Source organism: uncultured Clostridium sp., assembly GCF_934754925.1.
Taxonomy (GTDB): domain Bacteria; phylum Bacillota; class Clostridia; order Clostridiales; family Clostridiaceae; genus Clostridium.
This window is the reverse complement of record NZ_CAKVJA010000001.1, coordinates 230,686-288,356: the sequence shown is the minus strand read 5'-3', so window position 1 is coordinate 288,356 and position 57,671 is coordinate 230,686. Positions and strand designations below refer to the sequence as shown.

General features: G+C 26.1%; 56 protein-coding genes, 2 pseudogenes and 1 riboswitch. Of the genes and pseudogenes, 51 read left to right on the top strand and 7 right to left on the bottom strand.

Features of this window, described 5'->3' with window-relative positions; all coding sequences use genetic code 11:
- The first annotated feature begins 62 nt into the window (after positions 1–62).
- From eutH to Q0G30_RS01330, 9 genes are all read left to right on the top strand, one after another.
- Positions 63–1,157, top strand: a complete 1,095-nt coding sequence (gene eutH / locus Q0G30_RS01370) for an ethanolamine utilization protein EutH (RefSeq protein ID WP_195468844.1) — start codon at positions 63–65, stop codon at positions 1,155–1,157.
- Positions 1,158–1,227: 70 nt separating this feature from the next.
- A complete protein-coding gene (locus Q0G30_RS01365) occupies positions 1,228–1,707 on the top strand; it encodes an LURP-one-related family protein (protein ID WP_294385513.1) in 480 nt (159 codons plus the stop codon).
- Positions 1,708–1,972: 265 nt separating this feature from the next.
- The gene (locus Q0G30_RS01360) at positions 1,973–3,943 is read left to right on the top strand and encodes a HAMP domain-containing sensor histidine kinase (protein WP_294385510.1); all 1,971 of its coding nucleotides are present in this window, start codon (positions 1,973–1,975) and stop codon (positions 3,941–3,943) included.
- A 136-nt stretch (positions 3,944–4,079) separates the two neighbouring features.
- Positions 4,080–4,700, top strand: coding sequence for a hypothetical protein (locus Q0G30_RS01355; protein WP_294385508.1), 621 nt, complete (start codon positions 4,080–4,082; stop codon positions 4,698–4,700).
- Between the two features lie 283 nt (positions 4,701–4,983).
- Complete coding sequence (locus tag Q0G30_RS01350; RefSeq protein ID WP_294385505.1) at positions 4,984–5,127, top strand: response regulator; 144 nt, start codon at positions 4,984–4,986, stop codon at positions 5,125–5,127.
- A gap of 351 nt (positions 5,128–5,478) precedes the next feature.
- Entirely contained in the window at positions 5,479–6,240 is a 762-nt protein-coding gene (locus tag Q0G30_RS01345; RefSeq protein ID WP_294385503.1) for a hypothetical protein, read from the top strand.
- Positions 6,241–6,384: 144 nt separating this feature from the next.
- The gene (locus tag Q0G30_RS01340; RefSeq protein WP_294385499.1) at positions 6,385–6,954 is read left to right on the top strand and encodes a 50S ribosomal protein L25; all 570 of its coding nucleotides are present in this window, start codon (positions 6,385–6,387) and stop codon (positions 6,952–6,954) included.
- Between the two features lie 176 nt (positions 6,955–7,130).
- Positions 7,131–8,441: an MATE family efflux transporter gene (locus Q0G30_RS01335; RefSeq protein ID WP_294385497.1), complete on the top strand. Its 1,311-nt coding sequence runs from the start codon at positions 7,131–7,133 to the stop codon at positions 8,439–8,441.
- 17 nt (positions 8,442–8,458) lie between these two features.
- On the top strand, positions 8,459–9,274 hold the full coding sequence (locus Q0G30_RS01330) for a helix-turn-helix domain-containing protein (protein WP_294385494.1): 816 nt from the start codon (positions 8,459–8,461) through the stop codon (positions 9,272–9,274).
- Positions 9,275–9,354: 80 nt separating this feature from the next.
- Here Q0G30_RS01330 and Q0G30_RS01325 read toward each other — a convergent pair whose 3' ends face one another.
- Entirely contained in the window at positions 9,355–9,621 is a 267-nt protein-coding gene (locus Q0G30_RS01325; protein WP_195468853.1) for a DUF4190 domain-containing protein, read from the bottom strand.
- 214 nt (positions 9,622–9,835) lie between these two features.
- On the opposite strand from Q0G30_RS01325, the gene Q0G30_RS01320 reads away from it, so the two are divergent.
- The 20 genes and pseudogenes from Q0G30_RS01320 to Q0G30_RS01230 all read left to right on the top strand — a co-directional run bounded on the left by Q0G30_RS01320 (position 9,836) and on the right by Q0G30_RS01230 (position 27,240).
- Positions 9,836–10,300, top strand: coding sequence for a UPF0158 family protein (locus Q0G30_RS01320; RefSeq protein ID WP_294385491.1), 465 nt, complete (start codon positions 9,836–9,838; stop codon positions 10,298–10,300).
- 21 nt (positions 10,301–10,321) lie between these two features.
- Entirely contained in the window at positions 10,322–10,732 is a 411-nt protein-coding gene (locus Q0G30_RS01315) for a peptide deformylase (protein WP_195468855.1), read from the top strand.
- A gap of 297 nt (positions 10,733–11,029) precedes the next feature.
- Positions 11,030–11,833 (top strand): DUF2292 domain-containing protein, encoded by an 804-nt coding sequence (locus Q0G30_RS01310; protein WP_366013270.1) that lies wholly within the window; start codon positions 11,030–11,032, stop codon positions 11,831–11,833.
- Positions 11,834–11,848: 15 nt separating this feature from the next.
- A complete protein-coding gene (locus Q0G30_RS14385) occupies positions 11,849–12,061 on the top strand; it encodes a hypothetical protein (RefSeq protein WP_366013268.1) in 213 nt (70 codons plus the stop codon).
- Positions 12,062–12,333: 272 nt separating this feature from the next.
- Positions 12,334–12,501, top strand: coding sequence for a hypothetical protein (locus Q0G30_RS01305; RefSeq protein WP_291655189.1), 168 nt, complete (start codon positions 12,334–12,336; stop codon positions 12,499–12,501).
- Between the two features lie 24 nt (positions 12,502–12,525).
- Positions 12,526–13,129: pseudogene (locus Q0G30_RS01300) on the top strand (thioredoxin); the annotation flags it as partial.
- A gap of 220 nt (positions 13,130–13,349) precedes the next feature.
- On the top strand, positions 13,350–14,129 hold the full coding sequence (locus Q0G30_RS01295; RefSeq protein ID WP_294385487.1) for a peptidoglycan recognition family protein: 780 nt from the start codon (positions 13,350–13,352) through the stop codon (positions 14,127–14,129).
- Positions 14,130–14,352: 223 nt separating this feature from the next.
- Positions 14,353–15,201 carry an NAD(P)-dependent oxidoreductase gene (locus Q0G30_RS01290; RefSeq protein ID WP_294385483.1) on the top strand — a complete coding sequence of 283 codons (849 nt, stop codon included), beginning with the start codon at positions 14,353–14,355 and terminating at the stop codon, positions 15,199–15,201.
- A gap of 128 nt (positions 15,202–15,329) precedes the next feature.
- Positions 15,330–15,947, top strand: coding sequence for a flavodoxin family protein (locus Q0G30_RS01285; protein ID WP_294385478.1), 618 nt, complete (start codon positions 15,330–15,332; stop codon positions 15,945–15,947).
- 189 nt (positions 15,948–16,136) lie between these two features.
- Positions 16,137–16,517 (top strand): DUF4440 domain-containing protein, encoded by a 381-nt coding sequence (locus Q0G30_RS01280; protein WP_294385540.1) that lies wholly within the window; start codon positions 16,137–16,139, stop codon positions 16,515–16,517.
- Positions 16,518–16,614: 97 nt separating this feature from the next.
- Complete coding sequence (locus tag Q0G30_RS01275) at positions 16,615–17,505, top strand: NUDIX domain-containing protein (protein WP_294385475.1); 891 nt, start codon at positions 16,615–16,617, stop codon at positions 17,503–17,505.
- A gap of 173 nt (positions 17,506–17,678) precedes the next feature.
- Positions 17,679–18,923 (top strand): annotated as a pseudogene (locus tag Q0G30_RS01270) (adenylosuccinate synthetase).
- Positions 18,924–19,058: 135 nt separating this feature from the next.
- A riboswitch (FMN riboswitch) is annotated at positions 19,059–19,173 on the top strand.
- Between the two features lie 276 nt (positions 19,174–19,449).
- On the top strand, positions 19,450–20,532 hold the full coding sequence (ribD, locus tag Q0G30_RS01265) for a bifunctional diaminohydroxyphosphoribosylaminopyrimidine deaminase/5-amino-6-(5-phosphoribosylamino)uracil reductase RibD (protein WP_294385472.1): 1,083 nt from the start codon (positions 19,450–19,452) through the stop codon (positions 20,530–20,532).
- An 11-nt stretch (positions 20,533–20,543) separates the two neighbouring features.
- The gene (locus Q0G30_RS01260) at positions 20,544–21,200 is read left to right on the top strand and encodes a riboflavin synthase (protein ID WP_294385467.1); all 657 of its coding nucleotides are present in this window, start codon (positions 20,544–20,546) and stop codon (positions 21,198–21,200) included.
- Positions 21,201–21,220: 20 nt separating this feature from the next.
- A complete protein-coding gene (locus tag Q0G30_RS01255) occupies positions 21,221–22,423 on the top strand; it encodes a bifunctional 3,4-dihydroxy-2-butanone-4-phosphate synthase/GTP cyclohydrolase II (protein ID WP_294385463.1) in 1,203 nt (400 codons plus the stop codon).
- 143 nt (positions 22,424–22,566) lie between these two features.
- Entirely contained in the window at positions 22,567–23,028 is a 462-nt protein-coding gene (gene ribE, locus Q0G30_RS01250; RefSeq protein ID WP_294385459.1) for a 6,7-dimethyl-8-ribityllumazine synthase, read from the top strand.
- A gap of 3 nt (positions 23,029–23,031) precedes the next feature.
- Positions 23,032–23,679 carry an HAD family hydrolase gene (locus tag Q0G30_RS01245; RefSeq protein ID WP_294385457.1) on the top strand — a complete coding sequence of 216 codons (648 nt, stop codon included), beginning with the start codon at positions 23,032–23,034 and terminating at the stop codon, positions 23,677–23,679.
- 176 nt (positions 23,680–23,855) lie between these two features.
- Complete coding sequence (locus tag Q0G30_RS01240) at positions 23,856–25,064, top strand: hypothetical protein (RefSeq protein WP_294385455.1); 1,209 nt, start codon at positions 23,856–23,858, stop codon at positions 25,062–25,064.
- Position 25,065: 1 nt separating this feature from the next.
- Positions 25,066–25,755: a response regulator transcription factor gene (locus tag Q0G30_RS01235; protein ID WP_294385454.1), complete on the top strand. Its 690-nt coding sequence runs from the start codon at positions 25,066–25,068 to the stop codon at positions 25,753–25,755.
- Entirely contained in the window at positions 25,756–27,240 is a 1,485-nt protein-coding gene (locus tag Q0G30_RS01230) for a HAMP domain-containing sensor histidine kinase (protein WP_294385452.1), read from the top strand. It begins immediately after the preceding gene.
- 70 nt (positions 27,241–27,310) lie between these two features.
- On the opposite strand, the gene Q0G30_RS01225 is transcribed toward Q0G30_RS01230, so the two are convergent.
- Entirely contained in the window at positions 27,311–27,871 is a 561-nt protein-coding gene (locus Q0G30_RS01225; RefSeq protein ID WP_294385449.1) for a biotin transporter BioY, read from the bottom strand.
- A complete protein-coding gene (locus Q0G30_RS01220; RefSeq protein ID WP_294385446.1) occupies positions 27,872–28,849 on the bottom strand; it encodes a biotin--[acetyl-CoA-carboxylase] ligase in 978 nt (325 codons plus the stop codon).
- 253 nt (positions 28,850–29,102) lie between these two features.
- Here Q0G30_RS01220 and Q0G30_RS01215 point away from each other — a divergent pair, with 253 nt between their 5' ends.
- From Q0G30_RS01215 to Q0G30_RS01190, 6 genes are all read left to right on the top strand, one after another.
- Positions 29,103–29,513, top strand: a complete 411-nt coding sequence (locus Q0G30_RS01215; protein ID WP_294385442.1) for a C-GCAxxG-C-C family protein — start codon at positions 29,103–29,105, stop codon at positions 29,511–29,513.
- A 221-nt stretch (positions 29,514–29,734) separates the two neighbouring features.
- Positions 29,735–29,935 (top strand): hypothetical protein, encoded by a 201-nt coding sequence (locus tag Q0G30_RS01210; RefSeq protein ID WP_294385437.1) that lies wholly within the window; start codon positions 29,735–29,737, stop codon positions 29,933–29,935.
- A 194-nt stretch (positions 29,936–30,129) separates the two neighbouring features.
- Complete coding sequence (locus tag Q0G30_RS01205; RefSeq protein WP_294385434.1) at positions 30,130–32,397, top strand: glycoside hydrolase family 3 C-terminal domain-containing protein; 2,268 nt, start codon at positions 30,130–30,132, stop codon at positions 32,395–32,397.
- 270 nt (positions 32,398–32,667) lie between these two features.
- Complete coding sequence (locus tag Q0G30_RS01200; protein ID WP_195468871.1) at positions 32,668–32,985, top strand: nucleotide pyrophosphohydrolase; 318 nt, start codon at positions 32,668–32,670, stop codon at positions 32,983–32,985.
- 89 nt (positions 32,986–33,074) lie between these two features.
- A complete protein-coding gene (gene metH / locus Q0G30_RS01195) occupies positions 33,075–36,734 on the top strand; it encodes a methionine synthase (RefSeq protein WP_294385431.1) in 3,660 nt (1,219 codons plus the stop codon).
- 24 nt (positions 36,735–36,758) lie between these two features.
- Complete coding sequence (locus tag Q0G30_RS01190; protein ID WP_294385428.1) at positions 36,759–37,418, top strand: HD domain-containing protein; 660 nt, start codon at positions 36,759–36,761, stop codon at positions 37,416–37,418.
- A 34-nt stretch (positions 37,419–37,452) separates the two neighbouring features.
- On the opposite strand, the gene Q0G30_RS01185 is transcribed toward Q0G30_RS01190, so the two are convergent.
- Positions 37,453–37,632: a hypothetical protein gene (locus Q0G30_RS01185; RefSeq protein WP_294385426.1), complete on the bottom strand. Its 180-nt coding sequence runs from the start codon at positions 37,630–37,632 to the stop codon at positions 37,453–37,455.
- A gap of 275 nt (positions 37,633–37,907) precedes the next feature.
- Between Q0G30_RS01185 and Q0G30_RS01180 the strand changes: the two genes are divergently transcribed.
- Genes Q0G30_RS01180 through hydF form a run of 4 tightly spaced genes read left to right on the top strand, consistent with a single transcriptional unit; the run spans position 37,908 to position 41,904 of the window.
- Entirely contained in the window at positions 37,908–38,156 is a 249-nt protein-coding gene (locus Q0G30_RS01180; RefSeq protein WP_294385424.1) for a TM1266 family iron-only hydrogenase system putative regulator, read from the top strand.
- 8 nt (positions 38,157–38,164) lie between these two features.
- Positions 38,165–39,295: a [FeFe] hydrogenase H-cluster radical SAM maturase HydE gene (gene hydE / locus Q0G30_RS01175; protein WP_294385422.1), complete on the top strand. Its 1,131-nt coding sequence runs from the start codon at positions 38,165–38,167 to the stop codon at positions 39,293–39,295.
- A gap of 20 nt (positions 39,296–39,315) precedes the next feature.
- Positions 39,316–40,692, top strand: coding sequence for a [FeFe] hydrogenase H-cluster radical SAM maturase HydG (gene hydG / locus Q0G30_RS01170; protein WP_294385420.1), 1,377 nt, complete (start codon positions 39,316–39,318; stop codon positions 40,690–40,692).
- A 9-nt stretch (positions 40,693–40,701) separates the two neighbouring features.
- A complete protein-coding gene (gene hydF, locus Q0G30_RS01165) occupies positions 40,702–41,904 on the top strand; it encodes a [FeFe] hydrogenase H-cluster maturation GTPase HydF (protein WP_294385418.1) in 1,203 nt (400 codons plus the stop codon).
- A gap of 66 nt (positions 41,905–41,970) precedes the next feature.
- Here hydF and Q0G30_RS01160 read toward each other — a convergent pair whose 3' ends face one another.
- Positions 41,971–42,585 (bottom strand): hypothetical protein, encoded by a 615-nt coding sequence (locus tag Q0G30_RS01160; protein ID WP_294385417.1) that lies wholly within the window; start codon positions 42,583–42,585, stop codon positions 41,971–41,973.
- 128 nt (positions 42,586–42,713) lie between these two features.
- Between Q0G30_RS01160 and Q0G30_RS01155 the strand changes: the two genes are divergently transcribed.
- The 3 genes from Q0G30_RS01155 to Q0G30_RS01145 all read left to right on the top strand — a co-directional run bounded on the left by Q0G30_RS01155 (position 42,714) and on the right by Q0G30_RS01145 (position 45,626).
- Positions 42,714–43,244 carry a 2'-5' RNA ligase family protein gene (locus tag Q0G30_RS01155; protein ID WP_294385415.1) on the top strand — a complete coding sequence of 177 codons (531 nt, stop codon included), beginning with the start codon at positions 42,714–42,716 and terminating at the stop codon, positions 43,242–43,244.
- A 99-nt stretch (positions 43,245–43,343) separates the two neighbouring features.
- On the top strand, positions 43,344–43,583 hold the full coding sequence (locus Q0G30_RS01150; protein WP_294385412.1) for a hypothetical protein: 240 nt from the start codon (positions 43,344–43,346) through the stop codon (positions 43,581–43,583).
- A 360-nt stretch (positions 43,584–43,943) separates the two neighbouring features.
- Positions 43,944–45,626 (top strand): peptide ABC transporter substrate-binding protein, encoded by a 1,683-nt coding sequence (locus tag Q0G30_RS01145; protein ID WP_294385409.1) that lies wholly within the window; start codon positions 43,944–43,946, stop codon positions 45,624–45,626.
- A 96-nt stretch (positions 45,627–45,722) separates the two neighbouring features.
- Here the strand turns inward: Q0G30_RS01145 and Q0G30_RS01140 are convergent, their stop codons facing one another.
- Positions 45,723–46,448: a gamma-glutamyl-gamma-aminobutyrate hydrolase family protein gene (locus tag Q0G30_RS01140; RefSeq protein WP_195468882.1), complete on the bottom strand. Its 726-nt coding sequence runs from the start codon at positions 46,446–46,448 to the stop codon at positions 45,723–45,725.
- Positions 46,449–46,670: 222 nt separating this feature from the next.
- Between Q0G30_RS01140 and Q0G30_RS01135 the strand changes: the two genes are divergently transcribed.
- The 9 genes from Q0G30_RS01135 (at position 46,671) to Q0G30_RS01095 (ending at position 56,787) form a co-directional block, all read left to right on the top strand.
- Entirely contained in the window at positions 46,671–47,591 is a 921-nt protein-coding gene (locus tag Q0G30_RS01135; RefSeq protein WP_294385404.1) for a M14 family zinc carboxypeptidase, read from the top strand.
- A gap of 101 nt (positions 47,592–47,692) precedes the next feature.
- A complete protein-coding gene (locus Q0G30_RS01130) occupies positions 47,693–48,037 on the top strand; it encodes a hypothetical protein (RefSeq protein ID WP_294385400.1) in 345 nt (114 codons plus the stop codon).
- Positions 48,038–48,268: 231 nt separating this feature from the next.
- On the top strand, positions 48,269–49,348 hold the full coding sequence (locus Q0G30_RS01125) for a M42 family metallopeptidase (RefSeq protein WP_294385397.1): 1,080 nt from the start codon (positions 48,269–48,271) through the stop codon (positions 49,346–49,348).
- Between the two features lie 181 nt (positions 49,349–49,529).
- The gene (locus tag Q0G30_RS01120) at positions 49,530–50,516 is read left to right on the top strand and encodes a hypothetical protein (protein WP_294385394.1); all 987 of its coding nucleotides are present in this window, start codon (positions 49,530–49,532) and stop codon (positions 50,514–50,516) included.
- A 141-nt stretch (positions 50,517–50,657) separates the two neighbouring features.
- Positions 50,658–52,133 carry a protein adenylyltransferase SelO gene (locus Q0G30_RS01115; protein WP_294385391.1) on the top strand — a complete coding sequence of 492 codons (1,476 nt, stop codon included), beginning with the start codon at positions 50,658–50,660 and terminating at the stop codon, positions 52,131–52,133.
- Between the two features lie 174 nt (positions 52,134–52,307).
- A complete protein-coding gene (locus Q0G30_RS01110; protein ID WP_294385387.1) occupies positions 52,308–53,951 on the top strand; it encodes a potassium/proton antiporter in 1,644 nt (547 codons plus the stop codon).
- 32 nt (positions 53,952–53,983) lie between these two features.
- The gene (locus Q0G30_RS01105) at positions 53,984–54,820 is read left to right on the top strand and encodes an aldo/keto reductase (protein ID WP_294385385.1); all 837 of its coding nucleotides are present in this window, start codon (positions 53,984–53,986) and stop codon (positions 54,818–54,820) included.
- A gap of 193 nt (positions 54,821–55,013) precedes the next feature.
- On the top strand, positions 55,014–56,030 hold the full coding sequence (locus Q0G30_RS01100) for an alpha-hydroxy-acid oxidizing protein (protein WP_294385384.1): 1,017 nt from the start codon (positions 55,014–55,016) through the stop codon (positions 56,028–56,030).
- Positions 56,031–56,115: 85 nt separating this feature from the next.
- Positions 56,116–56,787, top strand: coding sequence for a DUF6508 domain-containing protein (locus Q0G30_RS01095; protein ID WP_294385382.1), 672 nt, complete (start codon positions 56,116–56,118; stop codon positions 56,785–56,787).
- Positions 56,788–56,886: 99 nt separating this feature from the next.
- Here Q0G30_RS01095 and Q0G30_RS01090 read toward each other — a convergent pair whose 3' ends face one another.
- The gene (locus Q0G30_RS01090; RefSeq protein ID WP_294385379.1) at positions 56,887–57,651 is read right to left on the bottom strand and encodes a DeoR/GlpR family DNA-binding transcription regulator; all 765 of its coding nucleotides are present in this window, start codon (positions 57,649–57,651) and stop codon (positions 56,887–56,889) included.
- Between the last annotated feature and the right edge of the window lie 20 nt (positions 57,652–57,671).

Here is a 57,671-nt window from a genome sequence, read left to right as displayed (position 1 = left end):
ATAATATACATTTCATGATATAATTTTAGACATTATAATATAGTAGGGGGACAAATTAATATATGACATTTGATAAGTTTATAATATGGTTAATGGCAATAGGTATACTTGTTGGTGCTATAGACCGATTATTAAAAAATAAATTTGGATTGGGAGAAAAATTTGAAGAAGGATTAAATTCGATGGGCCCTTTAGCACTTAGTATGGTTGGTATAGTTAGTTTATCTCCGGTAATATCTAATATTTTAGGACCTATAATAATACCTTTTTATAAATTTTTAGGAGCAGATCCGGCTATGTTTGCTTCAATTTTAGCAAATGATATGGGTGGGTATCAATTAGCCTTATCATTAGGAGAAAACAAAGAAATTGCTTTATTTTCAGGATTAATAGTTTCATCTATGTTAGGATGTACTATAGTATTTTCTATTCCTGTTGCATTAGGATTAATAGAAGAAAAAGATAAAGAATTTTTTGCAAAGGGATTATTAATAGGGTTATCAACTATTCCCTTAGGATCAATTGTTGGCGGAGTAATAATGAAAATAAATATAAAAATGCTTCTAATAAATATTATTCCTATTATTTTTGTTTCATTAATTCTAATTTTAGGATTAAAGTTTTTTCAAAATATATTTATAAGAGGGGTATTATATTTTGGAAAATTTATAATGATGATTACTACAATAGGTTTAGCTGCTGCAGCCTTTGAAAAGTTAACTGGTATAGTATTAATTAGGGGTATGTTGCCTATTGATGAAGGAATGAATGTAGTAATAAATATCGGAATAGTTCTTTTAGGAACATTTCCTATGTTAACATTAATAATAAATTTATTAGACAAGCCACTTAGAAAATTAGGAAGATATATAGGGTTAGATTCCACTAGTGTTGCAGGTATAATTTTTTCATTAGCCAATAGTATTCCTGTTTTTAAGATGTTAAAAGATATGAACAATAAGGGTAAAATAGTAAATATAGCATGGCTAGTTGCAGCTACATCAACATTAGGAGCTCATTTAGGATTTACTGCTGGTGTTGAATCAAAGATGATAATTCCAGTTATATTAAGTAAATTATCTGCAGGAGTATTTGCAATTATGATAGCATTAATTTTTACAAGAGATAGTGAAAAAAAGGTATATAGTAATATATAAGTTTTAGGGAAGTATTTTTGACTTCTCTTAATTTATCATAGTATATTAAGATTATTTTAGGGGGATTTAAATGAGATATTATATTAAATCAAAGTTATTTAAAATTAAAGAAGACTTTTGGGTTAAAAATAACAAAGGAGAAGATTCTTATTTTATAGATAAGGAATTTTTCAGTTTTGGATTACAATTTAGAGTAATAGAAAATAATAATGAAATATATAAGGTTAGAGAAAAACTGCTAAAGTTTATGCCAAGTTATGAAATATATGATGCTAATGATAATATAATAGGTAGGGTAAAAAAACAGCTTACATTTTTTAAGGATAGTATATTTGTTGAAAGTAATTATGGCAATTTTGAAATTCAAGGAGATTTTTGGCATTATAGTTATACAATTAATCATAATGGAAGAACTATTGCAGTTATTGATAAGGAAATTTTATCATTTACAGATAATTACTATGTTGATATAAATTATGAGAATCATCCTTTTATAATAGCTTTAGTTATAATTATAGATAATATAATAGATAAGCGTAATAATAATTAAAAGAATTTAGAGCTATCCTTATTTTCAACTATATAAGGATAGCTAGTTTTTATTTATAATATTTTAAATTTTTATTATATAGGAAATTATTATGATGTTTTGAAATAATAAAGCATTTTCTTAAGAATTTCGAGTATAAGAAGAAAAAAAGTTATGAATATTTTACAAAAAAACATAAAACATAACTTTATTTACAATATATGTTGAAATAATTCGTTTTATGGAATAAAATAATATAAATTGTAAATATAAAAGGGAGAGAATAATGGTAGAAAATATTATAAATAAAAAATTAAGAGAAATTAAGGAAAAACCAATACTATATATAAATATTATTATGTTAACTTTAATATCACTAATTTTTATAAATATAATTTTTAAATTAGATAAAAATATGACATATACAGGGGTAGCATTAGTATTTATAAAATCATTTAATTCTATATTATCAATATTGGCGTTAGGAAGTTGTCTAATTTCATATTGTAGATTAAAAAATGATAGTGTTTTTATTATTAGTTTGATGTATTTAGTATGGTTAATAGATATACTTCTAGAGCATATAGATTATCTAAGCTTTTATTTTACCGAATATACTCTTTCAAATTACTTAACTATATCAACTTCATTAGCTAGGGTGTTTTTAATTATAGTAGCAATAATCCCTAGAAATAAATTTAAAAGTATTATTGTAAAAAATAAAACCTATTCATTATTATTTGTAATAGGATATACTGTGATATTAGGTCTTATAGAAAATACTATTAAGGTTAATAATTTATATCATTCAAATTTTGTTTTTGTAAATTATAATAGAATGTTAATTATAGTTTATATATTATGCTCACTTAAATTATTTATTACTGGTATGAAAGAAAAAGAATATTTATTTGTAGTTTTGTCATTAAGTATATCAATGCTAGCTATTAAAGCGATGATAGCTATATATGGAGTAAATAATATATCGTTTTATTTAAAATTAGTTTCAGTATCAATAACATATATTAGCTTTTTAATAATAATTTGTGGTGTATTTATAGAATTATATATGTATATATGCAGGACAAAGGTATTAAATAATAATTTTAAAGTGTTTTATGATTTATTTGAAAATAATAAATATATATTCATGTTTATATGTAAAGAAGATGGTGAAGTATTGTATGCTAATGAAAAACTAAGGTCCCATGGCTTAATTGGAAACAATATAAATTCATTTAACTTAGGAGAATTAATTAAAATAAAAAATAAGTCTTTATGGTCTGATGAAGTTACTACATTACTTAAGGATAATGGAGGGTGGAGAGGTATAATAAAAGATGATACTGATAATATTACTATGGATTGTACTGTTCAATTAATAGAGACAGATTACGAAAATGTTATATCTGTTTCGTTTATGGATATTTCTGATGAGATAAAAAGAGAATTAGAGTTAGAAAAGTTAAAAGTCTATGATAAATCTAAAAATGAATTTTTTTCAAATATATCTCATGAGTTAAGAACACCTTTAAATATAATATATTCTACACTTCAATTATTTAATATGTATAGTAAAAATGAAAATGTTGATTTTAAAAAAGTATATGAAAAGTATAAAAGGCCACTAGATATAAATTGTAAAAGAATGCAAAGGCTAATAAATAATATTGTTGATATATCAAAGATAGAGAGCAAGCTTTTAAGTGCCAATTTTATGAATTATGATATTATTAATATTGTGGAAGAGTTAACATTATCAGTTGTTGAGTACGCTTTGCTAAAAAATATTAATATACAATTTGATACTAATGTTGAACAGCATATTATAAAATGTGATGCATCTATGATTGAGAGAGTAATTCTTAATTTATTATCAAATGCAATAAAGTTTTCTGATTTAAATAAAAATATATTTGTTAATATTTTAGTAAATGAAGAGTGGGTTGAAATAGAAGTAATAGATGAGGGAATTGGAATTCCTGATATTAGTAAACAGATTATATTTGAAAAATTTGTACAAGCTGATAAATCTTTTACTCGTATGAATGAAGGTAGTGGAATAGGACTTAGTATTATTAAATCTCTAATTGATCTTCATGATGGAGAAATAAAATTAGAAAGTGAAGTGAATATAGGAAGTAAATTTAAAATATTATTGCCTAATTTACAGATTGAATCATCAGAAGCTAAAAGTTATTCTATTGATAAACACAATATAGAATTAGAATTGTCTGATATTTATGAGGTGTCTTAAATAATTAATGTAATTTTACAAAAATATTATCATTATACTGTAATTATTATCACAGTAATTCTGTTGCTTTTCGTGATATTATAGAAGAGATTGTATTATTAAGTATAAGTTTTATGGTAAAGAAAGAGGCAGATACATGAAAAAATTTATAAAAGAACAGATACTAAAAATAGTAGATACACTAGAAATGATAATAGGAATACTTTTAGCAGTTTGTATTGCAATATCAGTTGTATATCTTATTTTTGATATTAAATCTATTTTTTCAAACAATAATTTAGAGGCATTTAATAATTATTTATCTATAGCCTTTAATTTTGTTATAGGAATAGAATTTATAAAGATGTTATGTAAGCATACTCCGGAAACAGTAATAGAAGTATTATTATTTGCTATTGCAAGACAATTAATTGTTGAACACATGACAATATTTCAAAATTTAGTTGGGGTAATAGCTATTGCAGTATTATTTGCTACAAGAAAGTATTTATTCTATAATTTTGATGAAGTAGATAAAACAATTTATAGAAGCAGTGAAAGAGTAAAAAGAATAAACTTTTTAGAACATATTAATATACCACATGATAATAAGGAAGATACTTTAGAAGATATTATTTTACGAGAAATAGAGTCTAGAAAGTTAGAATTAGGAACAGGTGTATGTATTTATTATCCAGGTTTTGCTTTAAGAGTAGCCAAAATAACTAATAATGTAGTTACAAGGGTTGAAGTAATAAGATCTATAAAAAATAAATAGATATTTCTATGAAAATATAAAGTTTAATATAAAGAAACAGTTAAAATCTCAAGGATTCTTATGAATCCTTGAGATTTTATGTATTAATGGTTTGTTTTAAATAACTTTTTAGTTTGCATATTATAAAGTAAACTAATAGTAAAGTTTTTAAAGTTTATTTTTAGTTTATAATTTACTATTATTATAGAAATAAAATTTATTTATATAGATAATTTAATAAGTAAGTCTTAATTAAAAATAAATTTTATATATAAATTATATTAATACTAAAGGTAGGGATATTATGATTAATATATTAGTTGTTGAAGATGATAAACATACGAGAAAACTATTAGAGACTATTTTAAAAAGAGAAGGTTATTCAGTTTTAAAGGCGGAAGATGGTATAAAAGCAATGGATGTATTAGATAATCATCATGTGGATTAGAGCATTTTATTGAAATATTACATGATGGATAGCTGATGTAATTCTTGTATTAAAGGATAGAGATATTTTAGAAAGTGGAAATCATGATGAACTAATTGCTAAAAATGGATTCTATGCAGAATTATATAATAGTCAATTTGAACAAATAGTTTAAATTATAAGCATTAATAGTAAAAATGAAATAAATAGGGTATATGTTGTGTAAAAAGAAACAGCATATAACCTTTTTTTATTATTAATATAAAGAATTTATGTTAGATATACTCATTTAATATGGATAATAATCTAAAAAAATAGTAAAATAGTATTAAAGGTTTTAGGATGTATCTAATATAAAAGTGGGTGAGTATTTTGAATAAATCAATTAAGGAATTTTTAGAATGGATTCTTAAATACTTAGTAATTATTGTAACTACTATAGCCTTAGTTTTAGCAGGAAATTTACTATTCATTGAAAGTCATAAAGTAATTTCTGAAAAAAAATCATTTATACTTTATACTATATCTTCAGAAAGCATGGTTGCTATTATGATTCTTATTGCATCTATTATAGGTATAATAATATTTAAACTTAATAGAAAGTTTTTAGTTAAAAGGGTATCTTCAAAAGTTAAAGGAAATTTAATATATAATAATATAGATTCTTACAGTCCATTAGTAAAATGGACCATAAAAATTGACAAAAAGATAAATATTTTTGCAAAAAGTAATTTAATAAAAGTATTATATATTGTCTTTATAATTGGAATTATTGTATTTAGCTATACTAACTATACTGCAGTAACAAATAATGAAATAATTTATAAAACAGTATTTTCGGATAAAGTATATAATTATGATGATGTTGAAAGGTTAGAATTAGGTTTTACTAAGGGTCAAGAAAGTAATGTATACTATAATTTAGTAATGAGAGATGGTACTAAAATAAGCTTAATTGGAGGGTCTATTGAAGTAGTTAATGAAAGTTATGAAAATGTTATATATGAAATAGATAGTAAATTGCAAAGTTTAGGAAAAGATAAAGTAATTGATAAGTTCTATATAGAAGATTTTAAAAATCAAGGCTATAGTCAAGATTATGTTGAAAGAGTACTAAGATTATTTGAAGAGTAAATATCCACCAGGTAAGCTGGTGGATATTTATTTATGTCTGAAAGCAATAATATTCAAATAGTAATATTAAATAATTAACCTGAATAAAATATGATATACAAAATAAAAGCTTTGTATAATATAAGAGATGAAGGAAGGATTGCAATGGATAATTTAGTATTCAACATATGTGAAAGAAGTGAAAAGGGAAGTAAAGTAAGAAAAAATGGAGAAATCCCATGTATTGTTTATGGAGATAATCATCATAAGTCTTTAGCTGCCAAAATGACTAAAAAAGAAATGATTAGATTATTAAGATATCCTAAGAGTTCAATTGTATCTTTAAAATTAAATGGAAGTTTAAAGAAGTGCATAGTTAAAGAAATGCAGCAGGATCCCTTTGGAAAGATAATTCATATAGATTTTCAAAGTATAAACAAAGGTGATATAGTTAAATTGAAGATTCCAGTAAATTTTGTTGGACAAGAAGTCTTAGCATCTAAAAACTTATTATTAGAATCTTTTATTACAGATGTTGAATTACAAGGGGAAGCAGATAAATTTCCAGAAAATTTACTTGTAGATGTATCTAACTTAGAAGAGGGAAATCAAATTTTTATTAGAGATTTAGCTATACCAAGTGAAATGGTATTAGAAAGTAATAGAGATTTAGCTATGGCTAAAATAAGTTATAATTCTAATAATAAAGAATCAGATGAAGAAACAACAGAATAAGTAATTTTTATATAATTAATAAAAGTGATTATAGTATAAAATAAATGAAAAAAGCTTCTATTAGAAATAATATATTTTTAATAGAAGCTTTTTTGTATATTATAAAAATAACTATTGACTCTATAGTTACTATAGACTTTATCATGATTAAAGAAACAAAATATGGAGGTGTAATCATGATAAGAGAATTTTTAAAATATGCAGTTCCTTCAGCTTTAGCCATGTTTGTTTCATCTCTATATACAATAATTGATGGAATTTTTGTTGGACAAGGCGTTGGAGATTCTGCATTAGCAGCAGTTAATATAGTTATGCCATTTACTATAATGCTATTTGGTATAGCAACTATGTTTGCTGTTGGTGGGGGAGACCTTGTATCTAAGAATATAGGAAGTAATAATAAGGATAAAGCAATAAAAATATTTAGACAAGTATTTAAATTTTTACTAATTTTAAGTATAGGTATAAGTTTAATTTTTATAGTATTTTCAACACAAATAGTAAAAATACTAGGTGCTACAAATAACTTAGTTCCATTAGCTTCAACTTATTTAAAGTATTATAGTTTATTTTGTATTCCAAATTTAATAGGAATTGCCTTAAACAGTTTCGTTAGAAATGATGGTAGACCGAAACTTGCAATGATATCAACTTTATCAGGTGCAGTAACTAATATAGTTTTAGACTATATATTTATATTTCCATTAAATTTTGGAATAAAAGGTGCTGCTATTGCAACAGGTCTTGGCCAAATAGTAACTATATCTATATTGATACCACATTTTATAGGTAACAAGGGAGTTTTAAGATTTGGAAATGTTAGATTAGAAAGAGAAATAATAAAGGAATTTATTAATATAGGTTTTCCATCATTTTTTGCTGAAGTAAGTTTTTCTATAATAATATTTTTTATGAACTTAGCATTAGTTAACTATGGGGGAGAAACTTACTTATCATCATTTGCAATAATTAATTATATAACAACTAATATTTATATGGTATTATTAGGATTATCACTTGGTGTACAACCATTATTAAGTTATAATTATGGTGCTAAAAAATCAAAAAAAATGTTAAAATATTATTCTATAACAATGAAGGCATCAATTTTAATAAATATTATATTTATAAGTATATGTTTTTTATTTGGAAAAGATATGATATTGATTTTTACGTCTGATACTATAATTGCTAATATTGCATATATAGGGTTAAACGTAACAAATATTGCATTTATAATGGTAGGTTTTAATTTAATAAGTACAGTTTATTATCAGTCAATAAGTATGCCTAAGATTTCAAATATTTTCTGTGCTTTTAGAAGCGTTATACTACTTCCCATATCATTATTTATTTTAGCTAAATTATTTAAAATTAATGGTATATGGATTAGTTTATTTGTTTCTGAGCTATTAACTTTTATTATATTGAGGTATTCTGTTAATATAAAGTCGTATACTGTGAGGGCTATTGACAATGCAAATTAACTTAGGAGATTTTTAATATGGAAACTTATTTTTCAGTTGGAGAAATATCTAAATTAACAAATGTTCCAATTCAAACATTGAGATATTATGATAAAATGGGTCTACTTAAGCCTGCTTATATAAATGAACAAAATAATTATAGATATTATTCAGTAAATCAATTTATAAAGATTGATTTATTAAAGCAGTGCAAAGTTATAGGATTATCACTAAAGGAAATAGAAGAGTTATTAAAAAATGAAATATCAGTAGATTCTATGTTGAAATTAATAGATCAACAGCGAAAAGTATTAGATAATAAGATACAAGAGCTTGAAAGTGTTAAATCATATATTAACTTTTTAGGTGATAGATTAAAAGAAACTAAGAAAATAGAAGAAAATAAAATATTTATTAAGTATAATGATGAAAGAATAGTTAAGAAGTATAAATGTATATTAAAAGATCAAGAAGATATAGAACTAAATCTAAGAAAGGTTTTACTTGAATCAGAAAAAGAGAATTGGATGTTAAATTCAGAATTAGTATTTGAAGCAGCATTAGATATATTAGAAAGAGAGAATAAGGTAGTTTATACTGCTATAATGCTTTATAAGCATGAAAATGTAAGTGAAGGAACAGAAAATGTAATATTAGAAAAGGGAAAATACCTTACTATGTATTATGATGATAGCTATAAAAATAATTTAAAATACTATAAAATGATGTTGGACCATATTAATAAGTACAATATAGAACCTATAGGTAATTTTAATGAATTTTCTATATTATCCAGGGTGAATTCTAAAGAGGATGAAAAGTCTATAATTCAACTTGAAATAAAAATTAAATAAAAAAGGTTAATTAAAACGAAAATCCTATAAGAAATACGTTTAAATAATTTCTTATGGAATTTTCGTTTTAATTTACATGGTTACATTAGGAAAATAAGTATACAAACTGCATAGATAATATTTATTGCACCTAATATTATTCCTAAAATAGCTAATACTTTTCCTTTTTCTTGAGCTTTATATATTTGGGACAAACCTATTGCTGAAAGAACAACAGCTACAATTCCAACAATTCCCCAGAAGTTTAAAAAGCAAGAGATAATACCTAGGATAAAACCTGCAATAGATAAACTATTATAAGAACCGTTTGATTTTTGTAGTTGATTATTATTGTTATTTTCGCTCAAATTTAATACCCCCATTATTAATTAATAAATTATATGCTCAAATAAATATAATATGATTATTATCTTTATCTTTAAATGTTTCTTATTTTAAAATATATAATTTTTATATTAATATAATATTTTTATCAGCTTTTTATATTTTATTGAGATATTGTTAATAATTTAATATAATGATGATAAATAAAAGCAATAAATAGGAAAGATGTGATTATAATTGAACAATAAATTAAAAGTAGATCTAAGAGATGTAATAGAAGCTATAGAATTTGAAGGAGAATTATTACAACATTACTATAACAAAAATACAGGAGTTATAATGTATATAGAGGATAGTAGCTCTGCAACTTACAAAGCTGATGATATACATAATTTAGATAATTTTGAAGAGTGGGAAAAGGAACTTATACTTTCACTTCATGATTTTAGAGAAAATCCAAGTGACTATATTCAACTTCCATCTTATGATGATATTAATGAATATAGTATGATGATTGAATTTTGTAATAATATAGAAGATATAGAATTAAGGAATAAAATATTAAATAGTAAAGATTCTTTTAGAGAGTTAAGGCAATCAATTGAAAATGAAGGTCTTATTAATAAGTGGTATGATTATAGAGAAGATGCTGAAAGAAAGTTAGCTATTAAGTGGTGTAATGATAATAATATAGAGTATTAAATTTAGAAAGGTTGAAACAAAATGATAAAACCAATTGTTAAAGATATAGTGTTTTTAAGTCAAAAATCAGAGCCGGCTACTAAAGAAGATATAGCTATTATAGATGATTTGGTAGATACATTAAGGGCAAATTTAGAATATTGTGTTGGTATGGCTGCTAATATGATAGGGGTTAAAAAACGTATACTAGTATTTACTATAGGTGATCTTATTATACCTATGATAAATCCGGTTATATTAAATAAAGAGAACAGTTATGATACTGAGGAATGTTGTTTATCATTAATTGGATTTAGAAAAACAACTAGATATGAAAAAATAGAAGTAGAATATTTAGATAGAAACTTTAATAAGCAAAGACAGATATTTAAAGGATTTACAGCACAAATAATCCAACATGAAATTGACCATTTTGAAGGAATAATAATCTAGGTTATATTAGTGCATAAAAAATATTTATTGATTAGTTTGTGTTAAATATGTTGATGTATTGGAGTCAATATACTTAGATACTATAAAAGAAGTAAATTAAAAAATAATATTTATTGAGATAAAGAGGATAAACTTGAGAAATTATAAAAATTTCTTGAGTTTTTTTATTTAATAAGTATAAATTCCAATAAGATACATTAAAGGTGTTAACAGGAAAAGAGTTCTACATATAATGGATAATATAATTTCTAGTAAACCTATAGGAAAACTGAATTTTATTATAAAGGGGGCATTATAATGAATAAGGTAAAAAGTAACTTATCAAGTGAAAGCTTAAATGTGATATTAAATATTCTAAATGAAATTAAGTATGGAACATTAACTTTAGTTGTACAAGATGGAAAAGTAATTCAATTAGGTGTTACTTTAGGAGTATTGATGGGGATAAATAAAAATATAAATTCATTTTTCTATTTAACTCTTACATCTATTAGACAAATACCAATGCTTGCATGGATTCCTCTAATAGTATTATGGTTTGGAATTGGGGAAAGCTCAAAAATTATTGTTATTGTGTTAGCGGCATTTTTTCCTATACTTATTAATACCATAAGTGGTATTACTAGCACAGATCCTAAGCTAATAGAAGTAGGCAAAATGTATAATTTAAGTAATTTCAAATTATTTACAAAGATATATTTACCTTCAGCAATTCCTTCAATATTTGTTGGTTTAAAACTAGGACTTGGAATATCATTAGATGGTAAAACAATATGCGGTCCAGATAAAGATAGAGCTATGATTTTTCAAGAGCATAGGTTGTTTCCATGGTTAACTATAACAGATAATATATCATTAGGTTTAGATAAAAGTAATAAAGAAGAAAATGATAAATTAATTAGAGAGCATCTAAAAATGGTAAAATTAGAAGAGTTCGAAAATGCATATCCAAATCAATTGTCAGGAGGAATGTCACAAAGAGCAGCAATTGCAAGAGCATTAATAAATAATCCAAAAGTATTATTATTAGATGAACCTTTTGGAGCATTAGATGCTTTAACTAAAATTCAATTACAAAACGAAATTTTGAAAATTTGGTAAAGAGAAAAAACTACAATGATTATGGTTACTCATGATATTGAAGAAGCTATTTATTTAGCTGATAGAATAATAGTAATGTCTTCTAGACCAGGTAAAATAAAAGAAATTATAAATATAGACATTGGTAAACCAAGAGATAGAAGTAGTTATGATTTTGCAACTATTAAGAAACAAGTATATAAACACTTTTTTGATACTGAGGATATTTCAGTAGAATATACAATTTAAGAGAAGAGGAATTAAATAATGATTATACAATTAATTGACCAGAAAAACTGGAGGTTAATCTTATAAATTTTATTAGTTTAAAATTTATAATTTTAGCCTCCTTATTTTATTTGAAAGGAGAAATAAAAGGGAACATATATGCCATAAGTATATTTACGAGATATTAGCTTTGAACAGTATAAAATTAGATGAAGTTGAATTAATAAATACTACAGATGCTGAATCAGCGTTACAAGGTAATTCTGTAGATGCTGTAGTAACTACTGGTTGGAGTGAGGGATGATAATAAATTTGACTTTATTTCTTTAGATATTACAGAAGATTCAATAAAAAAATTAGAAGAAAGTAAGGATTTTATGCTAAATAATCATATCATATCTAAAGATTTTGATATAAATTCATGGGTTGATAGATCTTTTTATGAAAAGGCAAATAAATAATGTATATTAAGGGAGGAATTAAAAATAGGTCATCCAACTATTTATCCAACAGGAGTAACAGTATATAACAAGGAAAAGGCATGGGGAGGATATACCTTATTACAAGTAAATGATTTAGGCGCATTACTAATAGATATGAATGGTAGAGAGGTCAATTATGGAAGGGGTTAAAAGGCTTTCCTAATAAACTTTTACTAGGTGGTTTTGTAATTGGAAGTACAGGAGAAAGGGTATGCAAGATATGCTTGATTTAATTCAAGTAGATTTAGAAGGTAAGATTGTTTGGAAGTTTAATAAAACAGAGTATATAGAAGATAAAGGTGAAATACCACAATGGATGGCAAGACAGCATCATGATTATCAAAGAGAAGGTAGTTCAGTTGGTTATTATTCACCTAATAGTGAACCACTTGTTGATAGAGGAAATACATTAATTTTATGTCATGAAAATATTATAAACAGTGAGATATCACAACAATTACTTTTAGATGATAAAATAATTGAAGTTAATTGGGAAGGTGAAATAATATGGCAATGGAAAGCTAATGAACATTTTAATGAGTTAGATTTTGATGAAGCTGCAAAAAATATTCTTTATAGAGATCCTAACATGAGACCAGCAGGTGGAGCAATGAAGGTTTCTATAGTTGAAGGAGTTAAAGAGTATGAGGATAAGGGAGCTTTTTGTGTAATATCTAGTAGTGAAAGATAAATATAAAAAATATGTAGTAGAGCTAAAAAATATACTACATATTTTTTTATATTAATATTTTGCTAATTTATTTAACACTATTAGCACAACTGTGAAATTGCTTTCATAGTATGATAAATGAGAGGTGATGTATATAATGTTACCAATACAAAGGAAAATAAGTTCTTTTAATTATTCAAGTAGAAATGGTAATAGTGTTAAGTATATAGTTCTTCATTATACTGCAAATAAGGGTGATACAGCTAAGAATAATGTTGATTATTTTTATGGTGGAGATAGAAGTTCAAGTGCACATTATTTTGTAGATGATAATTCTATCTGGCAATCAGTAGAAGAATTTAATGCTGCTTGGTCTATTGGGGATGGTCATGGTATATATGGTATTACTAATCAAAATTCTATTTCCATAGAAATGTGTTGTAATTATAATGGTATTATATCTGAAACAACAGAGAATAATGCATTAGAATTAGTTAAGTATTTACAAAACAGATATAACATTGCTAGCAGCAATGTTGTAAGACATTATGATACAAGTCGTAAGATATGTCCTAATTGGTCAGAAAATAATTGGAACAGATGGACTTCCTTTAAAAATAAATTAGAAGGTAAGTATGGTTATGATAAGGAGATGAACTATTCTATGTATGTATTCAGTAAGAATTGGTATCTAAAAAAGTATCCAGATGTAGCTAAGAGTCCAATCTATAAGGATAACCCTTATAAACACTATGTTGATTATGGAAAGAAGGAAGGAAGATTACCATTGCCACCCATTCCAAAAGAATATAATGAAGGTGAGTATCTAGAGCTTAATCCTGATGTAGAAGCTGCAGTTAAAAAAGGCACCTTTGTATCTGGGGTGGATCATTATCTTCAATATGGATTTGATGAAAATAGAAAAGTTTGCAAATAAACTATTAAAATTGAATAATAAAAATGTTATTAAATACAAATGATAGTTTATATTATAAGCTTTTAAGAAAAAATCTAGCAGCTAGAAATAGATTTTCCCTGTAGAATTTATTCTATGGGGATTTTTGATGTTTAAATATAAATGGAAAATAATAAATAAAAATGATAAAATTATTATAATGGTGTAAAATAATTTATATTTAATGAAAGATTTGGAGGTAAAAATGAATATAGCTTGGATTGGAACAGGAGTCATGGGAAGTGCTATGGCTAAAAATTTAGCAAAGAATGGGCATAATGTTTCTGTTTTTAGCAGAACAATTTCAAAATGTGAACCATTAAAGGAATTTGGAATAGCGGTTAAAGAGAGTATTAAAGAATGTGTAGAAAATGCAGATGCAATATTTACTATTGTAGGTTATCCAAAGGATGTTGAAGAGGTTTATTTAGGGAATGAAGGAATCTTTCAATATGCAAAAGAAGGAGCTTACTTAGTTGATATGACTACTTCATCGCCGATTCTTGCTAAAAGATTATATGAATTAGGTAATAAATTTCATGTTTTAGATGCACCTGTATCAGGAGGGGATATAGGTGCACAAAATGCTACATTATCAATTATGGTAGGTGGAAATAAAGAGGATTTTGAATATATGTATAGTATATTTGAATGTATGGGTAAAAATATAATTTATTTAGGTGAAGCAGGTAGTGGACAAAACTGTAAGGCATGTAATCAAGTTGCTATAGCAGGTACAGTAGCTGCAGTAGCGGAATCAATTACTTATGCTAAAAAATCTGGTTTAGATCCTAAAATTGTTTTAGATGCTATATCAAAAGGAGCTGCTGGAAGTTGGCAACTTCAAAACAATGGCTATAAGATGATTGAAAAAGATTATGCACCTGGATTCTTTAATAAGCATTTTATAAAGGATATGAAAATAGCTAAGGAAGTTATGGAAGAAAAGGGTGAAGATTTACCTATTCTTAATAAGGTATTAGAAATGTATGAGGAATTAGAGAAAAATGGCTTTGGAGATTATGGTACTCAAAGTATAATAGAAAAGTATTAAGAGTTAAACTGATGGGGTTTAGATAAGTTTAAAACTTTGATAATTAATATAACTAATAATTTAATGGTTATAAATTAAATAAAGTTTTTATATAATTTTTATAGAAAATTGTTATAGGAGAGTTTTGAATGAAGGTAATATTACTTAATGGAAGTCCGAAATCGAAAGGATGCACATATACAGCATTAAAAATAATTGAAAATGAGTTGATTAATGAGGGAATAGAAGTTAAATTCTATGAGGTTGGAAATAAGCCAGTAATAGGATGTATTGGATGCAATGCATGTAGAAAGCTTGGCAAATGTGTCCATGATGATTTAGTTAATGAAGTAAGTAAAGAGATGGAGAGTGCGGATGGTTTTATTGTAGGTTCTCCTGTTCATTATGCTGCAGCAAGTGGAGCGGCAACTTCATTTTTAGATAGGCTTTTTTATTCAACAGATAAGAATTACTTAAGACATATGTTTGGAGCAAGTATTGTTTCATGTCGTAGAGGAGGAGCTAGTGCTGCCTTTGATCAATTAAATAAATACTTTACAATAAATGAAATGCCTATAGTATCATCTGTTTATTGGAATCAAATACATGGAAATACTCCAGAAGAGGTTGTACAAGATTTAGAAGGTGTTAGAACAATGAAGGTATTAGCAAGAAATATGGCCTATTTAATTAAGTGTAAAGAAGCAGCTAAAAATGTTCCACTTCCTGAATTAGTTCCAGTTGAAAGAACAAATTTTATTAGATAAATATTTAATTTTATCTCAAGGTGTAATTTAGTATTTAGATTATACTTTGAGATAATTTTTTTGAAAATTATTTACAAATAATAGAATTACAGTTAATATAAAGGATAATATCATGATCATACTAACTTTAGCTAAGTAGTGAACAAATTATGTTATTCAAAATTTAAATTTGAATATGGGGTGATAATGATGTATTCAATTAGAGAACACATATTACAATTAGAAAGTGATTTATTAAAATCAGAAGTAAGAAAATCGGCACAAAGGATAAGTAATATATTAGCAGATTGTTTTATTGAGTTTTGTAGTAATGGAAATATATATCATTATAAAAATGGTGATGTATTTCAAGAGCAAGATGATAACAAAGAATTGTTTTGGCAAATTATAGATTTTAAAATAAAGGAATTATCAGATGATTGTATTTTAGCAATGTATAAAGTGATAAAACACAATGAACCGAATGAAAATAAAAAATATTCTCTTCGTAGTACAATATGGAAATATATTGATGGGAAATGGAAAATGTTTTTTCATCAAGGAACATATACATCTAAATTTGATATATAAATAACTTGTTAAATACTAAAAAGTCAACAACAATAAAGATTGGAGGATTTGGTGAGAGTTTGTCACTTGTCATATACTCTTTCACTAAAAATAAATTATGAAAGTTAATATAAAAGATAAAGATGGATTAACAGAAGAAGAGTTTATTAAAGCATATAATCCAGCAAGGTATGAAAGACCTAGTGTTACTAATGATATTATTATTTTTACAACAGAAGATAAAGAAGAAGAGAATATACGTAAAGTTCCTAGAAAAGGAATGCAAGTATTATTGATAAAAAGAAAAGAACATCCTTTTATTGAAAAATGGGCTATTCCAGGTGGATTTGTGAGAATGAATGAAAGTCTACAAGAAGGAGCAGAAAGAGAATTAAAAGAGGAAACAGGAATAGATAAAGTCTATTTTGAGCAACTTTATACTTTTGGTGAAATTAATAGGGACCCAAGAACTAGAGTTATAAGTGTTGGTAATGTTGCACTAATTTCAAAGAATAGTGTAAAACCAATTGCTGGTGATGATGCCAAGGAAGTTCAATGGTTTTGGATAAATAAAAAACTAATTAGTACTGAAAACTTTACCACTGATATTAAAAAGAGATATTTATTAAGTCTTGCTTCAGAAGATGATAAAATAAAAATAAATTATGAAGTAACTGAAATATTAGAGAAAAATATTTTTAGGCAAAAGAAAGTAAGCTATAAATTTCTAAATAGTAGCAATGATGAATTAGCCTTTGATCACTATAAAATATTAGACTATGCAATTGATAGGATAAGAAATAAGATTCAGTATACTCCAATAGCAGTTAATTTATTACCTAGGCTTTTTACTGTAAAAGAACTTCAATATGTTTATGAAGCTATAATGGGAAAAGAGTTATTGAACTTTAGAAGAAAAATTGGAAATATGATAGTTGAAACTGATGAAAAGCTTGAAGGAAAGCCCTATCGCCCAGCACAAGTTTATAAGTTTAATGAAAACTGGTAGAACTTATAGTAGAAACATTACAAAGATTTAATGGAAGAGAGTTTTTATATAGAAATAATGAACCAAGAAACTATTATGAAAATTATACTAGCCATGATTTTAAGGCATAAAGAAAAAGGAAAATAGGATTTTTGAGATTTTAGTATAAAAATAATTTATGGAGGTATGGATTAATGAAAGAGGTAAAGGTAATAATAGGTGCAAACTTTGGAGATGAGGGAAAAGGATTAATGACAGATTATTTTTGTAATAAATGTGATAATCCAATTGTAGTTAGATTTAATTCAGGGGCTCAAGCTGGGCATACAGTAGTGACTCCAGATGGAAATAGACATGTTTTTGGTCATTTTGGAAGTGGAACCTTTAATAATACACCAACATTTTTAAGTAAATACTTTGTAGTTAATCCATTATCTTTTTTAAAGGAATTGAATGAGTTAATGAAGATAGGATTAAATCCTCAAATATATGTAGATGATGAATGTTTAATAACTACCCCTTATGATATGATTATAAATCAAATTGTTGAGATTTTTAGAGGTAAAAATAATCATGGTAGTTGTGGTTTGGGGTTTAATGAAACATTAGTTAGAAACTCAAAAGATAGGTTTAAGTTAAAAGTTAAAGATATATTAGATATAAATCTTAATAAAACTAAAGTTTATGAGATATTAATGGATATTAAAAATCATTATGTTAATAAAAGGTTAAAGGAACTTGGAGTAAATAACATTGACAATGAATTTAAGAGCATACTTGAAAATAATAACTTGATATTTAATTTTATTGAAGATATATAGGATTTTATAAAAGATATCAAAATAACATCATTTAAAGAAATAAATAGGAAATTCACAACGTTAATATTTGAAGGCGCTCAAGGTTTAATGCTCCATGAAAACTATAAGTACTTCCCTCATGTAACTCACTCAAAAACAGGTATAGAAAATGTAATTGAACTTTTGAATGAAGTTTATAGTGAATTTTCAAATGAAGCAAAAAATAAAGTTAATATTGAAGTTATTTATGTAACTAGAAGTTATTTAACAAGACATGGGGCAGGTCCACTACCAGGAGAATTAAACTGTGCGCCATATAATAAAATAGTTGATTTAACTAATATACCAAATAGATTTCAAGGTTGTTTAAGGTTTGCTTTATTAGATTTAGACTTATTAAATGAAAATATATATAATGATTTTAATAAAGTAATAAATAGCGGTTATAATATAAGAAAATCTTTAGCAATAACCTGTTTAGATCAAATTGATAATTTTGCAAAATATATTTTTGATAATAGTCTTAAAGAAAGTAACTTAAATACTTTTATTAATAATGTAATAAATAAAATTAAACCATATAGATATTATTTAAGTAAAGGAGCATCCAGAGCTACTATAGAAATGGTTGAGAATTAAATTTTATATTTAATAGTAGCATATACTATTAGAAAAATGTGTTGATAATAATATATAATTTTATAACAAAAATATAGTTTCCAAAAAAAGTATTGACATAAAATAGTATTTATAATAACATTTAATTATAATTTAATAAATCTTCAGGGCAGGGTGAAATTCCCTACCGGCGGTAAAGCCCGCGAGCGATTTTAGCAGATTCGGTGAAATTCCGAGGCCGACAGTAAAGTCTGGATGGAAGAAGATAAATGTAAATATAGTATTTTTAACTACTATATTAGTTTTGTGTATTTATGCTCTGAAATATTTTATATTTCAGAGCTTTTATTTTCACAAAATTTATATGATTATTTTTATAAATTTTATTTTTATAGTTATATTTATTAAATATTTTTTATTAAGTTTAATTGTAAATAAAATGATAATATAAGAATGATTGTAAAATATTAAGCCCTGAGTAAAAAGCTCAGGGCTTTTTTTGAATGATTTATTAAATTCAAATTAATTTCATTGTGAGGTGATAAATTTGGATGAAAAATTTATGGAGTTAGCCATTAAATTGGCAAAGAAAGGTGAAGGAAAAGTAAATCCAAATCCAATGGTTGGAGCTGTAATTGTAAAGGATGGAATTGTAATCGGAGAAGGCTATCACGAAAGATATGGAGAAGGACATGCTGAAGTAAATGCATTTAAAAGCTTAAAGGAAGATCCAAGTGGATCTACTATGTATATAACTTTAGAACCGTGCTCTCATTATGGTAAAACGCCACCATGTGCAGATAAAATAATTGAAAATAATATAAAGCGAGTGGTTATTGGAATGATAGATCCTAATCCATTAGTTTCAGGAAATGGAGTAGATAAATTAAAAAAGGCTGGTATAGAAGTAAAGGTTGGTGTATTAGAAGATAAATGTAAAAAACTTAATGAAGTATTTATAAAATATATATTAACTAAAAAGCCTTTTGTGGTATTAAAAACTGCTATGTCTCTTGATGGGAAAATGGCAACAAGAACTGGTGAATCTAAATGGATTAGTTCTGAAAAATCAAGATTACAAGTTCATAATTTAAGAAATAAGCTTTCTGGAATTATGGTAGGAGTAAATACTGTAATTAAGGATAACCCAGAATTAACTTGTAGAATAGAAAATGGAAGTAATCCAATAAGAATTATTGTTGATAGCACATTAAGAATACCTATGAATTCTAAAGTATTACAAAATAAAGATAATAAAACAATAATAGCAACTACTAAAAGAGCAAATATAAAAAATATGCAAGAGTTATTAAAAAAGAATATTAATGTGCTAATTATAGACGAAAAAAATGGACAGGTTGATTTAAGTGCTCTTATTAAAAAACTTGGGGAATTAAATATAGATAGTATTTTATTAGAAGGAGGGTCAACACTTAATTATTCTGCTTTAGAAGAAAGTATAGTTGATAAAGTAATGATTTATATATCTCCTAAAATTATAGGAGGAGAATCCTCTAAAACACCAGTAGGTGGAATAGGAATAGATAAATTAAATGATGCCTTTAAATTGAAAGATATTACTACCAATATTGTAGATGAAGATATTTTAGTTGAAGGATATATATGTTAGGTGGTGATTATATGTTTACAGGTATAATTGAAGAATTAGGTGTTATACAGGAAATAAAAAAAAGTAGCAAATCTTCAAAATTATTAATTAAAGCAAATAAGGTTTTAGAAAATACAAATGTAGGAGATAGTATTTGTACTAATGGGGTATGCCTTACTGTGACAGATTTAAAAGCAAATAGTTTTGAAGCTGATGTTATGGCTGAAACATTAAGGAGAAGTAATTTAGGAAATTTAAATGTAGGAACTAAAGTTAACTTAGAAAGAGCATTAACATTACAAAGTAGATTAGGTGGTCATATTGTAAGTGGACATATAGATGGAACTGGTGAAATTATTTCATTAATAAAAGAAGATAATGCTACTTGGGTTACTATAAAAACTACAAATGATATTTTAAGATATGTAGTTTTAAAAGGTTCAATAACAATTGATGGTATAAGTTTAACAGTTGCATATGTAGATGAAAATGTATTTAAAGTTTCAATAATACCTCATACTGCACAAGAAACTACATTGTTAAATAAAGCTATTGGTGAAACTGTTAATCTTGAATGTGATGTGATTTCAAAATATGTTGAAAAGCTTATGAGATTAGAAACAAAGGAAGAAAACAAAAAGAATACATCATTAACAGAAGATTTTCTAAGGGAAAATGGATTTTTTTAATATGAAAGGAGTAAGGGTTTATGTATAAATTTAATAGTGTTGAAGAAGCAATAAAAGATATAAAAGATGGAAAAATTGTTATTGTTGTTGATAATCCTAATAGAGAAAATGAAGGAGATTTATTAATGGCAGCAGATAAGGTTACTGGGGAAGCTATTAATTTTATGGCTAAATATGGACGTGGACTTATCTGTATGCCTATGGAAAAAAAAAGATTAAATGAATTAAAAATAGGTAAAATGGTAGAAAAGAATACTGATAATCATGAAACTGCTTTTACAGTATCAATCGATCATGTGGATACAACTACAGGTATATCAGCATTTGAAAGAGCATTAACTATTCAAAAAGTACTTGATAATAATTGTAAGGCAGAAGATTTCAGAAGACCAGGGCATGTATTCCCATTAATAGCTAAAGAAGGTGGTGTATTAAAAAGATGTGGCCATACAGAAGCATCTGTTGATTTAGCTAAACTTGCTGGGTTAAGGCCTGCTGGAGTTATATGTGAAATAATGAATGATGATGGTACAATGGCAAGAACTCCAGAATTAATGGAATTTGCAAAGGTTCATAACTTAAAAATAATAACTATTGAAGATCTAGTTGCGTATAGAAGAGAAAAGGAAAAGAAAGAAGCAAGGGTTGAAAGAGTTGTTGAAATTAAAATGCCAACTAGATATGGTGATTTTAAAATGTATGGATTTATAAATAAATTAAATGGAGAACATCATGTGGCATTAGTTAAAGGTCATATAAATAATAATTCTGAAGTTTTAACTAGAATTCATTCAGAATGCTTAACAGGAGATGCATTGGGATCTAAAAGATGTGATTGTGGAGAACAATATGATGCAGCTATGAAGAGAATTGCTGAAGAAGGCTGCGGAATTTTACTTTATATGAGGCAAGAAGGAAGAGGAATAGGACTTATAAATAAATTAAAGGCTTATTCACTTCAAGATAAAGGATTTGACACTGTAGAAGCAAATGAAATGTTAGGTTTTCCCGCAGATATGAGAAGTTACGATGTTGCAGCTGCAATTTTAAAGGATTTAGGTGTTTCTAAAGTTAATTTAATGACTAATAATCCAAGAAAGATAGATGGATTAGAAAGGTATGGCATAGAAATTGTAAATAGAGTTCCAATTAAAATGAATCACAACGAAAAAAATGAGTTTTACTTACAAACTAAAAAAGAAAAACTTGGGCATATGCTTTAAAGTTATTAGAGTTTTATAGTAAAACCAATGAACAAGTATAGTTTATATTACTTTTAGAAAAATAAGGATTCAAGTTAAAAATGTAGGACAAGTTATAAATTAAAAATTATATAAAATGAATGAAAATTTAGGAGGAAGAAAAAATGAGAATAATAGAAGGAAATTTAGTAGCGGAAGGACTTAAGGTTGGAATAGTAGTAGGAAGATTTAATGAATTTATAGTATCAAAATTATTAGGTGGAGCTTTAGATGGGTTAAAGAGACATGGTGTAGAGGAAAATAATATAGATGTTGCATGGGTTCCAGGAGCATTTGAAATACCACTTGTAGCAAAGAAAATGGCTAAAAATGATGAGTATGATGTAGTAATTTGCTTAGGTGCAGTTATAAAGGGATCAACACCTCATTTTGATTATGTTTGTGCAGAAGCGTCAAAAGGAATTGCAAGTGTATCACTTCAAACTGAAAAGCCAGTAATATTTGGAGTATTAACTACAGATAGCATAGAACAAGCTATAGAAAGAGCTGGTACTAAATCAGGTAATAAGGGATACGATGCAGCGGTTACGGCTATTGAAATGGTTAACCTTTTAAAGAACTTTTAGTCTATGAAATACATTATTTTTGATTATGATGGCACTCTGCATAATAGTATAAAAATATATAAACCTGCTTTTATGAAAGCTTATGATTATTTAGTTGCCAATGGTTATGCAAAGAAAAGAGAGTTTGAAGAAGAAGAAATAAGTAAATTTCTTGGTTTAAGTCCAAAGGATATGTGGAATACATTTATGCCTAATCTGCCAAAGTGTGAAAAAGAGAAGTGTAGTTCAATTATAGGACAAGCTATGATTGAATATATAGATAAAGGAGAAGTTCAGTTATATGATTGTACTATTGAAACACTTAATAAATTAAATGAATATGGATATAAATTAATATTTTTAAGTAATTGTAAGTCTAGTTATATGAATAAACATATAGAAAAATTTAATTTAAATAAGTATTTTATAGATTTTTATTGTAGTGAAGATTTTCACTTTATTCCTAAGTATGAAATTTTTAAGTTTATTAAGGAAAATTACCAAGGAGATTTTATTGTTGTTGGTGATAGATTTGTTGATATAGAATTAGCAAAAAAGCATAATTTATTTTCTATTGGTTGTAGTTATGGCTATGGAAATGATGATGAGCTTAAAGAGGCTGATTATATTATAGAGAATATTAAGGATATTATCCATATATTAGGGATATAGCTTTTATTAGCTATGTCTCTTTTTTCAATGATACTAATTTAAGGTAAATTTAAGGTTTATATAATAGTAGATTAATTATAGTATATTATCTTATTATTAAGATTAACAATACCAATTGATAAATATTAAAGAAATTTAATTAAAAATACGGAATATTTAGGGGGATAATAATAAAAATGATAAAGTATAAGAAGAAAATTATAATTGGGACAAGTCTTGTTATTATTGTAGGGATGGGAATAGCTTATGCTAATAGTACTCCTGGAAAAGAATTTATAAAATATAAAATAAATAAAATTTATTATTCACAATTTGAAGATAAAGAATATAAAAATAACTTTAAAGAAACATTATATAAAAACTACAAAATACTTCATAATGAAGAAGTTGAAATAGCTTTACCTTTATTATTTTCATATTTAGATAAAATTGAAGTAAAATCAAATGAAATTTTAGGATATATTCCTAAAGAAGAACTTACAATTCAGTTAGATTTTGATAAAGAAATATTTCAAGAAAGATTGAGCATAGGAGATACACAAAGACATGGGGCTGGGTATTATAATAAAACATTAAATACAATTTATATGAATGTTGAAGATGTTTTTAGAGAAATTATTAATAACTTACCAAAAATAAGAGAAAATGATGATTCATTTGTAATACAGTCAATGAGTTTTAAAGAAAAATTATTTAACTTATATTATAATTATTTACTTGATAACTTTTTTAAAGATAATAACTTAAATAAACAATATTTTCCTATATGGTTTATAAATGGACTTAATGAATATTATTGTTCTATTGTGGAACCAATTTATGAAGCATCAATTTTTTTACCATTGAAGGAATTAGATAATAGTAATGTATGGATTGAAGCTAGTAAAAGTGAAGAAAATTCAAAACTATTTGCTCAAAGCACTTATTTAATTCATAAAATAATTCAGTTTAATGGCGAAAAATCAATTGGTGATATATTTGAGAAATGCAAGATAAATACATTTGAAGAAAGCTTTAATGAAGTTATGGGAATATCTTTAGATGAGTTTGAAAGTGAAGTAAGTAAAAGTTATAACATATATGATAGTGAATATTATGCAATTAATACTAATGATATAAATGATTATATAGACATTAAAATTCAATGTTTAGAAGAATATATTAAAAATAATGAAAATGATATGAGAGCATATGAGTTTTTGTGTACTCTTTATGAAACAAATAGTGGATTTGAAAAAACTATAGAATTTTTAAAAGATAGTATTGAAAAGCATCCAACACAATCTATTTTATGGAGAAGATTAGCTATAGTGTATGAAAATAATAATATGCTAGATTTAGCAAGTGAATGTTATGCTAAGGAAAAATTATTGGAGGATAAATAATATGAAAATTTTAATTGCTGAAGATGAAGACGATATAAGAAGGTTATTAGCTTTAAATATGAAGAAAGAAGGTTATGAGGTAATTGAATGTAAAGATGGAATAGAAGCTTTAGAAGCTTTTAAAAATCAAGAAGTTCATTTAGCATTATTAGATATAATGATGCCTAATATAGATGGTATAACTGTAATGGAAGAAATAAGAAAAACTTCTGTGATTCCAATAATTTTTATAACAGCTATGTCAACTGATAGTGATAAGGTTTTAGCATTAGGATTAGGTGCTGATGATTACATAGTTAAACCAATTAATACCATTGAGTTAACAGCGAGAGTAGCATCTCAATTAAGACGTTGTTATCAATATGTAAATAATAAAGAGGAATATACTAAAATAGTATTAGGAGAGTTAACTTTAAATAAGGAAAATTATGAAGTATATAAAAATAATATTAAAATTGATTTAAATCCTAAGGAGTTTAAGATATTAGATTTATTAATGAGTAATTCTGGTAGAGTTTATACCAAGAAACAAATTTATGAGAAGGTATGGGAAGAAAGTTATTTTGGAGATGATAATACACTTCTTGTACATTTGAGTCACTTAAGAGAAAAAATAGAGGATAATCCAAAGAGTCCTAAGTATTTAAAGACTATAAGAGGAATTGGGTATAAATTTGAAAAGGTGAAATAAATGCGAAAAAGAAGATTTAAATCTGGAGTTGCAAAAGAGTTATTTAAAAATTACTTTATAGGATATATTGCTCTTATTTCAATAATGGTTATTATGTTTATAATTACCTTTATATTATATAGTACTTATTTATTTTTACCATCAACAATAAAGTATAAACTTATTAATTACAGTTTAGCAAATGATTATGAAATGATAAGTGAAAAAGACTTAGAGGATATAAATGGATTTTTAATAGTAATAGATGAAAATAATAATATAGAGTTTAAGAGAGGAGATTTAATAAAGGAATTTGAAGAAATAACTTTAGACGATTATATTAAGATATTAAATTTTGAAGTATACTCTGAAAGGGAATCAAGTTCAGCTATAAAAATATTAGAGAGTATGCTGACTATGAGTGATTCAGAAAGCACCATAATAGCTACTGATGATGAAATAGAATATTCAATTTCATATAAATTTATAAAAGAACAAAATAAATTAGTAGTATTTGGTGTTCCATATGAGAATATAAATAAACATAATAATTATAATTCACTAACTGGGAATAAAAGTGAAATAATATTATTAATAGTTATCAATATTATACTACTGCTAATTATTATATATGTTTTTGCAAAGTGGACAGCAAGAAAGTTTATTAATCCAATAAATACTTTAAATGAAGGAATGAAGAAAATAACTGAAGGTAATTATGGCAATCAAGTTTATATAAAAAAAGATAATGAATTTAAAGAATTAGCTAATGGATTTAACTTAATGAGTGAAGCACTAAAAATAGAAAAAGAAGAAAATCAAAGGCTTCAACAAGAAAGAAATAAGTTAATACTACATATTTCTCATGATTTAAAAAATCCATTATCAGCTGTATTAGGTTATAGTGATATATTAAATAATTATGATAAATTAACAGAAGAAGAAAAACAAGAGTATTTAACTATAATTAACATAAATTCAAGGAGAGCAACTAAAATAATAACTGATTTATTTGAATTTTCTTTATTAGACAGTATGGATTATAAATTAAACATAAAAAATGTAGATGTAAATGAAGTTTTAAGAGAAATTGTTGCTTATTATATTCCAGAACTAGAGGCAAAAGATTTTAATTATGATTTTAATATATCTGAAGAAGAATATTGGGTTAATATTGATGAAGTTAAATTTACAAGAGCAATAAGTAATTTAATAGATAATGCTATAAAATATAATGAAAAAAATACAACTTTATCTGTTATATCACGAAAATTTAATGATGTAATTGAAATAAGAATTTTTGATGATGGAAGAGGTATTAATGAAGAAATAAGAGATAAAATCTTTGAGGCTTTTGTAAGAGAAGATAAAGCTAGAAGCTCGTCAACAGGGGGAACTGGTTTAGGACTTGCTATTACTAAAGCTATTATAGAAAAGCATAATGGAAGTATAAAATTGATTGATAATACAAAAGGAACAGAATATAGAATAATACTTAATATTTAAAAAGGCTATATCAGATTAAATTTTATCAACTTAATCTGATATAGCTCCTTTTTTGAAAAAATTTATTAAATTAACTAATTAATATCTGTCCTTTAATTACGGGAATAGTTCTTTTAGCAATAATTGAGCCAACTATACACGATACTACATCTCCAGGAATAAATACTAAACAACAATATATTAGTACTTTAATTGCAGTAATTGATGTGTTTAAATAGAAATTTACGATAAAATAGTAATATATCATTCCTATAATATAAACTATTGCTAAGCCAGCTAAGCTTGCTATTATTAATTTTTTTAGTGATGGATTTTTGGTTTTGTGAGCAATACTCCCAGTAACATATACACCCATTAAAAATCCTATAAGATATCCAAAGGTAGGTTGAAAAATATAGCTTGGTCCTCCACCATTTGTAAAAATAGGAAGCCCAACTAAGCCTAAAAGTATATATATTCCTACAGATACTACTCCAAGTCTAGGTCCAAGTAATAATCCAGCTAATGTACTAAATAAGACTTGTAATGTGAATGGTACCATTGGAACTGGAATTTTAATAAAAGCTCCAACTGCAATTAATGCAGCAAATAGAGAACATAAAATAAGTGATTTTGTATTTAGTTTTCTCATCTAACTTAACCTCCTAATACTGACTTCACCTGAATTTAATATTTTTATAGAACCATCATCATGTTTTATTACTAAAGAACCATCATTATTTATATCGATAGCTTTACCTTTAGAATAAATTCCACCACTTATATACATTATTTCTTGATTTAAAATGATACTTCTTTTTTTATATTCTGAAATAAAGTCATAGTCTTTAATTTTGGGAATAATACTTAAAATATTGTTTAGTATCTCTGCACAAAGCATATTTCTATTTATACCATTACTATTTCCTTTATAAAGAGATCCTGCAATTTCTTTAAGGTTATCTGGAAAATCATCCTTAGGATTATTAAAATTAATTCCTATTCCTAAAATTAAGTAGTCGATAGTTCCACTTTCAAAGTTAGTAGAAGCTTCTGTTAAGATACCACCTATCTTTTTATTATTTATATAAATATCATTTATCCATTTAATTTGACATTCTATGCCCGTAACTTTATGTATTGCATCACATATAGCTACAGATGAAGATGTTGTAATTAATACAGAATCCATTGCTGTTAGTGTTGGACGTAATATAATGCTCATATAAATACCTGTATTAGCTGGAGAGTAAAATGATCTGCCCATTCTACCTTTACCTTGTGTTTGTTCTTCTGAAATAACAACAGTTCCATGCTTAGCTCCAGATAAAGCTAATTTTTTTGCAACTTCATTAGTAGAGGAAGTTGTTTTATAAATATATATATCTACATTTGAAAAATCTTTATTTAAATATAGGGAAATACCTTCTTTAGATATAATATCTGTATTATCTTCTAGAGAATAGCCCTTGTTTGTAACAGCATTAATAGTATATCCATCATCTCTTAGTAAATTTATAGCTTTCCAAATCGAAGTTCTTGATAGATTCAGAGTTTTGGCAATTTCAGCACCTGAAACAGTTCTTCCTTTGTTTTCTTCTAACACTTTTAAAACTTTACTTTTTAACATAATAATTTACCTCCTAGGAAAATTATATTGATAGCAAAATATTTTGTCAATCAAAGTATTAAAATTGGTTGACAATAAAATAAATATTGAAGAAAAAGAAAAGGTTATATTATTAATTTAAATGAAAATGGGAAAATAATAAGGCTGTTTTATTAAGGGAGTATTATGTTATACAAAAGTATTAATGTGACAATTACACCAAAAATATATATAATATTAAATGAAGTTATTATGAAGAAAGGGATGATCCAAAATGGGAGAAAGAAAAGATAAAGCAATAGAGCTGCATAGCAATAGATATACATGCTCTCAAGCCGTAGCTTGTGCTTTTTGTGATTTAGTTAATGTGGATGAGGATACCATGAAGGATATGGTTAGAAAATATAGTGGTGGTGCATACAAAGTATGTGGTGCTGTAATGGGAGCATATGTTATAGTTAATTATTTAAATGACAATGTAAATCTAGAAAATCCAGCAGAACCAATTAAGGAAGATATAGAGCTGTTAAATGAAATAGAAAGAAGATTTAAAGAAAAAAATACATCAGTTTTATGTAAAGAATTAAAAGGAATTACTACAGGTACAGTTTTACGTTCTTGTAGAGGATGTGTAGAAGATGCAGCTGAAATACTAGAAGAAATAGTAAAGAAAAAGATGAATTGATGTTGTTAAATAAAGCTTATAAATTAAGGTAAGGTTGATTAATAAATTATACTAAAATTTAAGTAACTATATATGCAAAAATAAATATAATAACTGTGTGTCAATATTTAATGTTAATAATTAGTTATATAAAATAAGAAATTTATGGAACTTTTTATGTGCTTTATAAATCTAATAGGTATAAATTAAATTTTAGTTATGTAGTATGGGGTGTAAAAGAAGTGTTGAAGAAATTAATTTTATCAGAAAAGGATTATGAATATTTAACAAAAGGATTGTCAAGTGGGGTAGTTTTAGGAATAATAGTTGGAGCTTTAGTAGAAGATATTTTGTTTTTCTTTGCACTTGGAGGCATTTTAGGAATTATAGGAGCGGGTATATTTTCATTTTATAGAAAATTTAAAGTAGATCATAAAATTTAATATTAATATTTTTTCATAAGAATTAAAAGGTTGTATCTAATAATTATTTATTATTAGTATAATCTTTTTTTATTTTATAATAAACCTTATAAAAGTTAACAATGAAGCTACTAAAGTGAATATATTATTAATAATAATGAGAGTTAATTTAAAAGTAAGTATAACATTGAATAAATATACTGGAGGAATATAAAATGGATGTTAAAAAGCTTATATCAGAAATGACTTTGGTGGAAAAGGCAAGTCTTTGTTCGGGAAATGATTTTTGGCATACGAAACCTATTGAAAGATTGAAAATTCCTAACATTATGTTAAGTGATGGCCCTCATGGAATTAGAAAACAAGAATTATCAGGAGATAATTTAGGTATTTATAATAGTATAAAAGCAGTATGCTTTCCAACTGCATGCGCAACTGCATCATCTTTTGATTGCGAGTTAATGTACGAGTTAGGAGAAATATTAGCTATTGAATGTCAAAGTGAAAATATAGGCGTTATATTAGGTCCTGCTATAAATATTAAGAGATCTCCTTTATGTGGAAGAAATTTCGAGTATATTTCTGAAGATCCATATTTATCTTCACAAATGGCAAGTAGTTATATAAAAGGTATTCAAAGCAAAAATATTGGCACATGTCCTAAGCATTTTATTGCAAATAACCAAGAAACTAGGCGTATGACGTCTAGTTCTGAAATTGATGAAAGAACCCTTAGAGAAATATATTTGGCTTCATTTGAAAAGGCAGTAATTGATGCAAAACCTTGGACAGTTATGTGTTCATATAATAAGGTTAATGGTATACAAATTTCAGAAAGTAAGAGATTTTTAAATGATATATTAAGAGATGAATGGAATTTTGATGGATGTGTTGTTAGTGATTGGGGAGCAGTTAAAGATAGAGTAAAGGGGCTAGAGGCTGGTTTAGATTTAGAGATGCCATCATCTAATGGATTAAGGGATGAGTTAATAGTAAAGGCTGTTAAAGAAGGAAAGTTAGACATAAATACTCTTAATAAAGCCGTAGAAAGAATTTTGAATTTGATTTATAAACTTGAAGAAAATAAAAATACCAACACATTATATGATAAGGAGCTACATCATAAAATAGCTAGAAAAATAGAAAGTGAATCTATTATTTTATTAAAGAATGATAATATATTACCCTTAGATAGTGAATCTAAAACAGCATTTATCGGTTTATTTGCAGAAAATCCACGTTATCAAGGTGGAGGAAGTTCACATATAAATTCTTTTAAAGTAGAAAGTGCTTTAGACGCTGTCAAATCTAAACAAGAGATATTTTATGCTAAAGGATATAATATAGATGATGATATTATAGATGATAAATTAATTAATGAAGCAGTTAAATTAGCTAGTAATGTAGATACTGCTGTGATTTTTGCCGGATTACCAGATAGTTTTGAATCAGAGGGATATGATAGAAAACATATGAGATTACCAGAATGCCAAAATACTTTAATAGAATCAGTAAGTAAGGTTCAGCCTAATACCATAGTTATACTTCATAATGGATCACCAGTTGAAATGCCTTGGATAAATAATGTTAAAGGTATAATAGAAGTATATTTAGGCGGTGAGGCTGTAGGAGGTGCAACTATTGATGTATTATATGGTGATGTAAATCCAAGTGGAAAGCTAGCCGAAACATTCCCTATTAAATTAGAAGATAATCCTTCTTATATATTTTATGGTGGTGAAAAGGATAAGGTTGAATACAGGGAGGGAATTTTCGTAGGATATCGTTATTATGATAAAAAGAATGCTGAAGTATTATTTCCATTTGGATATGGTTTAAGCTATACAACTTTTGAATATTCTAATTTGAGATTAGATAAAAAGTCTATGAAAGATACAGAAACTTTAAAGGTATGTGTAGATATAAGTAATATAGGCAAAGTTTTTGGTAAAGAAGTAGTTCAACTTTATATTGAAGATTTAGAAAGTACAGTTATTAAGCCTATTAGGGAATTAAAAGGATTTACCAAAGTAGCTTTAAATCCAGGCGAAACTAAAACTGTAAAATTTGAGTTATCTAAAGGTGATTTTTCTTATTATAATACTGAAATTAATGATTGGTATGTAGAAAGTGGAGAATTCAATATTGCAATTGGTAAATCATCAAGGGATATAGTTTGTAGAGAAAAGATATTTATTGAGTCAACTGTAAGTATACCTGTTATCTATGATGAAAATAGTACAATAGGTGATATTTTATCAAACCCTGAATCAGTTATCAAATTAAAGGCTTTATTTGATAAATATGCTTCAAAAAATGAATTTACAAGTATAAGTAAGGAGTACGCTTCATTAGAATCATTATCTCAAGAACTAATAGAAGAAACTATTAACTCTATTCCTTTAAGGCAATTAATTGTTTTTTTAGGTGGTGTATTTACTTACGATGATCTTAACGAAGTTATAAAATTGTTAAATGAATAAAATATAAATCTGAAATGATTTAGTTATCTATAAGATAATTGATACAAAGAATATACGTCAAAAAAGGTTATTGATTTGTTATATAAAATTGTTGATAACAACAATTTTATATAACAAATATTTATGCTGTATAGAAGATAAGTTATTAATATGATTTTAAAATAATCAGTATGAACTTTATATAAAATAATCTATACTAATATAAACTTAATTATTTTTATAATTTAGAGTAAAATATATAAAAAGTATAATAGTAAAGGAGTAAATATAATGGAAAATACAATAAATAGAATAAGAAAATTTAGAAAGGATAGAGAATGGGATCAATTTCATTCACCTTCTAATTTAGCAAAAGCAATTTCTATAGAAGCTGCAGAGTTATTAGAAGAATTTTTATGGGATAATGAAAATTATAATAAACAGAATGTTGAAGAAGAATTAGCTGATGTTATGGTCTATTGTCTACAGATGGCAGATGCTTTAAATGTTGATATAAATGATATTATTAATAAAAAAATGGATAAAAATGAAAAGAAATATCCAGTAGAAAAGTCTAGGGGAAACAGTAAAAAATATAATGAATTATAATTTTAAAGTTTTGTAATTATATGTATTGTAAATAAAATTAAAAAAATGTATAATTATTCTAAAACTTATAAGTAAAGGCAGGAAAGTAAATGAATAGGGGCGATTTAATTGATATTTTAAAAAATAAAATAGTAGTTCTAGATGGAGCTATGGGAACTAGTATACAAAACTTTAAGTTAACTGAAGAAGATTATAGAGGTGAGTTACTTAGGGATTTTAATAAAGAGCAAAAAGGTAATAACGATTTATTATCTATAACAAAGCCGGAAGTTATAAAAGAAATACATAGAAGTTTTTTAGAAGCTGGCGCAGATATAATTGAAACAAATACATTTAATTCAAATAGTATTTCACAAGAAGATTATGGGTTATCTCATCTAGTTTATGTTTTAAATTATAAATCAGCAAAACTAGCAAGAGAAATTGCTGATGAATTTACTGCAAAGAATCCTAATAAACCAAGGTTTGTAGCAGGCTCTGTAGGACCTACTAATAAAACAGCATCTTTATCACCAGATGTAGAAAATCCCGGATATAGAAATATAACTTTTGATGACCTTGTAGAATCTTATAGCGAACAAATTTCTGCACTTATGGATGGTGGAATAGATTGCTTATTAATAGAAACTATTTTTGATACATTAAATGCTAGAGCAGCTATAGTTGCAGCAAATAATGTTTATAAAACAAAAGGAAAAAGTCTTCCTATAATGATTTCAGGTACTTTAACTGATAAATCTGGAAGAACTTTATCAGGGCAAAAATTAGATGCTTTTGCACAATCTATTAGAAATGAAAATGTTATTTCTATAGGATTAAATTGTTCTTTTGGTGGAGAAGATATAATACCATTTATAAAAGAATTGGCAAATACTCAAGATATGTTTATATCAGTTTATCCTAATGCAGGGTTACCTAATATTTTAGGTGAGTATGATGAATTACCTAATATAACTGCTGGATTTATAAGAGAATTAGCAGAAGAAAAAAAGGTCAATATAGTTGGTGGATGTTGTGGAACAACAGCAAGTCATATAAAAGCAATAGCTGATGCTGTAGAAGGATTACAACCTAGATCAATTCCTAAAATAAAAAGAGAAAGTATATATTGTGGACTTGAAGTAGTTATAAGTAATAAAGAAAATAACTTTATAAATATAGGGGAAAGAACCAATGTAGCTGGTTCAGCTAAATTTGCAAGACTTATTAGAGAAAAAAAATATGAAGAGGCTCTATCCATAGCAAAAGAGCAGGTTGAAAATGGAGCTCAAATAATAGATGTTAATTTTGATGATGGATTACTAGATAGTGCTAAGGAAATGGAGTATTTCTTAAGACTTTTGGCATCTGAACCTGATATATCTTCAAGACCTATAATGATAGACTCATCAAGATGGGAAGTTATTGAAGCAGGTCTTAAAAGTATTCAAGGGAAACCAATAGTAAACTCTATTTCTTTAAAAAATGGAGAAGAAGAATTCTTAAATCATGCTGAAGTTGTTAAAGAATTTGGAGCAGCAGTTGTAGTAATGGCATTTGATGAAGATGGACAAGCTGATACTTTTGAAAGAAAAAAAGCTATATGTTCTAGAGCATATGATTTATTAGTTAATAAATTAAAATTTCCACCAGAAGATATTATATTTGATCCAAATATTTTAGCAATTGCAACTGGAATAGAAGAACATGATAATTATGCTGTTGATTTTATAAATGCAACTAAATGGATAAAAGAAAATCTTCCATATGCTAAAGTTTCAGGAGGGGTTTCAAATTTATCATTCTCATTTAGAGGAAATAATATTATAAGAGAAGCTATGCATTCAGTATTCTTATATCATGCAATTGAAGCTGGGATGGATATGGGAATTGTAAATCCAGGAATGATACAAATATATGATGATATTCCAAAGGATTTATTAGAATTAGTTGAGGATGTAGTTTTAAATAGACGTAAGGATGTGGCAGAAAGACTATTAGATAAAGCGGAAGACTATAAAAATGGAACTACTACAGCTAAAAGTAATAAAAACCTATGGAGAGAAAATACCTTAGATGAAAGATTAAGCTATTCATTAGTTAAGGGGATAACTGAATATATTGAAGAAGATTTAAAAGAAGCTATTAGCAAGTATCCTAAAGCTCTTAATATTATAGAGGGCCCATTAATGAATGGTATGACTAGAGTTGGAGAGCTATTTGGAGATGGAAAAATGTTCCTACCTCAAGTTGTCAAATCAGCTAGAGTTATGAAAAAAGCTGTTTCTTTTTTACTTCCTTATATAGAAAAGGATAAGGAAGAGGGTGAAACATCTAAAGCAGGTAAAATTCTTTTAGCCACAGTTAAGGGAGATGTCCATGACATTGGTAAAAATATTGTTGGTGTAGTTCTTGCTTGTAATAACTTTGAAATAATAGATTTAGGAGTTATGGTTCCATGCGAAGATATAATAGAAACGGCTATTAAAGAAAATGTAGATATAATCGGGCTAAGTGGCCTTATCACACCTTCTTTAGATGAAATGTGTCATATAGCATCTGAAATGGAAAAAAGAAATATGAATATACCAATAATAATTGGCGGAGCTACAACATCAAAACCACATACAGCATTAAAAATAGCTCCTAATTATAGTGGTGCAACTGTATATGGATATGACGCTTCAAAAACAGTTGAAATATGTAAGAAACTTTTAGGTGAGAATAAAGAGGAATATATTAAATCTATTAAAGAAGAGTATGAAGAGTTAAGAAATAATTATAATAAATATGAAAAGAAAATGATATCACTAGAAGAAGCTAGGGAAAAGAGACTTAAAATAGATTGGAATAATAGAAAGATTTCTAAACCTAATTTTATTGGTATAAAGGAAGTCAATGATTATAAAGTATCTGATTTAGTACCATATATTGATTGGACATTTTTCTTTGTAGCATGGGAAATGAAGAAATTATATCCAGATATTCTAGAAGATTTAAATTATGGAGAAGAAGCTAAAAAGATATTTGATGATGCTAATAAAATGTTAGATTTTATAGAAAAAAATAATATTGTAAATATTAAAGGTATCTTTGGAATCTTTCAAGCAAATTCAAATGGAGATAATATTGAAATTTATAATAAAGATAGAAGTTTAGCTACAACTTTTAATTTGTTTAGAGAGCAAAGAGAAAAAAACAACGGTGAGTATTTATGTCTTTCTGATTTTATTGCACCAAAGGATTCACAAAAAGAAGATTATCTTGGGGGATTCATTGTAACGGCTGGTCTTGGCGCAGATGAATATGCTAAGAAGTTAGAAACAGAAGGTGATTCATATAATTTAATTATGTTAAAACTTGTATGTGACAGACTAGCTGAAGCATTTGCTGAAAAGTTACATGAAGATATAAGAAAAAATTATTGGGGGTATGCACCTAATGAAAACTTAAGTATGAAGGAAATATTTAAGGGTAGCTATAGGGGAATAAGACCAGCCTTTGGATATCCATCACTTATTGATCAAAGTCAAATGAAAAGATTATTTGATATTTTAGATGGTGAAAATGTAACAGGAGTAAAACTTACTGAAAGTTATATGATGGATCCTGTATCTTCAGTATGTGGATTATATTTTGCTTCAGAAGATTCTCGATATTTTAACTCTAATTTAATAGATAAAGATCAAGCTGAGGATTATGCAAGAAGATGTGGTTGGACTAAAGAAGAATTAGAAAATTATTTACCTAATATACTATCATATAAATAAAATATTATATGGAGGGATAAACAAATGAATAAAAAATTAATGATAGAAAAAACAAAAGAATTTGTGAAGGAAAAGCTTTATGGTGAGGGGAGTGGGCATGATTGGTTCCATATTGAAAGAGTATATAATCTATCTAGATATTTAGCAGAAAAGGAAAATGCAGATAGCTTTATTGTTGAAATGGCTGCCTTATTACATGATATAGATGATTGGAAGTTTTCAAGTAATAATGATAATAATCCTACTAATACAGAGGTATTTCTAAAAAAGATTCAAGTTAATGAGGAAGATTTAATTAAAATAATAAAAATTATTAACACTATTTCTTTTAAGGGTGGGGTAGTAGATTCAAGTCAGGAAACAATAGAAGGAAAAGTAGTTCAAGATGCAGATAGATTAGATGCTATTGGTGCCATAGGAATAGCTAGAACATTTGCTTATGGTGGAAATAAAAATAGAGTTATTTATGATCCTAATATTAAACCAATTAATTTTACCTCACTAGAAGAAGTAAAAAGTGAAAATAATCATACAATAAATCACTTCTATGAAAAATTATTAAAATTAAAAGATTTAATGAATACAAAATCAGCAAAAGAAATTGCTGAGAAAAGGCATAAATATATGGAAGAGTTTTTAAATGAATTTTATTCTGAATGGAATTTTAATTCAGATAATGCTTAATATAAAAACAGAGTTGAAGATTTCAACTCTGTTTTTATATTATATAATTAATTAAAATACAAGTAATTCCAGCAAATATTAATGAAACTGTATTAAGGCTCATTCTTATAGTACTTTTTAAATTAGATTTATTAGAATTCTCCATCTTTAAAACTTCTAAATTAGCATTAGTAGCATACTGGGTATTGTTTTGCCCTAATGGCTGTAATAACAATTATATTATATTTCCAAGAATGTATTTAATTGACAAATATTTCAAATGGGTATATGATTTAAATATGAATTTATTTACAAAAATAATATAATATTAAAAAGCGTGTTAATAGAATCTGATAGAAAAGTTAAGTCTGATCTAAAAGAGAGTGATTAATAAATTAAGTTAAAGTATATATAAATGCCTCTTTTCGTTTATATATATTATTTAGCTAGCTTTCTTTTTGATTAAGAAAGCTAGCTTTTTTTATAGTGAAAATTTGGAGGATGAGAATTATGAGAAAAATAGCTGTTATAAGTGCAATATTAGAAGAACCTAAAGAATGCCAAGAAAAATTTAATGGTGTAGTTTCAAATTTTAGAGGAAGTATAAAGGGGAGGATGGGAATACCTTTTGAAGAGGGAATTTCAGTTATAAGTATTACTGTGATTGGTACATTAGAAGAAATAAATAGTTTAACAGGTAAACTTGGTAATATTGATGGTGTAGTTGTAAAAACAGCTATTGCTAAAAGGGAGATTTAAATAAAAATATGCAAGTAAAAGATATAATAGACAAGCTATATAGTACAACTAATGCATCAAGAGAAGAACTTTTATTTCTTTTAGATAATTTATCTGAAGAAAATAAGGAGTATTTAATAGAAAAGGCTCATAGAGTTGCTGTAGAAAATTATAGTAAAAATGTTTATATAAGAGGTCTTATTGAGTTTACAAATTATTGTATAAGAGATTGTAAATATTGTGGAATAAGAAAATCTAACCATAAAGCTGATAGGTATAGGCTTAGTATAGATGAAATTCTAGAGTGTGCAGATATAGGAGATAAACTAGGATATAAGACATACGTATTACAAGGGGGTGAAGATTCATACTTTACGGATGAAAAAATGGTTGAAATTATAAAAAAGATAAAAGAAAAATATCCTGGCAATGCAATAACCTTATCTTTAGGTGAGCGTTCATATAAATCATATAAGATGATGTTTAATGCAGGTGCTGATAGATATTTATTAAGGCATGAAACTGCTAGTAAGGATTTGTATGAATCATTACATCCAAATGGAAGTTTTGAAAATAGAATACAGTGTCTTAAAAACTTAAAAGAAATAGGATATCAAGTAGGGGCTGGTTTTATGGTAGGCTTACCTAATCAAAGTAATAAAAACTTAATAGATGATTTAATATTCTTAAAAGAATTAAATCCACATATGTGTGGAATTGGTCCATTTATTCCACATAAGGATACGCCACTTGCTAATGAAAAAGGTGGAACTCTAGAGAAAACTATAACTATGCTAGCTTTAGTTAGATTAATGTTGCCTAAAATTTTATTACCAGCAACTACAGCTCTTGGAAGTGTTGATCCACTTGGTCGTGAAAAAGGTCTTAAAGCTGGTGCCAATGTTGTAATGCCAAATCTTTCACCAACTAATGTTAGAGAAAAGTATTCATTATATGATGGGAAAATATGTACTGGTGATGAAGCTGCAGAATGTAGGGTTTGTATTGAAAGAAGAATTAATGCTGCAGGATTTAACTTAGAGATTACACGTGGAGATAGCTTAGCATTAAGTAATACTGAAAAAGAAAATATAAATAGTAAATTAGTTGATAACAAAAATAATGGAGTTAAATTAGATAATATTGTTTTAATAAATTAATAAGGAAGTGTAGAAGATTTATGGATATCAATCATGAAGAGGTATATAAATTATTAGAGGAAGGAAAGAAGGCAACTAGAGAGGATATATTAAGCATTTTAGAAAAGGCAAGAGAAAAGAAGGGAATTTCTCATAAAGATATTGCAGCATTACTTCAATTAGAAGATAAAGAATTAGAAGAAGAAATGTTTAAAGTTGCTGGAGAAATAAAAAAATCTATTTATGGAAAAAGAGTAGTTTTATTTGCACCATTATATATAAGTGATTATTGTGTTAACAATTGTGTTTATTGTGGTTATAAAAAATGTAATAGCTTCAATAGAAGAAAGTTAACTCAAGGTGAAATAAAAGAAGAAGTTAAGATATTAGAAAAGATGGGACATAAGAGGCTAGCATTAGAACTTGGTGAAGATCCAGTAAATGCTCCAATAGAATATGTTTTAGAAAGTTTAGACACGATTTATAAAACTCAAAACGAAAATGGAAATATAAGAAGGGTTAATGTAAATATTGCAGCAACTACAGTTGAAAATTATAAAAAACTTAAAGAGGCAAATATAGGGACCTATATTTTATTTCAAGAAACATATCATAAACCAACTTATGATGTAATGCATCCTAATTCATTAAAATCTAGCTATGAATATCATTTAAATGCTTTTGATAGAGCAATGGAAGCTGGAATTGAAGATGTTGGTGGAGGAGTATTATTTGGCCTATCAGACCCCAAATTTGAAGTTTTATCATTAATGATGCACAATGAGCATCTTGAAAAAGAATTTGGAGTAGGTTTTCACACTATATCAGTTCCAAGACTTAGAGAAGCTGAAGGAGTTACTTTAGGAAATTTCCCTAATCTTTTAAGTGATGAAATGTTTAAAAAGGTAGTTGCTATAATTAGAATTGCAGTTCCTTTTACAGGAATAATTATGTCTACAAGAGAAGATGAAGAAATGAGAAGAGAAGCACTGAAATTTGGAGTAACTCAAGTAAGCTCTGGTTCTTCAACAGGTGTAGGCGGATATAAACAAAGAGAAGAAGGAAAGACCGTAGAACAGTTTAAAACATCAGATGAAAGAACGCCAATAGAAGTTTTAAACTGGTTATTGGATGAGGGATATATACCTAGCTATTGTACAGCATGTTACAGAAAAGGAAGAACAGGAGAGACCTTTATGGGCCTTGCAAAAACTGGAGAAATTCAAAAAATGTGTGAGCCAAATGCATTGATGACTTTAATGGAATATGCGTTGGATTATGGTGATGAAAGTACATGTAAAAAGGCAGAGAAATTAGTAATGAAAGAAGCTGAAAAAATAAATAATGAAGCTATAAGAAAATTCATTAATGATGGAATAATTAAATTAAAATCAGGGGAAAGAGATATTTATATTTAGGAGGTCTAAATGAATAGTACACCAAATGCTAATAGAAAGCATATAGCAATATTCGGAAAAACAAATGCAGGAAAATCATCATTAGTTAATAGTATTTGTGGTCAAGAAATTGCAATTGTATCAGAAGTTGCAGGAACTACAACAGATCCAGTTTTAAAGGCCATGGAGCTTATACCACTAGGCCCAGTTTTATTTATAGATACAGCAGGGCTTGATGATAAAAGTGAAGTAGGTAAACTTAGAATAAAAAGAACAATGGATATGATGAAGAGGACAGATTTTGCCTTATATGTAATGGATGTAAATAACATAGATTCTAATGATTATGAAGAAATAAAATTAGAATTTAAAAAATATAATATACCTTATTTATTAGTTATAAACAAAATAGAAGATATAGAAAAAGATAAGTTAGACCAAATAAAAGAAAAATATACAGAAGCAATTTTTGTTTCTACTTACACAAAAGAAGGTATAGATAAGTTAAAAAATGAACTTATTAGTAAGTTACAAAATTCTGAAAATGAAATTCCTATAATAGGAAATTTAGTTCCTTATGGTGGAAAAGTTATATTAGTAGTACCGATAGATTCAGAAGCTCCAAAAGGTAGAATAATACTTCCACAAGTACAATGTATACGAGATTGTTTAGATAATGGAATTAAGATATATATAGTTAGAGATACAGAACTTACTTCAGCCTTACAAGATATAAAAGATGTAGATTTAGTAGTTACAGATTCACAAGCTTTTAAAAAAGTAAGTAAGATAGTGCCTGAAAATATAAAGTTAACAGGATTTTCAATTCTTTTTGCTAATCATAAGGGAGATTTAAAATCTTTTGTTGATGGAGTAAGAAAGATTGATTCGTTAAATAAAGATTCTAAAATATTAATATCAGAAAGTTGTACCCATAATGTTTCTCATGAAGATATCGGAAGAGTAAAGATACCTAAACTTTTAAATAAATATGTAGGGGCAGAGCTTAACTATGATTTTATAGTTGGTCATGATTTTCCTGAAAATATTAAAGATTATGATTTAATTATTCATTGTGGTGGATGCATGATAAATAGAAAAACAATATTAAATAGAATTAATTTTTGTAGAAAGGAAGAGATTCCGATTACTAATTATGGAATAGTATTAGCCTTTTTAACTGGAATATTAGATAGAAGTTTAGAAATATTTAAAACTAAAAACTTAATTTAATTAAAATAAATAATAAGGTTGTCCAATTTAATTGTGGCAATCTTATTATTTGTTTTATAACAGTTATTATATTAGTTGTCTAAAGTTATATTCATTTAAAAATATATCTGAACAATTATTAATAAAATCAATATAATCATCTTCATTTAGAATTATTGGGCATGTTGTATTAAAATTTTTATTTAAGCATTTATATTTAAAATCTTTAAAAATACGTATTGATTTATTTATATTTATAGGTAGAAAATCAATAAATGATGAATCTATTATAGTTATTTTAGATATAAAGCCCATTAACGATTTTATATCCAAATTTTTCATATTTTCATTTATTATCATAGTAGATTCAAAAGTTTGAACATTATATTTACTAAGAAAAAGTTTCTTGATATTTTCATCAAAATAGTTATCAAGCCAAAGATGAATATAATAACCTATAGCAAATGATTTTTGTGAGTAATTTAACTCTTTATTAGATAAATTTAATTTAAACTTAGTTAGATTACATTTATTATTTGGATTATCCTTGAAATGAGAAATGCAACCTTTAGGAATATCATTAAAAATAATATAGTAGCTAGGAGCAATACTACCTAATGTTAAAAAATTAATATCAAATTCATTAAAATATTTAGTTGTTAAAACTCTTATAAAATTAATATGAGTAGATATATTTGGCATAAGAACTCCTCCAAAAGCTTTTATTGATTTATATGAATAAATTTTAAAAAATATTTATTAAATTTTAATATAATAAAATATGTTATATTAGTTAGGATATAATAATAAATGAAAGGTTGGTGTAAGTTATGAGATATGTTGTTGTAAGTGTTGTAAAAGGTGAAGCAGGGGAGTTTAATAACAGATTAAGAAAAGATATATTTATGAAATTCAAAGCTAAGTCATCTAAGCTACCTGCACATTTTACTATAAAGGCTCCATTTGAATATGATGGTGATATAAGTGACTTAGAAGATTGTATAAAAAAGGTATGTAGTAACGAAAAAATTACACCATTTAAAATAGAAGGGTATAATCATTTTGATAATAGAGTAATTTATATGAATGTTAATATGTCTCAGAGTGCAAAGAAAGTGCATGATAAGCTTATAGATAGCATGAATAAAATAGCTTATATTAAATTTAAAGAAAGTGATGGTAAAAATAAGATTTTTCATGTAACAATAAGTTCAAAAAAAATTCAAAATATATATGAAAGACTATGGGATTATGTAACAAAAATTCCTTGTAAGTATAATTGTAAATTTGATAATATTTGCATTTATAAATGGGAAGATAATACTTGGGTTTTACATAAAGAATTTTTGTTTGAAAGATGATTTAGATATATAAGAAAGTTTTGTATTTTTTAATTATATAAACATATGATTAAAAGTGTGTACATAAATTATTATATAATAATTACATATGGAGGAAATATGAAAAGAATATTAATTATTAAACCATTATTATATAGTATTTTTATTTTACTTGCATATTATATTACATTTAAAACAGAATTATTTTTTACTAATGAAGAAGTAACAACATTTATTAATTATATGGAGCAAAGAAATACTTTCTTAGGTGCAACTAATTTTATGATATGGTTAGTAATAATTTCTGCGTTAGTAGTAACTGCTTTAAATAAGATAGATGCAGTAAAAAAGAAATCATAAATTCTTAAATAAATATGAATAGAATAAAATATATAAAAATATTATGTAAACATTTAAACCTTTGTTTAACTCAAAATGAATTTATCAAATTTTTAATAACCCCCTTTATTTTTTATACATTTAACATTATAATATAAGAAATAATATCCTTATATGGTTATTAAAGTTAATTGAGATACAATAGGATTAATGATTATATTAAAGTATTTAATAAATTATTAAGTACGATTGGGGAGAAAAGAAATATATTATTTATGTTAACTGTAATTTGAAATTTAACATAAAAATAGCTTATAAAATTTTTAAAAATCATTAAACCAAATTGTAATAAATATTTTTATTTTAAAGGGGGCACTTTTAATGAAAAATTCAAAACTGAAAAAATTATGTGCAGTGTTAATGACTGTAACTCTTAGTACATCTTTATTTATTGGATGTGGAAGTAGTGATGCATCTAATAAACAAAGTAATTCTAGCAATACTTCTACAGAAGTAAAACAGGAAATTATTTATAACTTAGGAGCTGATCCACAAACAATTGATCCTGTGCTTAACACAGCTATAGATGGTTCAAATATTATTGTTAATGCCTTTGAATGTTTAATGGTACTTAATAATAAAAATGAAGCAGAACCTGGAGCAGCTGAAAGTTATGAAGTCTCTGATGACGGCTTGGTTTATACATTTAAGCTAAGAGAAAATGGTAAATGGTCAGATGGACAACCAGTTACAGCTAATGATTTCTACTATGCTTGGATGAGAGGAATGGATAAAAATACTGCTGCTGAGTATTGCTATCAATTCTTTTATATTAAAAATGCTGAAAAATATTACAATGGGGAAGTTTCAGCAGATGAAGTTGGTCTTAAGGTATTAGATGATTATACTTTAGAAATTACATTAGAAGCACCGACTGCATACTTTACTCAATTATTAGCACATCAAACTTACTCACCAGTAAGAGAAGATATTGTTTCTGCTAACCCAAATACTTGGGCAACTAGTCCTGAAACATATATTGGGAATGGGGCATTTAAATTAGTAAAATGGGATATGAAAGATCAATTAATATTTGAAAAGAATGAAAATTATTGGGATGCAGATAATGTAAAATTAGAAAAATTAACATTTAAGTTAGTAACAGATGAAACAACTGCTTACTCTGAATTAAAAGCTGGTAATTTTGATGTTGTAAATTCTGTTCCTTCGAATGAAATTGAACCTGGTAAAGAAGAAGGTTTAGTTCATATAATACCAAAGCTTGGTACCTATTTCTTTGCAATTAATGTTGGTAAACAAAATAATCTAGGTGATGATGTAAAGAAAGCATTAAGTAATAAATTAGTAAGACAGGCTATGTGTTTAGCTATTGATAGGCAAGAAATAATAGATAATGTTGGTAAAGCTGATCAAGTTGCTGCTTATAGCTTTGTTCCACTAGGAATTCCATCAACAGATGGAGGTGAATTCTCTGATAAAGAATATTATGATCCGAAAGATATGGAAGGGAATATTGAAAAAGCAAAGGAATTATTAAAAGAAGCAGGCTACGAAAATGGCAAAGGACTTCCAACTATTGAGTTAATGTATAACTCAGAAGGTTCTCATAAAGACGTTTGTCAGATTGTACAGCAAAATTTAGCTGAAGTTGGTATAAATGTTGAATTAACAAATCAAGAATGGGCAGTATTTTTAGATACAAGACAAAATGGGGATTATCAAATTGCAAGACATGGTTGGATTGGTGACTATAGTGATCCTATGACATTCTTAGATATGTGGGTAACTAATGGTGGTAATAATGATGCAGGATTTAGCAATGCGGAATATGATTCCTTAATAGCTGAAGCAAAAATTGAAACTGATATTGAAAAGAGGGAATCATTATTAAGAGAAGCAGAATATATATTAATGGATGAAATGCCTGTTATTCCAATATATTTCTATACAACAGTAATGGGATGGAATGACGATGTTGAAGGTATTTTAGTAACAGCTTTAGGTAAAGTTCATTTTAAAAATGCTTATAAAGTAGCAAAATAATCAAAAAGAGAGTCAAATTTGACTCTCTTTTTGATTATAAATATAAAAATACACCTAAAAACCACAATAAAATTTAATTGTTTTAGGTCTAAACCTTTAATATTTACAACTATAAATAAACTTTTTAAATAAATTTAAGGTTGTATTATCATATGGCGCCATCATTTCAGGATGCCATTGTATTCCTACTACAAATGGTTTATTTATCATTTCAATAGATTCAATAATTCCATCAGGAGATATAGACGTATTCTTAAAATTAGGGGCAACTTCTTTAACTGCTTGGTGATGAGCACTATTAACAATGTAATTATTACCAAATATTTCGTGTACAATGCTATTTTCTTCAATATAAACAGGATGGCACTTTTCAGAAAGATGACTTTCTTGTTTATGAAGAATTGGTGAATCTGTAGCATATGATATATCTTGATGTAATGTTCCACCACAAGCAACATTAAGAATCTGACATCCTCTACATATTCCTAATATGGGCATATTTAATTCAAGGGCTTTTTGGGCTAAATTAATATGATACCAATCAACTAAATCGTTACAATTTCCTAAAAGGGGTCTAGGAAGCTCTTTATATGATAGTGGATTAACATCAATACCTCCTGGAAGTAATAATCCATTACATATAGATAATTGATCACTTAAAATATCAATATCATTTATTAAAGGCAAAATAACAGGAATTCCTCCAGCATCTGCAATTGCTTTTGAATAGTTATTATTTATTCTAGTAAAATCTTCACCTGCAAATTCTATTCTAGAATCCTTAACTATTCCACCAGCTATAGCAATCAGTGGTTTTTTCATTTTATCGCCTCCTTGAAATAAATCTTCATTATATATTATACGAAAAAAAGGAAATTTTTTAAACATTTATAATGAAAAAATGTATATATTTATAATATTGTTTTCTATTAATATGTTATTATGGGAACGAAATCCAATAGAAATTATAAGATGTATTGTAAGCATTTATGGAGGTAATATAAAATAGTAACTATATCAAAATCAAATTATACTTATGATAAAATGATTATAGATTTACAATCTTTCAAAAAAATATATAGAGATAATTTAGATATAAATATTATTGGTAAATCTCTTGATAATAGAGATATTTACGAAGTAATATTAGGAAAAAGTAATAGTGAAAAACATGTATTAATCCATGCAGGAATTCATGGTAGGGAATATTTAACATCTTTATTAGTTATGAAGCAAATAGAATATTATTTAAATAATTATGAAAGTAAAGAATATTGTGGAATTAAATATAGAGATTTATTTAACTCAGTAGCATTTCACTTAATTCCAATGGTAAATCCAGACGGAATTACAATAAGTCAAATAGGAGTAAAAGGAATAAGAAGTAAAGAATTAAAAGATTCTATTTATGAATGCTATTATAATGATTTAAACTGTAGATATACTTGTGATAGATTTAAAAGTTATCTAAGAAAATGGAAGGCAAATGCTAGAGGAGTTGATTTAAATAGAAACTTTAATGCTGGATGGGACGAAATAAATCAAAGTAAAAAATCTTCATTTGAGAATTATAAAGGAGAGTTTTCTAATTCAGAACCTGAATCTAAAGCACTCGTTAATTTAGTTGATAAATATAATTTTATTTATACAATTAGTTACCATTCATCAGGAAATTTAATTTACTGGGATTATAAGGATAGTTTAGTTAAAAATGAATGTAGTAAACTAGCAGATCTTATTGCATGTGTAACAGGATATACAAAAGAAAAAAGTGATAGTGAATGTGTAGAAGTTGTTCCTGGTGGATTTAAGGATTGGGCTTCATCTAAATCAAATAATCCAATACCAAGTATAACTATTGAAGTTGGCCTAGGAACATGTCCTTTAAAAAATTCAGAGTTTAAAGATATTTGGAGTGCTAATTATAAAGTCTTAGCAGCTATTGCATATATGCTAAAATCGTAGAAGTATTGATTTTATATTAGATATTGAAATTTTTTTCAAATATAAAGTATAATAATATTAAGTTATATCATTAATGGAAAGGAATTTATTAATATCTAAATATGAACAAAAAGAGATTTGTAATTAAAGTTGAAGATAATAATAGGAAACTTCCAATTGAAGGTGAACCAAATAGTATAGTGGATTTGGTAGAAAATAACAAGGTTAAACAAAGAAGAATTTTTGATGAAAATGGAAAAGTCATAAAAGATATTGATACTTCAAATCATAATAAACCTAAATTTCATCCTATGGGGGCACATAAGCATATTTATAATTTTAATAATTATAATGATCCTCATGGGAAAATTGAGGATTTAACTGCTGAAGAAATAGCTCAAAATGAAGATATAATTTTCGAGGGAATAAATCATTATTATAGTTACCCTAATGATGATATTAAGTAATTAAAGCCTATCTTACTATAAATTAAATAAAATTAGAACAAAAAATACCAAGTTTTAATATTTTGGTATTTTTTGTTTTTTATAGTAGACAAATATATTTATTAAAATGTATAATATAAAAAAACAACATAAAATAATAAAATTGTAATTAATATTATAGTTTATTATCAATTATTTATTGGGGATATTAAGAAAATATAAATATTAGTTGTTGTTTAAAAGGGGGTAAGTATGATTAATATTAAAATTTTAGAGGAATTATCAAATGCATTTGGACCATCAGGCTTTGAAGATGATGTTACAAATGTAATAAAGAAACATTGTAATGAAATGATAGTAGAAAATGATTCTATGAATAATGTTTATGCAAAACTTAAAAATTATGATGGTAATAAATTAGTTGTAATGTTAGATGCGCATACTGATGAGGTTGGTTTTATGGTCCAAGCTATTAATGACAATGGATTATTAAGTATTGTTCAATTAGGTGGATGGCATAATACAAATATTCCGGCTCATACTGTTTATGTTAAGAATAGGTATGGTGAACTTATTAAAGGAATAACAACTTCTAAGCCTGTTCATTTTATGACGGCAAATGAAAGAAGTAATAATTCATTAGAGATAGAAGATATTTTTGTAGATGTTGGGGCAAGTAGTAGAGAAGAGGTTTTAAATATTTTTAATATTAGTATTGGAGATCCAATAGCACCCAAAGTTGAGTTTGATTTTAATGAAAAAAATGGAGTTTGTTATGGTAAAGCATTTGATAATAGAATTGGATGCTTTTGTATTATAGAAACATTAAAAGCATTATCTAAAATAAGTGGATTAAATGTAGATGTTGTTGGAGCATTTGCAGCTCAAGAAGAAGTTGGTACTAGAGGGGCTCAAGTTACCTCTCAAGTTGTTAAGCCTGATTTAGCAATTGTCTTTGAAGGTTCACCAGCAGATGATTTATATTATTCTAAAAATATATCACAAGGTGCATTAAAAAATGGAACACAAATCAGAAATTTAGATCAAGGCTACATAGGAAATCCCTTATTTATTAGACATGCAGAAAATATTGCAAAAAAATGCTCAATAAAATATCAAAATGCAGTTAGACGTGGTGGATCTACTAATGCAGCAAAAATAAGTTTAACCTATAAAGCAGTACCAGTGCTGGTTTTAGGTATTCCTTCAAGATATGTTCATAGTCATTATAATTACTGTGCTAAAGAAGATATCGAATCATCAGTATCCTTAGCTGTTGAGGTAATAAAAAGCCTTACTGAAGAAGTAATAAATAATATTTTAAGAAAATAATAAAAGAATCATAAATTAGAAATAGTAAAAAGATATAAGATTTATCATTAAAATGTACTAAATCTTATATCTTTTTTTATTATTAATTTAACTAGTAAATATAAGATAAATTTAAAGTCATTTTTTTATGAATACATAATATTAATAAACTAAGTATATCGTTAATTTTATGGGGGAGTACATGAAATACTTAGTAGAACTAGTAAGTAATATTTTTTTAATTTTTATTTATGTCATGGTATCAGTATTGGGGAATAAAACTGTTTCAAGAGCCTTTTTTTTAGTATTAATACTTCTATTGATATTATCAATTTTTAGAATAAGTATAAATTTAATAAGGGAGAAAAGAAAAAGGAAAATAATTTTTATACTAATAAATATATTTTTAATTATTGTAGTTTCTATATGGAATTGTATTACAAGCAACTTAGAAGAAGCTGTTTGTATTTTGGGAAATTACTATATTTCATATTTAGAAAATGATACTTATAATTCTGAATTTAATGAAATTAATTATCAAGATGTTAAAATACTATATAAAAATAATATAGAAGAAGCGATTCCTTTCTTAAAGGAATGTATAGATAATTCAAAATATGATTGTGAAAGAATATTTGGCAAAGTGAATATGTCATTAATAATAAAATTAGATTATGATAAAGATATATTTTTATCTAGATTTAATAGAAATGCCGATAATCTATCTGCTTATTATATTGATTCTCTTAAAACAATTTATATGTATGTTGATAATTCTTATGATATTTTAAATGATAAGGCTAATTTTGCTAGAATATTAACTCATGAAATATCACATTATTATTTTTCACAATTTTTAAAGAAAAATAATATTTCATCTGAAAATGTGCCAATATGGATAAATGAAGGGGTAGCAGATTATATATCTCAACGTATACAGTATTTAAATTATGATAATTCCCAATTTATTCCGTTTAAAGAGTTAGCTAATTCAAATGATTGGAATAATATAAGCTCTGGAAAACAATATATTCAAAGTTTTTATTCAATAAATAAAATTATAGATATGAAAGATGAAACTGTAATTAAAGAATTATTACTTGAGTTAAAAAATTATCATTTTAATACTGCATTTAAAAGAGTAATGGGAGAGGATTTTTCTACATTTGAAAATAATATAAAAAATTAGACTAAAAATATAAAGCTAATATTAAATCCGATAATAAAATTTAATATTAGCTTTAATTTTATGTTATGTATAAATTATAACCATACTAGAAAATATATAAGTAGAAACATAATAAATTATTAAAATTTAGAAGGAGCTATTATGACGGATACATATATATTAAAGGATGAATATTTAAAATTAGAAAATACATATATAACTCTTCCTAAGAATTTATTTTCATTTCAAACTCCAACTAAAGTACCTAATCCTAAGCTAGTAGTTTTTAATAAAACATTAGCTAAAGAGCTAGGATTAAATGAGGATTTCTTACAAAGTAATGAAGGTATACAATTTTTATGTGGAAATAAAGTTTTAGAGGATACAAGGCCTATTGCCCAAGCTTATGCAGGCCACCAATTTGGACATTTTACAATGCTAGGAGACGGACGTGCTATTCTTTTAGGAGAATTAATATCAAAGGATAATAAAAGATTTGATATTCAAATTAAGGGCGCAGGAAGAACTCCTTACTCTAGAGGTGGAGATGGAAAAGCAGCCTTAGGACCAATGCTTAGAGAATATATTATCAGTGAAGGAATGTATGCATTAGGAATTCCAACAACTAGAAGCTTATCTGTAATTACAACTGGCGAAGAAATAGTTAGAGAAAGTTTTTTAGAAGGAGCCGTATTAGATCGTATAGCTAAAAGTCATATACGTGTTGGTACATTCCAGTTTGCAAGAAATTTTTGTGATATTGATGTTCTTAAATCATTAGCTGATTATACAATAGAAAGGCATTTTGATAGTGCTAAACATGTAGAAAATCCTTATTTATACTTACTTAATGAAGTAATAAAAAATCAAGCATTTCTTATTTCAAAATGGCAATTAGTTGGATTTATTCATGGTGTGATGAATACAGATAATATGTTAGTAAGTGGGGAAACCATTGATTATGGTCCTTGCGCATTTATGGATGTTTATGATCCTAATACTGTATTTAGTTCTATTGATGTTAATGGAAGATATGCTTATGGTAATCAACCTAAAATTGGGGGTTGGAATTTAACAAGATTTGCAGAAGCATTATTACCTTTGTTAGATAAAGATGCTAATAAGGCAATTGAAATTGCTGAGAAATTATTATCTAATTATGGAAGTTTATACAATAAATATTGGGAAGATGGAATGAGAGCTAAACTTGGAATATTTAATTATGAAGAAGAAGATAAAAAACTTATTTCTTCTCTTTTAGATATTATGAAAAATTATAAAGCCGATTATACAAATACTTTTTGTAATTTAACTTTAGGAAGTTTAACAGATAATGAAATGTTCCAAAGTAATGATTTCAAAAAATGGTATAAGGCTTGGCAAGATAGACTAATAAGACAAGAAAAATCTGTTTATGAAGTTAAACATTTAATGGAAGTAAGTAATCCAACCGTTATTCCACGTAATTATAGAGTTGAAGAGGCTTTAGATGAAGCAGTTACCAACAATAATTATACTCTTATAGAAAAGCTTTTAAATGTAATTAAAAATCCCTATGATTACTCAAATATTAATGAAGAATATTCAAAAACACCAAAGCCTACTAGTTGTGCATATAAAACTTATTGTGGTACTTAATTTAAAGTAAACAACTATAAAAATTTATTTAAAACTAATATACATATTATGGATTTCATATATTAGTTTTAAATAAATTGTAAATTACCTCCTTGATTATTGAAGTTATTTCTAAATTATAGTAATATATAGGAAAATTGCGATATTATACAAGTTTTATCAAGTAGGTAATTTATGGTAAATTTAATGATCCTTTGTGCATTAGTACTATTAATATGTATAACTTCAACAAAAATATTATATAGATTTGGTGTGCCAATTCTTCTTATTTTTATAGTGCTTGGAATGCTATTTGGTTCTGATGGAATTGTTGGTATATATTTTGATAATTATCAGCTAGCAAGTTCTATATGCTCTATAGCATTAATTTTCATAATGTTTTATGGTGGATTCGGTACTAACTGGAATATGGCCAAGCCTGTAGCTGTTCAATCTATACTTATGTCATCCTTAGGAGTTGTTATAACTGCAGGATTAACAGGACTATTTTGTTTATTTATTTTTAAAACAACCATATTAGAAGGATTGCTTATAGGATCAATAATTGCATCTACAGATGCAGCTGCTGTATTTGCTATATTACGTTCACAAAAATTAAATCTTAAGGGATCAATAGCTTCTATATTAGAGATTGAAAGTGGTAGTAATGATCCTTTTGCATATATGCTTACAATAATAATATTAGGATTAATGTCTAATGGAGGCTATGGAGATATTATTCCCATGTTATTAAGTCAAATTATTTTAGGAATAGTTGTATCAATTGTATTATCAAAGCTATCTATCTATTTATTAAGAAATGTGAAGTTTGAAATAGAAGGCTTTTATCCTATATTCATTACTGCAATAGCTGTATTAGCTTATTCATTAAGCGAATATTTGGGCGGTAATGGATATTTAAGTGTTTATATAACAGGAATAATAATAGGAAATAGTAAGATACCTCATAAAAAAAGTATTTTTCAATTCTTTGATGGTGTATCATGGTTAATGCAAATTTTACTATTCTTCTTATTAGGACTATTAGCATTTCCATCAAAAATACCATCTGTTATGATTAAAGGTGTATCAATTTCAATATTTATGATTTTCATAGCAAGACCAATTGCAACATTTAGCATATTAAATTGGTTTAAGGTTCCAATTAAGCAACAACTTTTTATTTCATGGGTGGGAATTAGAGGAGCTGCATCAATAGTCTTTGCAATATTTGCTATAACTTATGGTATTCCTATAAATTATGATATTTTCCATATAATATTCTTCATGGCTTTATTCTCAGTAGCAGTGCAAGGTACTCTTATACCTGATGTAGCAAGAAAACTTGATTTAATTGATGATGAGGAATCTGTTTTAAAAACCTTTAATGATTATAAAGAAGATAAAAGCACTAAATTAGTGGAATTCACAATTAGTAATAATAATCCTATTGCTAATAAAAGTATTATGGATGCAAATATTCCAGAAGACATACTTGTTGTTATGATAAGGCGTAAAGGAGATGTATTTGTACCAAATGGATCTACAATTATTCTTCCTGGAGACACTTTAGTTTTATCAGGAAATAGTCTAATAAATTTCAATGATTATAAAGAAGGAAAAAGTACAAATCTAATGGAGATTTATGTTAATGATAAAAGTAATATTGTTAACAAATCTATAAAAAACTCTAATATAGCTGATGATATTCTTATAGTTATGATAAAACGTAAAGATAAAGTAATAATTCCAAATGGAAATACAATTATAATGCCGGAGGACATATTAGTTGTTACAGGTAATGATTTGAGAAGTATGGAAAATATGGTAATAGCATAAAGTTAATAGAAAGTAAAGGGTGGTTTTAAAAGATGAATGAAAATTTTAAAATATTAAGTAATGGAGTTAAAATGCCTGCTATTGGATTTGGAACATATAAATCTGGAAGTGACGAAGAAACTGCTAAAATTATAAAATATGCTTTAGAGGTTGGATATAAACAAATTGATACTGCTTCTTTTTATGGAAATGAAGTTGGTATCGGAAATGGAATAAAAGAAAGTGGAGTAAATAGAGAAGAGATTTTTCTTGTCACAAAGCTTTGGAATGATGATCATGGTTATGATAGAACTATTAAAGCATTTAATGAATCTTTAAAAAGATTACAAGTAGATTATATAGATTTATATCTTATACATTGGCCAAATAAACTAAATGCAGAAACTTGGAAGGCATTTGAATATCTTTATAAAGCAGGTAAAGTAAAATCTATTGGAGTTTGTAATTTTAAAATTGGACATATAGAAGAATTAAAGAAAACAGCTGAAATAATGCCTATGGTAAATCAAGTTGAAATACATCCTCAAAGTTCAAAAAGTGATATGTTAAGATACTGTGAAGCGAATAATATTCAACTTGTTGCATGGAGTCCTATAATGAGAGGTAAATTATTCTCTAATGAATTAATGCTAGATTTATCTGAAAAATATAAAAAAACAATAGCTCAAATAATATTAAGATGGCATATACAAAGAGGGGTAATTCCTATACCAAAATCATCAAATGAAGGAAGAGTAAAAGAAAACTTAAGTGTTTTTGATTTTGAAATTTCTAGTGATGATATTAATATTATTAATTCTTTAAATGAAGGTGATAATATATCAGTAAGTGGAGTACCTGAAAATACAACATATCTTAAGTTTTGTTAGGCTTTTTGTATAAAATTAAATTTATAAAATAGATAAAGAAATTATCATTAGATATTTCTTTTTATATATAATTTATAAGATTATTAAATTAAAATATTATATAATAAAGACAAGCTGTATTTTTAAATATAGTTTTGTCTTTTTATCATTTTAAAATATATTTATTTAGAAATAAAGGAGGTAATATTAAATAATGAATTATAATAATGTCTTAGAAAATGCTAAAAGTTATATTGGAAACTATTGCAAGGTATGTGTAGAATGTAATGGAAAGGCTTGCAGAAATCAAATTCCTGGTCCAGGAGCTAAAGGAGTTGGTGATACAGCAATTCGCAATTATGATAAATGGAAAGAAATACGTATTAATATGGATACATTAACTGAAAATAAACCTATAGATACAAGCATAGATTTATTTGGTGAAAAATTTAAATATCCATTCTTTGCAGGTCCAATAGGGGCTGTTAATTTGCATTATGGTGATAAATATGATGATATGTCATATAATAATATATTAGTATCATCATGTGCTAAATATGGTATTCTTGCTTTTACAGGTGATGGAACAAATCCCGAAGTTATGAAATCTGCTACTACTGCAATAAAAGCTGTTAATGGATTAGGGGTTCCAACTATTAAACCTTGGAATATTGATACTATTAAAGAAAAGATAAAATTAGTTAAAGATAGTGGCGCAATTGCAGTTGCAATGGATATTGATGCTGCAGGTCTTCCATTTTTAAAGAATATGAATCCACCAGCTGGTTCAAAATCAGTAGAAGAACTTAAGGAGATTATTAAAATTTCAAATCTTCCATTTATAGTTAAAGGTATTATGACAGTAAAAGGTGCTTTAAAAGCTAAAGAAGCTGGAGCACATGCAATAGTAGTTTCTAATCATGGTGGAAGAGTACTAGATCAATGCCCAGCTACAGCAGAAGTTCTTTCTGAGATTGTTAATGCGGTTGGAGGCTCAATGAAAATTTTTGTTGATGGTGGAATACGTTCTGGAGTAGATGTATTTAAGGCCTTAGCCTTAGGTGCAGATGGAGTTCTTATTTGCAGAACTTTTGTTACTGCGCTTTATGGTGGTGAAGAAGAAGGTATAAAACTGTATATTAATAAATTAGCATCTGAACTTGAAGATACTATGGCTATGTGTGGTGCATACTCAATTAGTGAAATTTCTAGAGATATGATTAGAAAATAGACTGTTATTTATATTACAAGGAATAAAGAATTAAAGTACTTAATATATTAAATTATATACCTTTAAGTATTAAGAGGATAAATTTATGAATACTATAGAAAGGATTAAATTTTTTATTGACTACTTTAATAATAAAAATAATATTTTTTATGAATATAAAAATAATGGATTTAACTGTAATAAAATTAAATATAGTTCAACTATATTAGAGTTTGTGAATTTTTGTCATGAAATAAATTTAATAGATTATAATTATAAACAAACTATTAATGGTTATTATAAAAATTACAATAAATTATATGAATTAATAGATATATCAGATGTTACATTAACAAAAGCTATTCTAACATATTATATTAAAGAAGAGCAGTTTTGTACTGGATTAATTGCAAGTGCTATATACTATCATGTATTTGAAAAAGGATTGAATAAATTATTGCCTTACTTGGCATGGGATAAAATTCTTGATGGATTTAATAATAATAATATATTAGAAATTGAAACACTTCCTAATATACGTACGGAATGTCGATGGTTTAGTGCACAAAAAAAAGGAAATTCTATTTTTATAGATTGTGCTCAAAGAAATTCTCCATCTTGCAAGCTTACAAAGAAAAGAAAATTGATCTTTAGGGATTTTCAAAAAGTTTATTTTTTATATTTAAAAACTGAACGGAATGAAGTAATTAGTAGCTATGAAAAAAAATCAGCTATTAATAAAACTTATTTTTATGCATTAATTTATAATTTTCTATAAGTTATATAACTATAATCTAAAAATTAAGATTAAATTAAAATCGTACTAAAATCTAGTGCGATTTTAATTTATCTCAAATAATAAATTCATTTTAATATTTTAAATTATGTTTATATAATATTCTTTAAGATTTAAAGTTATTGATTCATCAGGTAACTGCTCAGTAATTATTCCATAAAAATCAAATAAATTAGAAAATTTAAATGAACCATTTTTCTTAAACTTTTCATTTAAAGTAACTAAAAATAATTTATCTGAAATATTAGTAATTGCTTTCTTAGTAGCAGCATCTTCTGAAAGTGAGGTGCTTATTGTTCCATCTCGAAGATCAATTCCTGTGCACCCTAAAAATGCTTTATTACATCTATAATTATTTATTTGTTCAATAGCGTGAGACCCAATACTACCACCAACATATGAATTATAATCTCCACCAATAAAAATAAATTTTGTAATAATGTTAGGCGTAATCAATGAAGCTATTTCAAACATATTAGTAATTATGGTTAGTTGTTTATTATTTTCTACAATTAATTTTGCAATCATAAAAGAAGTAGTAGAAGAGTCCAAAAAAATAGTGTCATTATCATCTAATTCATTAAAAGCTTTTTGAACAATTATATTTTTTAGATCTATATTTTCACTAATACGATTATTAAAACTTTTTATATTAATAGCAGTATTATCTATATTAATAGCACCACCATAGGTTCTACGAAGTAAGTTTTTTTTCTCTAATACCTTTAAATCCTTTCTAATCATACTTTCACTTACCTTAAATTCCTTACTTAAGTCTTTTACAAATATTTTTCCGTTTCTATCTAATAGATCTAATATATACTTATGACGCTCTTCAGTAAACATTTTAAATCTCCTTTAATTTT

Excerpts from the sequence above, each read along its gene's own strand:
- Q0G30_RS01090 (WP_294385379.1), bottom strand. The coding sequence starts at position 57,651 with ATGTTTACTGAAGAGCGTCATAAGTATATATTAGATCTATTAGATAGA.
- Q0G30_RS01140 (WP_195468882.1), bottom strand. The coding sequence starts at position 46,448 with ATGAAAAAACCACTGATTGCTATAGCTGGTGGAATAGTTAAGGATTCT.
- Q0G30_RS01295 (WP_294385487.1), top strand. The coding sequence starts at position 13,350 with ATGTTACCAATACAAAGGAAAATAAGTTCTTTTAATTATTCAAGTAGA.
- Q0G30_RS01315 (WP_195468855.1), top strand. The coding sequence starts at position 10,322 with ATGATAAAACCAATTGTTAAAGATATAGTGTTTTTAAGTCAAAAATCA.
- Q0G30_RS01220 (WP_294385446.1), bottom strand. The coding sequence starts at position 28,849 with ATGTTAAAAAGTAAAGTTTTAAAAGTGTTAGAAGAAAACAAAGGAAGA.
- Q0G30_RS01335 (WP_294385497.1), top strand. The coding sequence starts at position 7,131 with ATGATAAGAGAATTTTTAAAATATGCAGTTCCTTCAGCTTTAGCCATG.
- Q0G30_RS01280 (WP_294385540.1), top strand. The coding sequence starts at position 16,137 with ATGTATTCAATTAGAGAACACATATTACAATTAGAAAGTGATTTATTA.
- Q0G30_RS01150 (WP_294385412.1), top strand. The coding sequence starts at position 43,344 with ATGAAAAGAATATTAATTATTAAACCATTATTATATAGTATTTTTATT.
- ribE (WP_294385459.1), top strand. The coding sequence starts at position 22,567 with ATGAGAATAATAGAAGGAAATTTAGTAGCGGAAGGACTTAAGGTTGGA.
- Q0G30_RS01290 (WP_294385483.1), top strand. The coding sequence starts at position 14,353 with ATGAATATAGCTTGGATTGGAACAGGAGTCATGGGAAGTGCTATGGCT.
- Q0G30_RS01100 (WP_294385384.1), top strand. The coding sequence starts at position 55,014 with ATGAATTATAATAATGTCTTAGAAAATGCTAAAAGTTATATTGGAAAC.
- Q0G30_RS01095 (WP_294385382.1), top strand. The coding sequence starts at position 56,116 with ATGAATACTATAGAAAGGATTAAATTTTTTATTGACTACTTTAATAAT.
- Q0G30_RS01105 (WP_294385385.1), top strand. The coding sequence starts at position 53,984 with ATGAATGAAAATTTTAAAATATTAAGTAATGGAGTTAAAATGCCTGCT.
- Q0G30_RS01275 (WP_294385475.1), top strand. The coding sequence starts at position 16,615 with ATGAAAGTTAATATAAAAGATAAAGATGGATTAACAGAAGAAGAGTTT.
- Q0G30_RS01200 (WP_195468871.1), top strand. The coding sequence starts at position 32,668 with ATGGAAAATACAATAAATAGAATAAGAAAATTTAGAAAGGATAGAGAA.
- Q0G30_RS01225 (WP_294385449.1), bottom strand. The coding sequence starts at position 27,871 with ATGAGAAAACTAAATACAAAATCACTTATTTTATGTTCTCTATTTGCT.
- Q0G30_RS01115 (WP_294385391.1), top strand. The coding sequence starts at position 50,658 with ATGACGGATACATATATATTAAAGGATGAATATTTAAAATTAGAAAAT.
- eutH (WP_195468844.1), top strand. The coding sequence starts at position 63 with ATGACATTTGATAAGTTTATAATATGGTTAATGGCAATAGGTATACTT.
- hydE (WP_294385422.1), top strand. The coding sequence starts at position 38,165 with ATGCAAGTAAAAGATATAATAGACAAGCTATATAGTACAACTAATGCA.
- Q0G30_RS01120 (WP_294385394.1), top strand. The coding sequence starts at position 49,530 with ATGAAATACTTAGTAGAACTAGTAAGTAATATTTTTTTAATTTTTATT.
- Q0G30_RS01145 (WP_294385409.1), top strand. The coding sequence starts at position 43,944 with ATGAAAAATTCAAAACTGAAAAAATTATGTGCAGTGTTAATGACTGTA.
- Q0G30_RS01235 (WP_294385454.1), top strand. The coding sequence starts at position 25,066 with ATGAAAATTTTAATTGCTGAAGATGAAGACGATATAAGAAGGTTATTA.
- Q0G30_RS01285 (WP_294385478.1), top strand. The coding sequence starts at position 15,330 with ATGAAGGTAATATTACTTAATGGAAGTCCGAAATCGAAAGGATGCACA.
- Q0G30_RS01155 (WP_294385415.1), top strand. The coding sequence starts at position 42,714 with ATGAGATATGTTGTTGTAAGTGTTGTAAAAGGTGAAGCAGGGGAGTTT.
- Q0G30_RS01350 (WP_294385505.1), top strand. The coding sequence starts at position 4,984 with ATGATTAATATATTAGTTGTTGAAGATGATAAACATACGAGAAAACTA.
- Q0G30_RS01360 (WP_294385510.1), top strand. The coding sequence starts at position 1,973 with ATGGTAGAAAATATTATAAATAAAAAATTAAGAGAAATTAAGGAAAAA.
- Q0G30_RS01245 (WP_294385457.1), top strand. The coding sequence starts at position 23,032 with ATGAAATACATTATTTTTGATTATGATGGCACTCTGCATAATAGTATA.
- Q0G30_RS01230 (WP_294385452.1), top strand. The coding sequence starts at position 25,756 with ATGCGAAAAAGAAGATTTAAATCTGGAGTTGCAAAAGAGTTATTTAAA.
- Q0G30_RS01135 (WP_294385404.1), top strand. The coding sequence starts at position 46,671 with ATGATTATAGATTTACAATCTTTCAAAAAAATATATAGAGATAATTTA.
- Q0G30_RS01215 (WP_294385442.1), top strand. The coding sequence starts at position 29,103 with ATGGGAGAAAGAAAAGATAAAGCAATAGAGCTGCATAGCAATAGATAT.
- Q0G30_RS01180 (WP_294385424.1), top strand. The coding sequence starts at position 37,908 with ATGAGAAAAATAGCTGTTATAAGTGCAATATTAGAAGAACCTAAAGAA.
- Q0G30_RS01355 (WP_294385508.1), top strand. The coding sequence starts at position 4,080 with ATGAAAAAATTTATAAAAGAACAGATACTAAAAATAGTAGATACACTA.
- Q0G30_RS01205 (WP_294385434.1), top strand. The coding sequence starts at position 30,130 with ATGGATGTTAAAAAGCTTATATCAGAAATGACTTTGGTGGAAAAGGCA.
- Q0G30_RS01240 (WP_294385455.1), top strand. The coding sequence starts at position 23,856 with ATGATAAAGTATAAGAAGAAAATTATAATTGGGACAAGTCTTGTTATT.
- hydF (WP_294385418.1), top strand. The coding sequence starts at position 40,702 with ATGAATAGTACACCAAATGCTAATAGAAAGCATATAGCAATATTCGGA.
- Q0G30_RS01260 (WP_294385467.1), top strand. The coding sequence starts at position 20,544 with ATGTTTACAGGTATAATTGAAGAATTAGGTGTTATACAGGAAATAAAA.
- Q0G30_RS14385 (WP_366013268.1), top strand. The coding sequence starts at position 11,849 with ATGATTATGGTTACTCATGATATTGAAGAAGCTATTTATTTAGCTGAT.
- Q0G30_RS01330 (WP_294385494.1), top strand. The coding sequence starts at position 8,459 with ATGGAAACTTATTTTTCAGTTGGAGAAATATCTAAATTAACAAATGTT.
- Q0G30_RS01365 (WP_294385513.1), top strand. The coding sequence starts at position 1,228 with ATGAGATATTATATTAAATCAAAGTTATTTAAAATTAAAGAAGACTTT.
- metH (WP_294385431.1), top strand. The coding sequence starts at position 33,075 with ATGAATAGGGGCGATTTAATTGATATTTTAAAAAATAAAATAGTAGTT.
- Q0G30_RS01160 (WP_294385417.1), bottom strand. The coding sequence starts at position 42,585 with ATGCCAAATATATCTACTCATATTAATTTTATAAGAGTTTTAACAACT.
- Q0G30_RS01255 (WP_294385463.1), top strand. The coding sequence starts at position 21,221 with ATGTATAAATTTAATAGTGTTGAAGAAGCAATAAAAGATATAAAAGAT.
- Q0G30_RS01310 (WP_366013270.1), top strand. The coding sequence starts at position 11,030 with ATGAATAAGGTAAAAAGTAACTTATCAAGTGAAAGCTTAAATGTGATA.
- hydG (WP_294385420.1), top strand. The coding sequence starts at position 39,316 with ATGGATATCAATCATGAAGAGGTATATAAATTATTAGAGGAAGGAAAG.
- Q0G30_RS01125 (WP_294385397.1), top strand. The coding sequence starts at position 48,269 with ATGATTAATATTAAAATTTTAGAGGAATTATCAAATGCATTTGGACCA.
- Q0G30_RS01190 (WP_294385428.1), top strand. The coding sequence starts at position 36,759 with ATGAATAAAAAATTAATGATAGAAAAAACAAAAGAATTTGTGAAGGAA.
- Q0G30_RS01110 (WP_294385387.1), top strand. The coding sequence starts at position 52,308 with ATGGTAAATTTAATGATCCTTTGTGCATTAGTACTATTAATATGTATA.
- Q0G30_RS01340 (WP_294385499.1), top strand. The coding sequence starts at position 6,385 with ATGGATAATTTAGTATTCAACATATGTGAAAGAAGTGAAAAGGGAAGT.
- Q0G30_RS01130 (WP_294385400.1), top strand. The coding sequence starts at position 47,693 with ATGAACAAAAAGAGATTTGTAATTAAAGTTGAAGATAATAATAGGAAA.